Genomic DNA, 56,931 nt, shown 5'->3' with positions numbered 1-56,931 from the left:
GCAGCATCTGCGTACAGATGTTGGGCACCGCCTCACGGATCTTGACCAGCCGCTCCCACGGGTCCTCGGCGAGGAACCGCAGCGCCACGTCGTAGGTCGCCCCGCCCCAGCACTCCAGGCTCAGCAGCTGCGGGACGGTGTGCGCCACGTGCGGCGCGACGGCCAGCAGGTCGCGGGTGCGGACCCGGGTGGCCAGCAGGGACTGATGGGCGTCGCGGAACGTGGTGTCGGTGACGGCGACGGCCGACTGGGCCCGCAGCTCCGCGGCGAACGCCTCCGGCCCCAGCTCGGCGAGGCGCTGGCGGGAACCGGGCGGCGGTGTGCCCGGCGGCAGGGCGGGCAGCTTGTCGGCCGGGTCGATGACCGAGGGGCGGGGGCCGTAGGGCCGGTTGACCGTGGTCTGCGCCAGGTAGCTGAGCATCCGGCTGCCGCGGTCCGCCGAGGGACGGGCCCGGATCAGCTCGGGGTGGGTGTCGATGAAGCTCGTCGTGATGCGCCCCGCCCGGAAGTCCGGGTGGTCCAGCACCGCCCCCAGGAACGGCAGGTTGGTCGCCACCCCGCGGATGCGGAACTCGGCGATCGCCCGGCGCGCCCGGCGGGCCGCGTTGGCGAAGTCGTGGCCGTGGCAGGTGAGCTTGACCAGCATCGAGTCGAAGTGGGCGGACACCTCCGCACCCGTGTGGACCGTGCCGCCGTCCAGCCGGACGCCGGGGCCGCCGGGGGAGCGGTAGGCGGAGATCGTGCCGGTGTCAGGGCGGAAGCCGTTGGCCGGGTCCTCCGTCGTGATGCGGCACTGCATCGCGGTGCCGTTGAGGGTGATGCCGTCCTGCGAGAGGTGGAGCTGGGGCAGCGTCATGCCGGCGGCGATACGCAGCTGCGCGATCACCAGGTCGCGCCCGGTGACCTGCTCGGTCACCGTGTGCTCGACCTGGATGCGCGGGTTCATCTCGATGAAGACGTGGTTGCCGCGCTCGTCCACGAGGAATTCGACGGTGCCCGCGTTGACGTACCCGATGTGCCGGGCGAAGGCCACCGCGTCCGCGCAGATCCGCTCGCGCAGGGCCGGGTCCAGATTCGGGGCCGGCGCGATCTCGACCACCTTCTGGTGGCGGCGCTGGAGCGAACAGTCCCGCTCGTAGAGGTGGACGACGTTGCCCTCGGCGTCGGCGAGAATCTGCACCTCGATGTGGCGGGGGTTGATCACCGCCTGTTCCAGGAAGACCGTCGCGTCACCGAACGCGGACCGCGCCTCGCGCATCGCCGCGTCGATCGCCTCGCGCAGTTCCCCCGGCTCGGCCACCCGGCGCATGCCGCGCCCGCCGCCACCGGCGACCGCCTTGACGAACACGGGGAAGCCGATGTCCCCGGAGGCCGCGACGAGGGCGTCCACGTCCTCGGACGGCTCGGACGACTTCAGCACCGGTACGCCGGCCTCCCGGGCCGCCGCCACCGCACGCGACTTGTTGCCCGTCAGGTTCAGCACCGGCGCCGGCGGCCCGACGAAGGTGATGCCGGCCTCCGAGCACGCCGCCGCCAGGGCAGGGTTCTCCGACAGGAAGCCGTAGCCCGGGTAGATCGCGTCCGCACCCGCCTTCCGCGCGGCCTCGATCACCTCGTCCACCGACAGGTACGCCCGTACGGGATGCCCGGGCTCCCCGATCCGGTACGCCTCGTCGGCCTTGGCCCGGTGGAGGGAATTGCGGTCCTCGTGCGGATACACGGCCACGGTGGAGATACCGAGCTCGAACGCCGCGCGGAACGCGCGGATCGCGATCTCCCCGCGGTTGGCGACCAATACCTTGTCGAACATCAAACTCCCCAGTCGTGTCACGAGCCAGTGGCGTCAAGGACGGAAGAACGGGCGGCACGGCACGGGCACGCGGAGCCGCGTCGCAGGGCAGCACGGCGGTGGCGAGGTGCTCCGTAACGCTCCGGGACCGAAGTGTTCGTCACCGTACCGGAGACTTCCCCGGAGATCGCGGGCACAAAAGATGGCCTGTGTCACGTCCCGGAAACCTTGCCCGGGTGCGGCTTCCGGGAACCGGGGCCATGCTTGGGGTCATGGCCGACCACGCCGGCTCCGAGCCCGTCGCCGCGGTCCGGCGCGCCCTCCGCCTGCTGGAGGCCGCCGGGGAGCACGACGGCGAGGCCACCGCGGAGCAGCTGGCCCGGGAGGCGGGCCTGTCCCCGGCCGAGGCCGACGCGCTGCTGCCCGAGCTGGTGGCGGACGGCTATCTGACGGAACCGGCCGACCACACCTTCGTCCTCGCCGGCACGGACAGGGGGCACAGCGGCCAGGAGCCGCCGGCGCGGGTCCGGCCCGTCCTCACCGCCCTGCGCGACGACCTGGCGGCCGCCGCCTATCTGACGCTGTACGAGGACGGCGAGATCCGGGTCATGGAGATCGTGGACAGCGCGCACGCCCCCCGCGTGGACCTCTGGGTGGGTTTCGAGGAGGCCGGGCACGCCACGGCCCTCGGCAAGAGCGTGCTGCGCGAGCTGGACGAGGAGGCGCGCGCCGACTACTTCTCCCGGCACACCCTGGCCGGGCTCACACCCCGGACCATCACACACCGGGGCGAACTGATCGGGCAGCTCGACGGCTCGCCCGCGCCGGTCGTGATGGACCGCGAGGAGTACGCGCGCGGCACCACCTGCGTGGCGGTGCCGGTCTACAGCGGCGAGCAGGTCGGCTCCCTCGGCATCTCCTTCCGCTCGGACCGGATGTACCGGACCACCCGGGTCCGAAAGGGCCTGCTGTCGGCCGCCCTGCGGGTGTCCCGGGAGCTCTCGCTGCCCGGCTGAGCGGGCCGCGCTCACCCCAGCCGGGTCAGGTCCGGCCGCAGCCGCTGCCAGACCGGATGGCGCAGCCGGCCCGCGGCGGTCCACTGCGACGCGCTGACCTCCGCGACCAGCCGGGGCTCCACCCAGTGCGCGCCGGCCACATCGACCGGGCCGGTGAACGGGGACTCAGGGCGGCCGATCACCCGCAGATACGACCTGAGCTCCCCGAGCTCCCGGTCGGACATCCCCGACCCGACGGAGCCCGCGTACCGCAGACCGGCCGGGTCGTCCACACCGACGAGCACCGCCCCCGGCACACCCGTGGGCGCACCCTTGCGCTGGGTCCAGCCGCCGATGACCACATCCAGCGTCTCGACCCGCTTCGTCTTGCGCCAGTCGGGTGAACGCGCACCCGGCGTGTACGGCGAGCTGAGCCGCTTGGCCACCACGCCCTCAAGGCCGCCGCGCACGACGGTCTCCCACGCCTTCGCGCCGTGCCCGTGCACATAGGACGGAACGGACCAGTGCGGACCGGCGGACAGCAGACGGGACAGGACCGCGCGGCGCTCCTCGTAGGTCAGCGCCGACAGCGGGCGGCCGTCCAGGAACATCACGTCGAACACCACCAGGTGGGCGGGGAAGTCCAGCGCCAGGCGGGCGGCGCGGCGCGCGTTCATGACGCCCATCCGGCGCTGGAGCAGACCGAAGTCCGACCGCCCCGACGCGTCCAGGGCCACGATCTCGCCGTCCAGGACCGCGCTGTGCCCGCGCAGTACGTCTCCCAAGGCGTGCAGTTCCGGATAGGTGGGGGTGACGTCGTTGTCCGCCCGGGAGGTCAGCCGCAGCGTGCCGTCGCCCGGGGTCGAGACGACGCAGCGGGCGCCGTCCCATTTGGCCTCGAACGCCCACTGCGTGTCGGGCACGGGCAGAGGTGCGGGAACGGCCAGCATCGGTGCGATCGGCGGGGGCGCCCCGGCGGCGTCCGGGTGGTGGAGGGCCATAGCCTCCATGGTCGAACGGCCGGCGGATCTTCGCAGTCCGGGACGCCCCCGCCATGCCCGCCGGGCCAGGCCGTCCGGGCCGGAGCCCTCAGCGTCCCGGCCGCCCGCGCATCATGCGGAGCTCAGCCCGGGGACTCGTCCGGCACCGGGTGCTCGGGATGCACTCCGGCCTGGCGCGGCGCTCCTCGCCCCGACCCGGACTCGTCGGGGTCGGGCGCCCCGCGGGCGTCGTCCTCGCCGGGGCCGGTGGACGGCGGCATCGGCACGTCCATCGGGTCCTCGCCCTCCTGCACCTGCTGGTCGGGCATGTCGGCCGGCACCGGCGGGGGACTCGGGGACGCACCGGCGTGAACGGGCCCCTCTGGTCTGCGGTCGGTCATGAAGATCCTCCGTCGTCGTCCCCGTGGGCAGGTGGCGGGGCATCGGTCGCCTCGCGCAAGCGGGTACCCACGGCACGTCGGACAATTCATTGTGGGCCGGTCGGCGCCGGACGGCACGTCTGCCGTTCCGCGCGGCCCGGGCACCGAGGGGTCCGCGGCCTTCAGCGCCGCCGGGCGAGCAGGAACATCTGGGGCTCCGGTACGGCCGCCGGGAGGGCCGGGACGAACATGTTGCTCTCCCGCGACAGGACGGTGAATCCGGCCTCCTCCACCAGCGCCGTGAACTCCTTCTCGCCGAAGCTGGTCACTTCCACCGGCTGGCCCATGAACGTCCCGCTGACGCCCTCCACGTCCAGCGGCACCGTCGCCAGAGCCAGATGCCCCCCGGGCCGCAGCACACGCCCGGCCAGGCGCAGCACATCGGCCTGCTCCTCGCGCGACATCTGCAGGAGGGCGAAATACACGCACACCGCGTCGAAGGAGCTGTCCTCCAGGGGGAGTTCCCGGATATCGACGCAGCGGAACTCGGCGCCCGGCACCTGACGGGCCGCGATCTCCACCATCACCGGCGACACGTCCACGCCCAGCACGGTGTGACCGGCATCGGTGAGGGTCAGGGCCGTCGGCCGTCCCGTGCCGCTGCCGATGTCCAGCACCCGGGCGTGCGGAGGCAGGACCTCCAGCAGCTGCTCCAGTGAGGCGCGGTGCGCGGCCGAACCGGCGAACGCCTCCTCGTAGTCGGTGCCCAGGGCGTCGAACACCGCCGCCGCGGTGCGAGGTTCTGACATGGTCATCCCTTCCTGCCCCGGTACTGCTCCGGCGCTCTCCTACTTCTACTGCAACGCGTGCACCGCCGCACCGAAAACGCGCGGTGCCCGGTGGGCGGCCGGCACGATCAGCCGGGCCGTGGCGGGCCGCCGGGCCGCCGTCAGCAGCCCGGCGGTCAGCAGCCGGTGGCGCAGGGTCAGCCGCTGCCAGCGGGCCGGGTACGCCTGCGGCCGGCCGGCGGCCAGCGCGTCCACCGCCGCGACGGCCGTCGCCACGGCCAGCGCGACCCCCTCACCGGTCAGCGCGTCCAGATACCCCGCCGCGTCCCCGACCAGCAGCACCCGGCCGGCCCGCCGCGCCCGCGCCCGCTGGCGCAGCGGCCCGGCACCGCGTACGGGGCCCGCCTCCCGGCCGAGCAGCCGGGCGGCCAGGCGGGGGAAGGCGGCCAGATGCCCCGCGTACGGCAGTCGCTCGCGGCTGAGCACGGCCACCCCCACCGAACCGTCCCCGAGCGGCGTCACATACGCCTCACCGTGCCGCGACCAGTGGACCTCCACGAACCCGGTCCAGGGGGCGACGCGGTAGTGGCGCCGCAGCCCGTAACGGCGCACCGGCGCGGCGGGCGCGTCGAGCCCCAGCTCCCGGCGCAGCGGCGAGTGCAGCCCGTCGGCGGCGATCAGCCAGCGGGCCGTCAGCCCGGCCGCCTCCACCCGGTCCCGGTCCTGCCGCACACCGGCTACCTTGCCGGGGACGATCCGGACGCCGAGCTCCAGGGCCCGCCGGTGCAGTGCGGCGTGCAGCGCGGTGCGCCGGACCCCGAGCCCCGGCCCGCCACGGAAGGGGGCGACGGCGCTGCGGGACCCCTCCACGTACCGGATGCCGTGCAGCGGTTGCCCCGTCACCGGCACCCCCAAGGCCCGCAGCGCCGCCACACCGCTGGGCATGATGCCCTCACCGCACGCCTTGTCGATGGGGGCGGTCCTCGGCTCCACGACCACCGTCTCCATGCCGAGCCGGGCGGCCCGGATCGCTGCCGCCAGTCCTGCCGGGCCGCCACCCGCGACCAGCAGGTCGATCATGCCGGTGCGCCCGCCGGGGACGCGGCGGCGAGCGCCGCCTCCTCGCACCGCACCCGCACGGCCATCAGAAGGGCGTTGAGCACCGTGAACACCAGGGCCGTCACCCACGCGCCGTGGACCAGGGGCAGCGAGATGCCCTCGGCCGCGACGGCCACGTAATTGGGGTGACGCAGCAGGCGGTACGGGCCGCCCGTCACCAGCGGCAGGCCCGGGACGACGATGACGCGGGTGTTCCAGCGGGGCCCGAGTGTACGGATGCACCACCAGCGCAGCGCCTGCGCGGCCAGGACCACCGCCACCATCGGCCAGCCGAGCAGCGGGACGAACGGCCGGTCCGCCACCCCGGCCTCCACCAGGCAGCCGGCGAGCAGCGCCGTGTGCAGGGCGACCATCGCCGGGTAGTGGCCCCGCCCGGACTCGACGCCGCCCCTGGCCCGCGCCCAGCGGGTGTGGCGCAGGGCGACCGCGAGTTCGGCGACGCGTTCACCGGCCACGGCCAGTACCAGCGCGGCGTACCAGATCATGAGTCCTCCGACCTACCAGCGCAGCAGCACCAGTTCGCAGCAGAATCCCGGGCCCATCGCCATCAGCAGCCCCGGCGAGCCCCGCTCGGGCCGCCGCTGCTCCAGTGTGTCGCGCAGCACGTGCAGCACCGAGGAGGAGGACAGGTTGCCCACCTCGGCCAGCGACCGCCAGGTGACGTCGAGCGCGCCCTCGGGGAGCGACAGGACATCGGACACGGCCTCCAGGACCTTCGGTCCGCCCGGATGGCACACCCAGTGCGCCACGTCCTTCGGTTTGAGCCCGTGCTCCGCCAGGAAGCCGCGCACGTCGTCCGCCAGATAGCGGCGCACCACGTCCGGCACACCCGGGTCGAGCAGCACCTTGAAGCCCGAATCGCGGATGTCCCAGCCCATCACGTGCTCGGTGTCCGGATACAGGTGGCTGCGCGTGGCCACCACTTCCGGTCCGTCCCCGGGGCCCCGGCCCGCGCCGAGCGCGACGACGGCCGCCGCCCCGTCACCGAACAGCGCCGTCGCCACCAGGTTCGCCGGCGTCGCGTCCCGCCGCTGGAAGGTGAGCGAGCACAGCTCGACCGAGAGCAGCACCGCCACGTCGTCGGGCCGGCCGAGCAGGTAGTCGTGCAGCCGGGCCACCCCGGCCGCCCCGGCCACGCAGCCGAGCCCGAACACCGGCAGCCGCTTCACATCGGGGCGCAGCCCGAGCCGTCCCACGAGCCGGGCGTCCACCGAGGGCGCCGCCACCCCCGTGACGGACGTGAACATCAGCAGGTCCACGTCCTCGGGCCGCAGCCCCGCCGTCCGCAGAGCTCCGCGCACCGCCTCCGCGCCCAGGTCCACCGCCGCGCCGATGAACACGTCGTTGGAGGCCCCGAAACCGTCCAGCTCCCCGTACCGCTCCAGGGGCAGCACCATGTTCCGGGTGCGCACCCGCGCGTTGGCGTGCAGCCGGTCCAGGACACGCCGGTCGGCACCCGGCGGCAGGCAGGTGCGGGCCACCATGTCGGTGACCTCCTGCTGGGTGTGGCGGTAGGGGGCCAGAGTGCCGTGCACGGCTGCGATGCGGGTCATTCCGGGTCTCGCTGAGGAGGCGTCATACATTCATCCTGCCCCGTGAAGGGGGCGAATCACTGCAATCAACCCGTGCGGGTGTCACCCCCGGCCGCTCCGGGTGCCTACGATCACGGCATGGGCACCCCGGACCCCCCGCACACCTGCGCCGCGCCTGCGTGGCCGTTCCCGCGCACGGTCGCACTGGCCCGCTCGTGCCACCCGGGCCCGGCGGCCGCGGTGACCGTGATCGCGGCTGTCCTCGGTACGGGCGCGGGTCTGCACGGCGCGCGCCGCGCCGTTCTCGTCGCGGCGGTGTTGAGCGGCCAGCTGTCGGTGGGCTGGTGCAACGACGCCTTCGACGCCCGGCGGGACGCCGTCGCCGGCCGCAGCGGCAAACCGGTGGCCGACGGGTCGGTGGGCCCGCGGACGGTGTGGGCGGCGGCCCTCACCGCGGCCCTGCTCTGCGTCCCGCTCTCCCTGGCCTGCGGCCCGCTCGCCGGAACCGTACATCTGGCGGCGGTGGCCGCCGCCTGGACGTACAACCTGAAGCTGAAGGCCACGGTCCTGTCCTGGCTGCCGTACGCGATCGGCTTCGCCGCCCTGCCGGCCCTGGCCGGGTTGACCGTGCCCGGCGGCCCGGGCCCCGCCTGGTGGCTGATGACCGCCGGCGCCCTGCTCGGCGTGGCCGCCCACCTGGCCGACGTCCTCCCCGACATCGAGGACGACCTGCGCGGCGGCGTGCGCGGCCTGCCGCAACGCCTCGGCACCACCACCACGCGACTGCTGCTCCCCGTCCCCCTGGTGGCAGCCTCCGCGGTCCTCGCCCTCGGCCCACCGGGCCCGCCCGGCCCCTGGGGCACCCTGACCCTCGCCATCGCCCTCCCGGCGGCACCCGCGGGCCTCCTCCTCGCCCGCACATGGCGCAAGGCCCCCCTGGCCGCCGCCGCCCTGGTCGCACTGGCCGACGTGGCGCTCCTACTGGTGCGCGGGGCGGGACCGGTGTGAGGGGATGTCACGCCGCCCGCAGCCACGCGTCGATCAGCCGCAGGTCCGCGCCGGCCAGGCCGATGGCGGGATCGACGCGGTGCAGCAGGGCCGGACCGGTGTGCCGGGCGGCCACCCAGCGCCGGTCCGTCGCGGTGATCTCGTCGTCGGCCCAGACGAAGGCGCGTCCGGCCGCCCGGCCCACCAGCGCGCGCGTCTTCCAGTGCAGCCCGGCCCGCGCGTCCCGTTCCTCCTGCTCGGGTGACTCGGGCCCGGCGACCACTTCCAGTTCCGGCAGCCCGAGCCGGGGCGCGACGACCGTGTTCGCCTCATCCGCCCACGTCGTCGCCCAGAGCAGCTCGCAGGGCAGCGCGGCGAGCCGCGGTCCGAGGCCCGGATCGATCCGGGCCAGCAGCGGATGCGCCCCGGGCGGGAGGGGGCCCCGCGGGTACGTCCGGTGGCCGCCGGCGCCCGGGCCGAACGGGATGAGGGGGCCGTCCACGTCGAGGAAGAGCAGGGGCAGTGCGTCCGCGGCCGTCACCGGAGCACCGTACCCGCTACCGGTCAGCGCCCGCCCGCCACCCGCAGGACCGTTCCGGTGGCGTACGACGCGTCGTCCGAGAGCAGCCAGGCGACGGCGCCCGCGATCTCCTCGGGCAGGCCCGGGCGGCCCAGCGGGGTGCCGGGGCCGAGCTTGTCCGGCCGTTCGGGGTCCGCGTGGAAGCCGGTGCGGATCACGCCGGGTGCCACGGCGTTGACGCGGATGCCGGCCGGACCGACCTCCTTGGACAGGCCGATAGTCATCGTGTCGACGGCCCCCTTGGCGGCGGCGTAGTGCACGTACTCGCCGGGGCTGCCCAACGTGGCGGCGGCTGAGGACACGTTCACGACGGACCCGCCGCCCGTACGCGTCATGTCGCGCACCGCACGCCGCGCGCAGAGCAGGTACCCGAGGACGTTGACCTCCAGGGCGCGCCGCATCCCCGCCGCGTCGGCGTCGGCCAGCGGGCCCACCGGGCCGCTCATGCCCGCGTTGTTGACCAGGCCGGTGACCGGACCCAACTCGGCGGTGGCGGTGTCGAAGAGCCGGTCCACGTCCGTCTCGTCGGCCGTGTCGACCCGGACCGTCACGCAACGCCGGCCGCTCCCGCGTACCGCCTCGGCGACGGACTCCGCGGCCGCCGAGTCCGAGCGGTAGGCCAGCGCGATGTCATGGCCCTCGTCCGCCAGTCGTACGCAGACCGCCGCACCGATGCCGCGGCTGCCGCCGGTGACCACGGTGACACGTCGGCTGTTCATGGCAGGCCCCTCACTCTTCGCCGTAGTGCCGCCATCGTAGGCGGGACGATCAACCGTCCGGCGCGGGGCCCGTGCACCCCGGAAACGCGCCGGTGGACTGCCACCCACTCATGGAAGAGTGACAGTCCACCGGTCTGTGTGCGGTGCCGCTACACGGGGAGGCCGCTGTTCTCCCGGCCGTCCTGCTGCTCGCTCTGCTCCCGCAGCTTCCGGGCCTTCTCCTGGAGCCGGCGGCGCTGCTCCGGGTCGCTGGTGCGCTCCGCGGCCTCGGTCATGTGCCGGGCCTTCTCGCGCATCTGCTGAGCTCGGTCGTTCTCTCGTGCAACGCTCATCGTCACTCCTCGGGGACGGTAGGGAAGAGCGGGCTCCTTCAGAGAAGCAGCGCACCGTGAGCAACGCACGACGAAGCTTCACACACCGTGATGGCCGCAGGTGGGGGAGGGTGCCGGAGCCGGGCCGGGGCGCTGGCATGATCGAGGGTATGAACGAGCGCATGATCGCCGCGTGTGACGGGGCGTCGAAGGGTAATCCGGGGCCCGCCGCCTGGGCCTATGTGGTGGCCGACGCCGAGGGCGTACCGCAGCGGTGGGAGGCGGGGCCGCTCGGCACCGCCACGAACAACGTCGCCGAGCTCACCGCCCTCCAGGAGCTGCTGGAGTCGGTCGGCACCGACGTGTCGCTCGAAGTGCGGATGGACTCGCAGTACGCGATGAACGCGGTCACCAAGTGGCTGCCCGGCTGGAAGCGCAACGGCTGGAAGACCTCGGCCGGCAAACCCGTCGCCAACCGCGAGCTGGTGACCCGCATCGACGAGCTCCTCGGTGAGCGGACCGTGCGGTTCGTCTACGTGCCGGCCCACCAGGTGGACGGCGACCCGCTGAACGCACTCGCCGACCAGGCCGCCAGCGAGGTCGCCGTCACGCAGCAGGCCGCCGGGACCTCGCACGGCTCGGCCACACCCGTCCCCGCGCCCTCCCGCGCCACCGAGGGACGGCGGACCGGAGCGGCGGTGAAGAGGACCGGAAGCGCGGCGAAGAAGACGGGCGGTGCGGGGCGCCCGGGCGCCACCATCCGGGCCAAGTTCGCCGGCCGGTGCCACTGCGGAAAGCCGTACGCCGCCAAGGACATGATCGCTAAGAACGACCACGGCTGGGGCCACCCGGAGTGCCGGACCGCCTCCGTTTGATCGCCTCCGCGTGACCGCACGCCGCAGGCCGGGGGAGCCCCGGCCTGCGGCGTGATCCGGCCAACCGCCCCCGTACACCCACCCAGTGGGGCGATCCCGCCCGTGCGAGGGGGCGGCCCGTGCCATGATGCGGCTCCGGTGCGGAACGCCGACACGCTGGGGGGCGTATGGAAAGCACGTCGACGGTGCTGCGGGAACTGCGCGGAGCGCAGAAGCCGGCCAAGGGGGTGTCGCTCTACTCGCGGTACGTGAACCGGCCGGCCGGGCGGATCTTCGCCGCCGCCGCCTTCCGGCTGGGGATGACGCCCAATCAAGTCACGCTCGTCAGCGCGGCGTTCACGTTCGCCGCCTTGGCGGGTGTGGCGCTGGCCCGCCCCGGACCATGGCCGGCCGTGCTGGTCTACCTGGGGCTCGCCGTGGGCTTTGCCCTCGACTCGGCCGACGGGCAGCTCGCCCGGCTGACCGGACGCGGCGGCCCGGACGGCGAATGGCTGGACCATGTCGTGGACTGCGCCAAGATGATCCTCGTCCACACCGCCGTACTCATCTCGTTCCACCGCTACTTCGCGCTGCCGTCCGACGGCTGGCTGCTTCTGCCGCTCGGTTTCCTGTTCGTCGCCGTGCTGACCTTCTGCGCCGGACTCCTGCGGGAACAGCTCGGCAAGGCGGCGGCCCGCAGCGCGCCGAAGAGCCCGGCGGCCGGCCCCCCGCCGGCCTCCCGGCTGCGCGCGGTGGCGTTGCTGCCCGCCGACTACGGGGTGTTCTGCCTGGTGTTCCTGCTGCTCGGCGACGAGAGGGCCTTCCGGGCCGGATACGCCCTACTCGCCGCCGTGCACGCGGTGTTCCTCGCGCTGTTCCTCGGCAAGTGGTTCAGGGAGCTGAGAGCGCTCCGGGCGCAGTGACCAGCGTGTCCAGCGCCCGGCGCAGCTGGGTGCTGGACGTGTGCACGGTGTACGGGAAGTAGACGACCTCCACGCCCACCTCGGCGAAGTCGCGTTCGAGCCGCCTGCCCTTGTCCGTGTCCCGCCAGTCGTCCCCCTTGAAGATGACGTCGAACCTGACCTGCTGCCACGTCTCGACCTTGTCCGGGACCGTCTCGACGAACGCGGCGTCCACGTACCGCACGCTGCGTACGATCTCCAGCCGCTCCGGCAGCGGGATCACCGGCCGGTGTCCCTTCGCCAGTGCGGCCATCTCGTCCGAGACGACCCCCGCCACCAGGTAGTCGCACTGGCTGCGGGCATGCCGAAGGATGTTGAGGTGACCCACGTGGAACAGGTCGTAGACCCCCGGCGCGTAGCCGACCCTGTGCACCATCCGTTCTCTCCCCCCACGGTGGACGTGATGTCCGCCGCCCACCGGAAGGCTTCCGGACATGGCATCCGGTCCGGTGGGATTTCGGTATCGGTGTTGATGGTGCAACGACCTTACTGTGAAGACCACTTGCTCATCTCGTGAACGGATAAGCTCGCTTTTGGGGCTGTTCCTCGGTGGAACACCGGTGGCTCCGGGGGGAAGGGCGATCGTCCGATGGCAGACGAAGAGCACGGCAGACCGCTGGAGCACCGCCGCCTGCTGGTGGTCTCCACCAACTACGCGCCGGAGCTGACCGGCATCGGTCCGTACGCCGCCCAGCTCGCCGAGCACTGGGCCGCTTCGGGTGCCGACACCCATGTGCTGACGGGCATGCCGCACTACCCGTCCTGGCGGACCGAGGAGCCCTACCGGGGGGTGTGGCGGACCGAGGAGCACCGCGCCGGCGTCACGGTCCACCGGCGGCGCCACTACGTGCCGCCCCGGCAGAGCGCGTTACGCAGGGCCGCGTTCGAGGCGAGCGTCCTCGCGCACGGCCTCCTCGCACCGCCCGGGGTGCGGCCCGACGCGGTGATCTCCCAGATGCCCAGCCTCGCCGGCGGTGTCATCGGCGCCCGGCTCGCCCGCCGCCACCGGGTGCCCTACCTCCCCGTCGTCCAGGACCTGATGGGCGCGGCCGCCGCCCAGAGCGGCATCCGGGGCGGCGACCGGGCGGCGGCCCTCGCCTCCCGGGCCGAGCGGTACGCACTGGGCGCCGCCACCCTCGTCGGCGTCATCCACGAGAGCTTCGTCCCGCGCGTCACCGCCTACGGGGTCGACCCCGGACGCATCCGCCTCGTGCCCAACTGGAGCCATGTGCGGGCGCCCTCGGCCGACCGGGCGGCGACCAGGGCCCGGCTCGGCTGGTGCGAGAGCACACCGGTCGTCCTGCACTCCGGCAACATGGGCCTCAAACAGGGCCTGGAGGTCCTGGTCGACGCGGCCCGGCTCGCCCCGGAGATCCGCTTCGTCCTGATGGGCGACGGCAATCAGCGCGACGCCCTGTGGGCCCGGGCGGCCGGGCTGCCCAACCTCGACTTCCTGCCACCGGCCGACACCGAGGAGTTCACCGACGTCCTGGCCGCCGCCGACGTCCTCGCCGTCACCCAGCGCGCCTCGGTGCTCGACATGAGCGTGCCCTCCAAGCTGACCTCCTACTTCGTCTCGGGACGCCCCGTCGTCGCCTCCGTGGCCGAGGAGGGCGGCACCGCCCAGGAGGTGCGCCGCTCCGGGGCCGGACTCCTCGTCGCCCCCGAGGACCCGGCGGCGGTGCTCGGCGCCGTCCGCAAGCTCGTCGAGTCACCCGCCGAGGCCGGTGAACTCGGCGCGCGCGGGCCGCGGTACGTGGCCCGCCACCTCGGCCGGGAGGCCGCGCTCGCCCGCTTCGACGCCCTGCTCACCGAGGCCCTTCAGGACGACCGAGGGAGACCACGCCCGTGACCCATCCGATCCGCGCGCTGGACGACCAGGACGAGCCCGCGCTGCTCCGGGACCAGTTCCGCCAGCTCCTGCGCTACCGGACCCTCCTCGTCATCGGTGTGCTCGTGGGCCTCCTCGGCAGCGGCTGGCTCGCCCTGAGCGGCGAGGACACCTACGCCGCGACCGGCGAGGTGTCCGTGCGCTCCGCCACCTCCGACCCGTTCGCCGCCGGCGCCTCCGCCGACAAGGGCATCAACATCGGCTCCGAACGCCAGACCGCCGTCAGCGACGCCGTCGGCACGGTGGCGGCCGGCACCCTCACCAAGCAGGGCGACACCGTGGAGGTCGGCAGACTGCTCTCCGGGCTCCAGGTCACCAACCCGCCCAACACCCTCGTCCTCAAGTTCTCCTACACCGGCCGCACCCCCGAACAGGCCAGGGCCCGGGCCCAGGCCCTCGCCGAGGCATACCTGGAGATACGCAGGGAGCGCACCGAGGACAGCATCGACAACATGATCGACGGCTACCGCGCCCAGCTGGGGCCGCTCACCGAACAGCGCGACCGGCTCGCCGAGCAGGAGACCGGCACCGGGGGCGACGACGTCACCAGCGCACGGGCCAACCTCATCGTCGCCATCTCCGCGCTCAACCAGAAGATCTCCGAACTGCGCGCCCTGGACACCACACCCGGCTACCTCAACAAGAAGCCCGTCGCCCCGCAGCACCCCACCGGGGCGGGGCTGCCCCTGCTGCTCGGCCTCGGCGGCGTCGTCGGACTCGCCCTCGGCCTGCTGATGTCATGGGTGCGGCTCGTTTTCGACCCGGCCGTCCGCTCCACCAGGGAACTCGTCCGCTCACTCGGCGCCCCGCTGCTCGGCACCCTGCCCCGGGAGCGCGCGGCGGCCCGCACCCTGCTCGCGATCGGACGCCCCGGCAGCAGGCTCGCCGAGGAGTACCGGGCGGTCGCCTTCCGCCTCGCGTACGACCCCTCCTTCGCCGAACGCCGCCGCCTCCTGGTCACCGCCCCCCGGGGCGACAACGACACCGCGAAGGCGGCCGCCGTCAACCTGGCCGCCGCCTTCGCCGAGATGGGCCGGGACGTCCTGCTGGTCGAGGCCGATCTGCGCACCCCGTCCCTGGCCGGCGACCTCGGCGCCGCCCCCGGCCGGGGGCCCCACTGGGCGACCGGCCACGAGGACCGGAACTGGCCCTCCGACAGCCGCGGCAACGTGGACGTGCCCGGCTCGGGCGCCTTCACCCTGGTCGCCGGCCGCCGCACCGACAACGTGCCGCGTGCCCTGACCTCCGAGCCCGTCACCCGCATCCTCGCCGAGGGCGGCCGGCCCGGGGCGGTCGTCATCGTGCTCGCCCCGCCTGTCCTCTCGTACGCCGACGCCGTCGCGCTCATCGACCGGGTCGAAGGCGTCGTGGTCGTCTGCCAGCCGCGCGAGGTGCACCGCAGCGACCTGGAACGCATCCGCGAGATCATCGGCGCGGCCGGCGGCTCGGTGCTCGGCACCCTGCTCCACCCCGGATACGGCCGGCCGGCGCGGCGGGCCCGCCGCAAGGCCGCCGCACGCCGGGCCCGGCAGCCGGCCGGGCCGGACCGCACCGACCGGGGCCGCTACGGCGGGCCCGACCCGTCGGGCCGCACCGGCGACCCCGCCGAGACACTGGGTCTGCGCACCGTGGACGGCGGCCCCGGACGCGGCGGCAGCGGTCGCAACAGCGCCGCGGGACGCAGATGAGAGCCCGCACCGCGATCGTCTGCTCGATCGCGGACCAGGGGGTGGCGGCCCTCACCAACATCCTGGTCCTCGTGGTCGCCGCCCGGCTCTCCACCGTCGCCGGCTTCGCCCGTTTCTCCGCCGTCTATCTCGTCTTCACCGTGCTGCTCGGCGTGTCCGGCGCCTACACGGGCCAGCCGCTCGTCCTGCGCCGGGGTGACGGCGAGGACACCCGCGGCGCCTGCCGGTCCGCCGCCTGCTTCACCCTGCTCGCCGCCTCCCTGCTCGGCGGCCTCCTCGCCGCCGTCTGCGCGCTGCCGCCCGGCGCCACCGCACAGGCCCTGATGACGCTGGGGCTCGTGCTGCCCGTCGTCCTCGGACAGGACACCACCCGCTACGCCTTCGCCACCCTGCACGCCCAGCACCTGGCGCTCGCCGCCGACACCCTCCGGCTCGTCTGCGTCATCGGCGCGCTGGCCGTGCAGCCGCACGGGGCGCCGGCCGCCCGGCTGATCGCCGTCTGGGGGCTCTCCGCCCTGCCCGCGCTGCTGCTGTCGGCGACCGCACTGCACCGCAGGACCGCAGGCTGCCCGGTGACCCTGCGTCCGCTGCTGGGCAAGGGGCACCTCGGCCGGCGGTTCGTCGTCGAGTTCGGCGTGGGCAACGCCACCTCACAGCTGTCCGTGCTCGGCCTCGGAGCGGTCGGCAACCCCCTCGTCGTCGGCGCCCTGCGCGGCGCCACCACCCTCTTCGGCCCGCTCAACGTGCTGTTCACCTCCGCCACCGGGTTCGGCCCCCCGCTCCTGGGACGGCTCGCCACCGACCGGCTCAGGGTGCGCGCCACCGCCGCGCTGGCCGCCGTCCTGGCCCTGACCGCGGCCGGCTGGGCCACCGTCCTGGCCCTGCTGCCCGGCTCCGCCGGCCGCCACCTGCTGGGCGCCACCTGGCCCACCGCGGCGGCGCTGCTCCCGGCCACCGGCAGCCAGTACGCGGCGATGGCCGTCGGCACCTGCGGGCTCCTCGCCCTCCGGCTCCTCGACCCGCGCACCACGCTCTCCATCCAGGTGGTCTTCTCGCTCGCCGCGGTCGCCTTCCTCACCGGGGGCTACCTGCTCGGCGGGGTGATGGGCGCGGCCTGGGGCCTGTGCCTGGGGTCCGTCTGCAAGGCCGTCGCCACCTGGACCCGGGTGGCCCGGCTGACCCGCGACGGCGGGCGGGCCGAGGCCCCCGTCAGTGCGGACGCCGCCCGGACCTGAAACTCGTGACCAGCGCCAGGCACAGGGCCGCGATGGCCGGCTTCCCGGCCGCCTGCAGCAACGGGCCGCGCAGCAGGATGAAGGCGTACCCGGCGATCAACGGCGCCGCGACCGCCAGCACACTGCCCGCCCCCGGCCCGTCCCGCGAGACCGCGCGCGCGTAACGGCGGTCGGTGCGCGCGGCCCCGTACCCCGTCAGCGCCAGACCACCGATCACACCGGCCGCCCCGAAGTCCACCCAGAGCTCCGTCCACAGCGGCGCGGAGAGGTTGGTCATGTTCATCCCCATCCACTGCCCGACGCGCACCCCGGTGTCCTCCGGCTTCCCGCTCCACGCCGTCCGGGGCACGAAGAAGAAGGCAGAACCGGCGAGTTGCCGGCCGTAGGTGTGCCCGCGGGTGCCGACCCAGGAGATGGTGTTGGCGAACATGACCGTCTGGTCGTAGTCCTTGGTGGCCAGCGGCTCGAACACCGATGACGACTGGACCGGCCGGTACCCGTCGTCGTCGTAGCGGAACCGGTCCGCGTACGGGAACAGCACCAGCGCGCCGATCACCCCCAGCGCCAGCACCGAGCGGTACATCGCCGCACTGGCCGGGAACGCCGTGAACAGCAGCGAGACCAGCACCGTCAGGAACCAGTAACGGGCGTTGGAGACCGGATTGTTCACGACCAGGTTGACCAGCGCCAGCGCGCACCAGACCAGTACGGTGGACGGCGAGCGCCGCGCCCGGCGCGAAGTCACCAGACGGCGGGTGTAGAACAGCAGGGCCAGCAGCGCCGGCACCGTGCCGAAGCCCTTCAGGAACGCCGAGCCCACATTGGACTCGCCCGACGCCACCCCGCTCTCGGCGACCGAGGCGCTGATCTCCTGCCTGCTGGAGAAGAAGACCGCGGGCCCGCCGAGCTTCAGCACGTAGTACCCGCTCGCCGCCAACGCGACCAGCACCAGCAGCCGCAGCCGCATCGGATGCGCGGTGGCACCACCGCCACCGCCGCGCACGGCCCGCCGGCGCAGCGGGCGCCGGGACGCCAGCAGCGCCCCCAGGTCGAAGGCGGCACACCCCACGAGCACCAGCGCGACCGCCGTCACCAGGTCGGCGCGCGGGCCGACCAACGGCGTCGGCGTCTGACCGATCACCGCCTGTGCGAACGGCGCCACCCCCATCGCGATGTACACGAACATCCAGAAGACGCCCTGGAGCAGCCGCCGGCGGGTGGACAGGATCATCGTCGCGAGCCGGGCCCCGGAATAGCAGGTCAGAACGAGTTGCAGCCAGTACGCGGTGTCCCGGACCCCGGTACCGGGCTGGGCGGCGATCAGCGCCGGCAGGAAGCACACCAGGCCCAGGATCAGCGGCACGGCCAGCGCCCGCGAGAGCATCGCCCAGGACAGCGGCGCGGCGGGCGGCTCGACGGGAGGACGCGGACCGCCCTCCCGTACCGAAGCGGCCGGCGACCCCTCGTGCACGGACGCCATGGGTTCCCCGTTCGTCGAGCAGCTGTGTCGCCGGTCAACACCTTAACGAATCACCACACTTGAGAAGACGTGACGACTAGTCTGTGCGGGGCCGGACGAGGGCGAGGGGGACCCTGGTGAAGATCCTGCACATCGTCACGCTGCACACTCCGGACCACGCCTTCGGCGGTCCGACCCGGGTGGCCCTGAACCTCTCCAAGGTCCAGCGCGCCCAGGGCGACGACGCCCGGATCATGGCCCTGGGCGACGGCTTCGACGGCCCGCTGCCCGACGAGGTGGAGGGGGTGCCCGTCCACCTCTTCCAAGCCCGCCACCTGCTGCCGGTGTTCGAGGTCAGCGGCATCACCTCCGGCGCCCTGCTGAGGGCCGCGCGCCGCATGATGCGCGGCGCCGACCTCGTCCACGTCCACCTGATGCGCGACCTGGTGACCCTGCCCGCCGCCCTGCTCGCCCTGGCCACCGGCACACCACTCGTCGTGCAGACCCACGGCATGGTGGACCCCACCGGGAAACGGGTCGCCCAGCTGACCGACCTGCTGGGCGTGCGCAGGGTCCTGCGTGGCGCCGACGCGGTGCTCCACCTCACCGAGGCCGAGCGGATCGACGTCAACGCCGTCGCCGCCCCCGTGGCGCTCACCCGGACCGTGCGCCTGGTCAACGGGGTGCGCCCGCAGGAGTTCAAGCCCGCCCGCGAGCCCGGGCGCCCGCCGACCGTGCTGTTCCTCGCCCGCATCCAGGAGCGCAAGCGCCCCCAGGACTTCGTCGCGGCGATGCCCACCGTCCTCGCCGAGCACCCGGACGCCCGCTTCGTCCTGGCCGGCCCCGACACCGGCGCCCTGCCCGGCACGCTCGAACTGGCCCGCGAGCTCGGCGTCCTGGGCTCGCTGGACCACGTCGGGCCGCTCGGCCACGAAGAGGTGCTGGCGGCGGGGCGCCGGGCCGATGTGTACGTCCTGCCGTCGATCGAGGAACCCCTCGGCGTCTCCGTACTCGAAGCGATGTCCGTCGGCACCCCGGCGGTCATCACCCGCACCTGCGGCCTCGGCCCCGACGTGGCACGGGCCGGGGCCGGCCGGGTGATCGACAGCAGGGCAGGCGAGGACGAGGCCAACGCACGGAAGGTCGCGCGGGCGATCCTGGAGCTGCTGGAGCCCGAGGCCAACGCGAAGGCGGGGCAGGCCGCCTGGGACCTGGTCAACGAGCACTTCACCATCGAGGTGGTGACGCGGACCCTCCGGCGGACCTACGAGGACGTGGTCCGCCGGAGAGCGGCCCGCCGCGTCAAGCAGACGGTCTCTCGCGCGACTTGAGCGCGATCTGCCACCGGTAGAAGCTCATCGCCAGGGCGAAGTCGAAGCCCGCCCGCCCGTCGAGGAACCCCCGCCGGTACACGTACATGTACATGAACGACACCAGCGGTTTGAACGGCGCCTTGTGGAACAGCTGCCCCTGCCGGGACTTGGCCCGGCGCACCTGCTCCTTGACCTCCGGATGATGTTCCAGCCACGCCTCCCAGTCCGAGTACCGGTTGTGCCGCTCGAACCAGGCGGTCACCGGGTCCAGGTCCTGGTGCTCGATCGGGTGGCGCAGGGCCGCCGTGCTCTGCGCGACCGGCTGGTAGTGCCCCTCCACCTCGCCGATCCCGGGCGCGTCCAGGTCGCCGACCTCGGGGTAGTGGCTGCGGGTGCGGTCGGTCAGGGAGCGTTTGCGGATGGTGTAGCCGTGCCGCAGCCGCCTCCCCGAGAACCAGTACCCGAGCGGGATGTCGTACGCCGCGGGCTTCGGCGTGCCCGGGTCGGCGAAGATCTCCCGCAGTTCGGCCAGCAGCCCGGGGCTGAGCCGTTCGTCCCCGTCGAGCAGCAGGATCCAGTCCAGGTCCGTGCGGACATGGTCCAGGCACCACTGCTTCTTCCGGGGATGGCCGCCGTCCCAGGTGTAGAGGACGACCTCGGCGCCGCACTCCGCGGCGATCTTCGCCGTGTCGTCGCTGCTGTGCGAGTCGACGACGACGACCGCCTCGAAGTGGTCGATGACCGACCGCACCGCCTCCGCGATGTTGAGCCCCTCGTTCTTGGTGGGGATGGCCACGGCTATCGGGAGTCTGTTCATCCGTTGTCCCCTTCGGGCAGCCAGGCGTAGCAGCCTGTGGAGGTGAAGGCGAGGGCCGCCTTCGGGACGGTGATCGTGGTCCGCTTCCCGTCGGCGGAGGAGCCGGACACCAGGACGTTGCCCCCGGGCCCGGTGACCTCCCAGGTGCACCTCGCGGTGGGGGAGACGTCGCGGTAGCGGCCGGGCCGCAGCTCCTCGCCCCGGTGGACGCCGTCGGCGTACCCGTGCGAGGCCCGCTCCACCAGCTCCCGGTGCCGGGTGCACAGGTGTGCGGCGGCGGACTCCGCGTCGGAGACCTCACCCGCCACGACGGCGCCGGCCGCGAGGTCCCGGTCCACCTTGACCAGGTAGGTCAGCCGGTCGCAGGACTCCTGCCCGCTCTGCAGCACCGCCGCCGGGTCCATGCCCACGGGCACCCGGCCGGTCAGATACTCCTTCTGCTTCTTGGTGAACGTGCCGGTGGCAGGCGTCAGCCGGTCGCTGGGGATCTTGGGCGGCTCGCTGCTGCGGGAGGCTCGTGGCCCGGCCGGTGCGGAGTCCTGTGACCCCGCCCCGGAACCGGTCACGGGCTCGGACGGGGCCGCGGGGCCGGAGGCGGCGGCCGGACCGGGGCCCGCCGCCTCGTCCCCGCCCCCGCCGCCGGACGAGCCGCAGGCGGCCAGCGCCGCCGTCGTGACCACGACGACGGCGCCGGCCAGGAACGGGTTTCTCATCCGCCCGTCCTCAGCGCGTAGTGGGCACTGACCTGGGCAGCGGTCAGCGCGGCCGGGTACACGGCGGTCTCGTCGATCTGGCCGGCGAAGAAGTTGCTCGTCGGACGGTTCGGCCAGGTCGCGAGGTTGTCCCCACCCACCCGCCAGTAGCCGGTGTAGCTCTCGTTCGTGGTGTACTGCGTGTTCGAGGCGCGGAGCTGTCCGTCCACGTACAGGGCCATGCCGCCGGAACCCTGGGTGGCGACCACATGGTGCCAGGCACCGTCGTTGTAGGCCCCGGTCGTGCTGACGGTCTGGCCGCCGCCGCCACCCTTGTGGGTGCCGAAGGCCAGACGCCCGTTGTTGAGCATGTACACATGCTTGTCGTACTTGCCGCTCAGTTCCATGGTGTTGGTCCCGAAGCCGATGATCTTCCCGCCCCGGGTCGTCGTCGTCTTGATCCAGGTCTCCACGGAGAACTTCGTGGTCTGGGACCGGCTCCGGTTGCTGTACGCGTACTGGGTGGTCCCGTTGAACCCGATGGCGGTCGAGGGCCCGGACACCGCAGCCGGGGTCTGCCGGTAGGAGGGCGTGTTGCGCAGGAAGCCGTTGTCGAGCCCCGCCCCCGTGTCGGCGGCGAAGGTGGACGTGCCCTCGTCGTAGCGCCAGTACAGGGTCGCTCCGTCGGAGAGCACCCTGGCCGGATAGCTCTCGGCCTTGGCCGTCACCGTCGCGCTCACGGCGGGCGACTTGGCGCTGGTGTTGGTGCCGTCGCTCGCGGTGATCCGGTAGGTGTGCGTCTCGCCCGGTGCGACGGCGGTGTCCGTCCACCGCAGCTGCGGACGGTCCCAGAACACCGAGTAGCCCGTCGTGGTGTGGACGGGAGTGCTCGCCCCGTCCTTGTAGATCCGGTACGTGAGCTCCCCGTCATCCGTGTCGAAGCTCGTCTGCCAGTTCACGTCCACCTTGTCCGGGGCGACCGTGGAGACGCTGACGTTGGGCACCCAGGGCGCCCCGGTGTCCGGGCCGTCGGCGAACCGGGTCAGCGCCTGCTGCGCCTTGCTGTTGACGGTCGTGAACTCGCCGCCCACCCACAGGTAGCGGTGGCCGCTCTTGTCCGTCTGCGCCATCACGCGCGGACCGACCGGCTCCCCGATCCCGTCGTTGGTGTCGGGGAACCACGGCAGCAGCTTCGGGTCGTCCACCGACTGGGCCAGCAGGTGCTTGCGCGGCTGGTCGGGGAATTCGCCCATGGACGCACAGTCGTGGGCGTGACTGCCGCTGTACAGCACCCCGTTGTGTACGAGCAGGGCCTGCGTCGCGCCCAGGCAGGTGTCGCGCCACACCTGGTTGAAGGTGGTGAGGTCGAGCGCGATCCGGCCGTCGAACACCCCGCCGCCCGTGCCCTCGTTGGCGGTGTAGAACTGCTTGGCGTCGCTGGTGAGGTCCTGCACGGTGGAGGTGTTCGGGATGAAGCCCGGATAGCTCCTGGTCAGCGCGCCGGTGGTCGCGTCCACCACGGCGAGCGCGTGCGAGGTGGTCTTGTTCACGGTGAAGAAGTCCCCGCCGATCACCACGTGCCGCCCGTCCGGTGTGACCTCCACGGCCCGGCCGACCTCGTCGGTGTTCGCCGTCCACGGCTTCAGCGCGGCACCGGTCGTGACGGCGGCGAACTTGTTGCGGGTCTGCCCCGCGACGGTGTTGAAGTCACCCCCCAGATACACCGTGTCGTCGGTGACCGCGAGCGCCCGTACGGTGGCCGAGACGGCGACCTTGAAGTTCTGGCGCGGGGTGCAGGTGGCGGTGTCGATGGCCGCGATATTGCTGACCCCGACGCCGTTCACCGACCCGAACCGGCCGCCCGCGTACAGGGTTTCACCGTCCGGCGACAGGACGAGCGAGCGCACGGTCGCGGTCCCGGAGGAGAGCGTGAACGACAGGGAGCAGTCGGTGGGCGCCCCGGTCGCGGCGTCGAACGCGGCGAAGTTCACCGCGGGCCGCTCGGACGTGCCGGAGGCGGCGCCCGGCGGCCGTACGGTGGAGAAGGTGCCGCCCGTGTAGACCACACCGTCATCGGACGCGGCCATCGCCCAGACGATGCCGTTGGTCTGCCAGGTGGACAGGTCGTCCGCGGTGATCGAGATGGGCGCTGTGAGGGCGGCGGCGGGGGAATTGCCCGCGGCGGCGGCGCTCAGGGCCCCGGCGAGCAGGCAGAGCGCCGCACCCGCGGCCCGCACCCGGCCGCGTCGGCGCCCCGTGGGTGTGTTCATCATTCAGCTCCGAAGGTGAGAACGAGCTGCGGCCGGTGAGCCGCGGTTGCTGAGGAGACGGGGCCCAGGGGCCCGCCCCCTGCCGGCGCGTTCGGCCTCACCGCGTGTCCGGTGGGGCGCAGGAGCGCGCCGGAGTTCGTCGCCGGGCCCGTCGCGGGGGGCGACGGCCGGGCGCTGAGGGGGATCGGCGGCCTGGTATGCGTGCGTCCCGGGCACCTCACCGGTCCACCCGCACGGCGGCCCCGGCGAGCTGGTCGGCCAGCTGGCGGACATCGGCGTCGACCATGATCCGGGCCAGCTCCCGCGCCCGCACGGCCGGCTTCCAGCCCAGCAGCCGCCCGGCCTTGGAGGCGTCCCCGATCAGCGCGTCCACCTCGCTGGGGCGCTCGTACTTGGCGTCGTAGCGCACATGCTCGCGCCAGTCGAGGCCCGCGTGCTCGAAGGCGTACTCCAGGAACTGCCGGACGCTGACCCCCTCACCGGTGGCCACCACGTAGTCGTCCGGGGTGTCGCACTGGAGCATCCGCCACATCGCGTCCACGTACTCGGGGGCGTAACCCCAGTCGCGCACCGCGTCCAGGTTCCCCAGGTGCAGCCGGCTCTGCAGGCCCGCCTTGATCCGGGCCACCCCGCGGGTGATCTTCCGGGTCACGAAGGTCTCCCCGCGGCGCGGCGACTCGTGGTTGAACAGGATCCCGTTCACCGCGAACATCCCGTACGCCTCACGGTAGTTGACCGTCGCCCAGTACGAGTAGACCTTGGCGACGCTGTACGGGCTGCGCGGGTGGAACGGGGTCAGCTCGTTCTGCGGCGGCGGGCTGGCCCCGAACATCTCCGACGAGGACGCCTGGTAGACCCGGGTGTCGATGCCACTGGCCCGCACCGCCTCCAGGAGCCGGATCGTGCCGAGCCCGGTGACGTCGCCCGTGTAGAGCGGGGCGTCGAAGGAGACCCGGACGTGCGACTGGGCACCCAGGTTGTAGACCTCGTCGGGCCGGATGTCCCGCAGCAGGTTCACCAGCGCGACCCCGTCCGCGAGATCGGCGTGGTGCAGCACGAAGGACCGGTCCTCCTGCTCCGGGCCCTGGTAGATGTGGTCGATCCGCTCGGTGTTGAAGCTCGACGAGCGGCGGATCAGGCCGTGGACCGTGTATCCCTTCTGGAGCAGCAGCTCCGACAGGTACGAGCCGTCCTGTCCGGTCACCCCGGTGATGAGCGCGGTCTTCGCCACGTTTCCCCCTTCTTCCCCGGTCGCCCGAGGGCCAGTTGGTCACGAAATTTCAAGTTCTGAGCGATCTGCGGCAAAACGGCACCGCGTCCCCGGGCTGCTGGCAGAATCCGAGAACATGACGACTGATCTCCCCGGCCCTTCCCAGGAACCCGTCCCGTCCCTGTTACGCCCGGGCGCCCGCGTGTTCGTCGCCGGCCACCGCGGTCTGGTGGGGTCGGCGGTGACCCGCCGCCTCACCGCCGAAGGCCACGAGGTGATCACGTGCGGCCGTGACCGCCTCGATCTGCGGGACGCCGAGCGGACCGGCGCCTTTCTGCGCCGGATACGCCCGGACGCCGTCGTGCTGGCCGCCGCCCGGGTCGGCGGGATCATGGCCAACAGCACGTATCCCGTGCAGTTCATCGAGGACAACCTGCGCATCCAGCTGAGCGTGATCGCGGGCGCGCACGCGGCGGGCACCGAGCGGCTGCTCTTCCTCGGCTCCTCCTGCATCTACCCGAAGCTGGCCCCCCAGCCGATCCCCGAGAGCGCCCTGCTCACCGGCCCGTTGGAGCCGACCAACGAGGCGTACGCCCTCGCGAAGATCGCGGGCATCGTGCAGATCCAGTCCTACCGCCGCCAGTTCGGCGCCTCCTACATCAGCGCGATGCCGACCAATCTCTACGGCCCCGGCGACAACTTCGACCTGGAGACCTCGCACGTCCTGCCCGCCCTGATCCGCCGCTTCCACGAGGCCCGGCACATGGGTGCCCCGGCCGTCACGCTCTGGGGTTCGGGAAACCCCCGCCGCGAATTCCTGCACGTCGACGACCTGGCCGCCGCCTGCGTCCTGCTGCTGGAGCGCTACGACGAGGACGCACCCGTCAACGTCGGTTCCGGCGAGGACCTGACGATTCGCGAACTCGCCTCGCAGATCGCGGAGGTGACCTCGTATCAGGGCGAGGTCGTCTGGGACACGGCCAAGCCGGACGGAACCCCGCGCAAGCTCCTGGACGTGTCCCGGCTGACCGCCCTCGGCTTCAAGCAGCGGATCCCGCTGCGCGAGGGCATCGCGGGGACCTACTCCTGGTGGCTCCGGCAGCGGGGAGCGTAGCTCCGGCCGCCCGGCCGGGCGGCCCGCCGTCGTCCACGACGGGCGGGCCACCCGGCCCCTTCCCCTGACGCGCATCCGCCCCCGCTCTCAGTACGCCCCGCGGCCGTCGGTGACGGCGCGCAGCGTACGGGCCATGAGCCCCATGTCCGTGGCCACCGACCAGTTGTCGACGTACCAGAGGTCGAGCGAGACGGTCTCCTGCCACGAGAGGTCGGAGCGCCCGCTGACCTGCCACAGGCCGGTGAGCCCGGGCTTCACCGCGAGCCGTCTCAGCTCGCGCTCGTCGTAGCGGGACACCTCGTCCGGCAGCGGCGGACGCGGGCCGACCAGGGACATGTCACCCTTGAGGACGTTGATGAGCTGGGGCAGCTCGTCCAGGGACGAGCGGCGCAGCAGCCGGCCGAGGCGGGTGACCCGGGGATCGCGGCGCATCTTGAACATCGGGCCGTCGTTCTCGTTCACCGCCGCCAGTCGCGCCTTGCGCTGCTCGGCGTCCACCACCATCGTGCGGAACTTCCACATGGTGAACGGGCGGTTGTGCTGCCCCTGGCGGATCTGCCGGTGGAAGACCGGGCCCTTCGAGGTGACCCGGACCGCCGCAGCGACCAGCAGCAGCAGCGGAGCCAGGAAGATCAGACCGCACGCCGCGCCGGTCCGGTCCACCGCCGCCTTCAAGGCCGGCTGGAGCCCCCGGCGCAGCGGCGGCACGATGTGCAGCAGGGTCAGCCCGGCCGCCGAGGAGGGGCGGACCCGGTCCGCCGCCGTCTCCGAGAGGTGCGAGAGCACGGACAGCTCCAGCCCGCCGTCGTGCAGCCCCCAGGACAGTCTGCGTAATCGCTCCTCGGCGAACTGCGGGCCCGGGACCACCAGCGCGAGGTCCGCGTCGTGGGCGAAGGCCGCGCCCAGCACCGTGGAGGCGTCGTCGTCGGCGGGCGCCGGTGCGAGCCGCCCCGGCACCGGGGCCTCGCAGGTCAGCGCCGCCGTGCCCACCGGAAGGGCCGCCACGACGCGATAGCCGTGGTCCTCCCGGGAGGCGAGCACCCCCACCGCCCGGTCCACCCCCGCGGCCTCGCCCACCACCAGCACCCGGCGCACCGTCCTGTGCCGTCCCGACCTGATGAACCGGCGGGCCCAGGAGACGGCCGCCGCCGTCAGGAGTCCGGGAATCAGCGCCACGACGGCCGCCGCCGGGTCGATGGACGCATCGACGACGGTCCAGAGCACCGCCAGCAGGCCGATGAGCAGCAACCAGTCGCCGGGCGTGGTCAGCGCCCCAGTCGGACGGCCCGGGGACCGTAACGCGTACCGCCCCCGCCCGGCCCGTACCCCATACCACACCGCGGTGGCCGCGACCGCCCCGGCCAGGGCCCCGGGCTGCCCGCCGGCGCGCAGGACGAGCCAGCCGGGTAACCCCAGGCCCAGTAACTCGACGCAGACGACCAGGGGCAGCAGCCGGCCGGGACCGGTGCCGGGCGCCCGGGCGCCGCGTTCGCGCTGAACGGTCGGGACCTGCTGCGGCCGGTCGAAACCCTGGCCGCGCGGCAGGTCGGAAGCGGTCCGCGGACGTGGCGCCCCGGCCAGTCCCACGGACCTCGGTATATCGGATTCGGGTAGCTCGACATGCCCCATGAACCCCCCAGTCACAGTTGCACCGCCACAAACGGAACGCATCCGCCGATCCTGTGGACTGACGGATGCGCCCTCGCTCGGTGCACGATATCCACACACGGGGCATTTCGCTGGAGTTCCGGTGAAGTTCAGACAGTCGCGGTGATCCCGGACCTGTCCCGTTCCGTACCGGATCTCAGGTTCTGTGCGCACCTGTTGGTATGTGGGACGCGCCCCAATCGGCTGGTGTGCGGATATGTACCTCGGCATCGCAAACTACGGTACGTGGTTGTGCGGTTGCGGGCACGGTATACGGCCCGCTCGCCCGAGGGACGTGCCGTGCCGTCTGGGAGAATGCGGTGCCGGGAGAACGCGCCCGGCCACGAGTGGAAGAGGGACGCACGGTGACCCCCGCGGAGATGAACTGGGCCGGCAACATCACTTTCGGCGCGAGGCGGCTGTGCGTGCCTCGATCGGTCGCCGAACTGCGCGAGACGGTGGCCGCCTCCGAGGCGGTACGCGCCCTGGGCACCCGGCACTCCTTCAACACGGTCGCCGACACCTCTGGAGACCTGGTCTCGGTCGCCGGGCTCCCGCGCGTCGTGGACATCGACCCGGCGGCGCGGACGGCCACCGTGAGCGCGGGACTGCGCTTCGGCGAGTTCGCCGCAGCCCTGCACGAGCGCGGCCTCGCCCTGCACAACCTGGGCTCGCTGCCGCACATCTCGGCCGCCGGGGCCTGCGCCACCGGGACACACGGCTCGGGCGTGGACAACCGCTCGCTCGCCGGCTCCGTCCGAGCCCTGGACCTGGTGACGGCCGACGGCGGGACGCGGACCCTGCGCCGCGGGGACGCGGACTTCGACGGTGCGGTGGTGTCCCTGGGCGCGCTGGGCGTGGTGACCGCCCTGACGCTGGACCTGGTGCCCGCCTTCGACGTACAGCAGTGGGTGTACGAGGACCTGCCCGAGGCAACGCTGACCGCGGGCTTCGACGAGGTGCTGTCGGCCGCGTACAGCGTCAGCGTCTTCACCGACTGGAGCCCCGGACCGGTCGGTCAGGTGTGGCTCAAGCAGCGGGTGGGCGGCGAGGGGCCGCGGCGGATGCCGGCCGAGTGGCTCGGCGCCCGGCTCGCAGACGGTTCGCGGCACCCGATCCCCGGGGTCCCGGCCGGCAACTGCACGCGCCAGCAGGGCGTACCCGGCCCCTGGCACCGGCGGCTGCCGCACTTCCGGCTGGAGTTCACCCCGAGCAACGGCGACGAGCTCCAGTCGGAGTACTTCGTGGCCCGCCGGGACGCGGCCGCCGCGTACGAGGCCCTGGCCCGGCTGCGGGAGCGGATCTCCCCGGTGCTCCAGATCTCCGAGATCCGCAGCGTCGCCGCCGACGACCTGTGGCTGAGCCCCGCCTGCGGCCGGGACTCGGTGGCGTTCCACTTCACCTGGGTGCCCGACGCGGCGGCCGTCGCGCCGGTGCTCGCGGAGATCGAGGACGCCCTCGCGCCCTTCGGCGCCCGCCCCCACTGGGGCAAGGTCTTCAGCACGGCCCCCGAGGTGCTGCGCACGCTGTACGCGCGGTACGCGGACTTCGAGCGGCTGATGGCCCGCCACGACCCGTCCGGTACTTTCCGCAACGCCTTCCTGGACCGGCACTTCCCGGGCTGACCCGCGCTCAGCGGTGGTCGCGCTCGTCCTTCGCCCGGGACGGCCAGGCGGCCGCCGATCTGCCGGGCGCGAGGTGGTCCACCACTTCGGCCAGCTCCTCGCAGGCGCGCTCGATCCGGCGCCGGATGTTCTGCTGCTCGGCGACGATGGCGGCCAGCAGGAGTGCGGTGAGGGCCACGGCGCCGTTCAGGACGGTGAGGTTGATCATGACCTCCACGATGGTGTGGCCGGCGAACGGGCCGGCCCCGTCCGTCCCCGCCACGATCGCCAGGACGGACACCAGCAGGGCGCTGGGCGCGCTGCCCGCGAGCTGGAAGCGCAGGGCGGCCCAGACGAGGATCGGGAACACCAGGTAGAGCATCGACAGCGAGCTCTGGGTGGCCACCACCGACCCCACGACCGCGACGACCAGCAGCGCCCCGGCCTCCGTCCAGCGGTCCGAGAGGCGGGGCATCCGCACCCGGCGCAGCACCAGCAGCACGGGGGCGACCACGAGCACCCCCATGACATCGCCGGCCCACCAGGCGGCCCAGACCGACCAGAAGGCGCCGAGGGGCAGCTTGCCGTCCACGACGAGCATCGAGGTTCCCGCCGTCGCGCTGATCACCATGCCGGCCATCGCCCCGAGGAACACCAGGACCACACCGTCGCGCAGCCGGTCCAGCTCCTTGCGGAAGCCGGCCCTGCGCAGCAGCAGGTACGCGCACAGCGGCGCGAGGGTGTTGCCAGCCACCACCGCCACGGTGGACGCCGTCACCGCTCCGCCCAGCTGGGCGGTGACGAGCAGCGCCCCGAGTGCGATCCCGGGCCAGATGCGCGGCCCCAGGTAGAGCAGGCAGCTCAGGGAGATCCCGGTCGGCGGCCACAGCGGGGTGACCATCGCTCCGTGCACGGTAACCTGCCGGAGCAGGCCCACGCGGCCGGCTCCGTAGTAGACGGCCGCGACGGCCAGGACGCGCAGGGCCGCCACGGCGTACCGGCGGGTCTTCTCACTGCGGATCACGGTCCTCATCAGACACCGGCCCCGTGGCGGACGGCGGTGTGACACGCACGTGCGGCCGGTGGCCGCCTCATCCCGGGGCGGCCGCGACGCCCTCGTGCCGCAGGACCAGCACCGCGGCGTCGTCCTCGTGCCCGGTGCGTTCGGCGGAGCCCAGGATCGCGTCGGCCAGCACGTCCGCGTCGTCACCCACCCGGGAGCGCACCAGCCGCACCACCTCGTCCAGCCCCTCGTCCAGCGGGTAGGACGGACCCTCCACCACCCCGTCGGTCAGGAGCACGAAGGCCCCGTCGGACGCGAGCCGGCGGGTGGTGACCGGATACTCCTCGCCGGGCTGGACCCCCAGCGGCAGCCCGCCCTCGTCGCTCGTGGTGCCGGCCCGGCCGTCGGCGGTGGCCCACACCGCGGCCACATGACCGGCCCGGGCGCTCTGCAGTTCCCGGGTGCCCGGGTCGAGACGGACGAAGGTGCAGGTGGCGAGCAGGCTGGAATCCGCGGCGAGCAGCAGGTCGTTGGTGCGGCGCACCACCTCGCCCGGATCGGCGGCCGCCACCGCGAGGGCGCGCATCGCGATGCGGATCTGGCCCATGAAGGCGGCCGCCTCGACGTCATGGCCCTGTACGTCGCCGATCGCGAAGGCGAGCGTCCCGTCGGGGAGCTGGAACCCGTCGTACCAGTCGCCGCCGATGTCCAGACCGTTGCGCGCGGGGGAGTAGCGGGCGGCGGTGCGCAGGCCGGGCAGCGAGGGCAGGGCGGGCGGCAGCATCTCGCGCTGCAACGCCTCGGCCAGCTCCACCCGCGCCTGGTGGAGCTCCACCTCGCGGCGGGCCCGGGACGTGAGGTCCTGGAGGGTGGTGAGCAGCTCTTCGGCACTGGCCGACCGGGGAGGACGACGCCGGTTCATGGGCCGCTCCGCAGGACAGGGGGGTGATGAGCCGCACCCCGGTGACGTCGGTCGGGGCGGGACGGGCCGGGGCCGACGGCGCGGGGCCGGTGCTGCCCGGCCGCCGCGGTCGTCGCTGTGTCTGCATCCTATTTCGGCCGGTGGCCGCGCGCAGGCCGAGGCGGCGGGCGGGCGGCGGTGGCCGGTTGGGTGGATGCTGGAAGCGGACCCGTGCGGCGGCCCGCGCCCGCCGGCCGGTGCGGGCCGGGAGGTATGCGATGAACCGCACGCTGGAGTGGACGGTGCGTGTCGAGCTGTCCGAGCAGGACGGGACGACCAGGGCGGAGGCGGTGCTGGACACGGGCTCGGCGAGGCTCACCGGCCAGGGCATCGCCCGGTGCAGCCCGCAGGACCCGGACGTGCCCACCATCGGGGACGAGGTCGCGGCCAGCCGTGCGATGCACGATGTCGCCGCTCAGCTGATGAGCGTGGCCGACCGCGCGCTCGGCGAGGCGGGCGCGGGCCGCGCGGACGAGCCGCTGCGGCCGCCCTACGCCTGGTCGGACGCCTCGTCCTAGGGTCTGTCGTCACATTCCCGTCTGCCGCGCGGCCCGCCCGCACGGCAGACGGGAATGTGACGACAGACCCTGGAGCCGGGCCCCGCCGGGGGCGCGGGAAGCAGTGTGAGCGGAGCAGCGGCGGGCGTGGTGCCGGCCGGCGGAGACGACCCCGGGGGGCCCTATGTGCTGGAGCGCGACCGCCGATCTGGTCGCCGGCACCGCGGTGGCCGCGATCGGTGTGGCCTGCGTGGCGCGCACCCGGCGGCCCCGTGACCTGCCGCTCGCGGCCCTGCCCGTGATCCTCGGGGCGCACCAGCTCATCGAGTCCGCGGTCTGGCGCGCGGACGGCGGAAGCGGCCCGGCCACCGTCGCCTGGGCGGTCATCGCCCTGCCGCTGCTGCCGCTGTGGGTGCCGCTCGGGGTGCTGTGCGCCGCCCCGGCGCACGCGCGGCGCCGCCTCGCCGTACCCGTGGCGGTCGGGATGGTGACCTGCGCCGTCCTCGCGTACAGCCTCGCGGCCCGGCCGGTGGCGGCGCAGGTACGCGGTCACACCCTCGGCTACGCGCTGGACCTGCCTTACCCCCGCCTGCTGGTGGCGGGCTATCTGCTGGCCACCGTCGGCTCGCTGCTCCTGTCCGGTGACCGCCGGCTGGCCTGGCTCGGCGTGCTCGTCGCGGGCGGGGCCGCGGTGTGCGCGGCGCTGTGGCGGCTGGAGTTCATCTCCACCTGGTGCGCGTTCGCCGCCGTGTGCTCGGTGGTCCTGCTCGGCTGGTCCGGCCGGCCCGACTCGACCGCGCCACAGCCGCCGGCCCGGTAGGCGAGCGGCGGACCCACCCGTTGTTCGAGGGAACGTCCGTCCCCCTTCCCGGCGGTAACGGGGCGGGTGTTCGGGCGCAGGTGCGGGTCGTTTGTTACGGACGCGCGGGCCGTGCCGCAGGTCCCAGGTGCGGGCACGGGAGGCGGTCGCCCGGGCGGCGGACCCCCGTCAGCCCGGCGCCGTACGGCTGGTTGCAGCGGACAGGGATTGACAGGTACCCATAGATTTCCCTCCATGCCGCCTACAGCCGTGTGTGACGGAAATGTCCGCACTTCGTAACACGGCCCGACGCTGTCCCCACACGGCCCACGACAGGCCCAAGGTGTGGCTCCCGGCATCACACCGGGACCGAACAACCGCCCGGACCCCCTCGGCCCGGGCCTGCACCTGAGGGGTCTTCATGTCCCGTTCCGCACGGCGGATCACCGCCGCCGTTCTCGCATCCGGCGCACTGGTCGCCGCGGCCGCGCTCCCGGCGTCAGCCGACGGCCACGGCCACGGCCGCGGTCACGCCCCGCGTTCCACCGTCGTCCTGGGCAAGATCCAGTACGACAGCCCCGGCCGCGACAACGGCTCGAACCGGAGCCTGAACGGTGAGTGGGTCACCGTCACGAACACCGGCCGGCAGGCCGTGAACCTGCGCGGCTGGACGCTCAGCGACGAGAGCCACCGCACCTACCGGTTCGACCTGCGGCTGGCCGGCCGCTCCTCGGTGCGCGTGCACACCGGCGTCGGCCGCGACACCCGCCACGACGTCTACCAGGACCTGCGCCGCTACGTCTGGGACAACAGCGACACGGCGACCCTGCGCGACGCGCGCGGCCACAAGGTCGACTCCAAGTCCTGGGGACGCCACCACGGCCCCCGCCGCTGACCCGTAGGCGACCCGCCCCGCGGCGCACCCCGGCACACCAGGCCGCGGTGCGCCGCACGGCGAGCGGAGCCGCCCCGGGCGCCGGCGGACCGTCAGGCGCCCTCGTCCGCCGGGATCTCCTGCTCGGTCCACAGGGCCTTGCCGTCCATGCTGTAGCGGGTGCCCCAGTGGTTGGCGAGCTGCGAGACGATGAACAGGCCGCGCCCGCCCTCGTCGACCGTGCGCGCGTGGCGCAGGTGCGGGGCCACCGGGCTGGTGTCGTGGACCTCGCAGGTGAGGGTGCGGTCCAGCATGACCCGAAGTTGCAGCGGCGGGGTGCCGTAGCGGACGGCGTTGGTGATCAGCTCGCTCACGATCAGTTCGGTCGCCTCGATCGTGTCCTCGTCCAGGTCCCAGCCCTCCAGCCGGTCCCGGACCAGGGTGCGGGCGACGGCCGGGGTGGTCCGGTCGTGGGCCAGCTCCCAGGTCGCCACCCGCTCCGGCGGTACCACACCGGTCCGGGCGAGCAGCAGCGCCGCCCCGTCCGGATCGGCCTCGTCCGGCAGGTTGTACACGATGGCGTCGCACAGCTCCCGCAGCGGGCGGTCCGGGAACGCCAGCGCGTCCTGGACCCGCCCTACCGACTGCTCCTCGGGCAGCAGCGACCCCGTCAGGAACGCCAGCACACTGCCCTCGTCCAGCTCGACCGAGCCGGTCGCGAAGGGAGCGCTGTCCTCCGAGAAGAGCGCGGGCCCCTCCGGGACGTCCAGCGCGAGCGGGCGGCCGTCGGGGGCCACGACGACCGGTGCGGGATGCCCGGCCCGCGCCGCCGTGCAGACCCGGGTGAACGGGTCGTAGACCGCGTACAGGCACGTCGCGGTCAGCGGCTGGCGGTGCAGCGAGTCGCCCGGCGGCAGCGACCTGCGCTCCTCGACCAGCCGGTCCGCCGTGTCGTTGAGCCGGGCCAGCACTTCGTCGGGCTCCAGGTCGAGACCCGCCAGCGCGTGGATGACGGTGCGCAACTGGCCCATGGTGATGGCGGTCTGCAGGCCGTGCCCGGCCACGTTGCCGATGATCAGCGCGGTGCGCGCGCCGGAGAGCCCGATGGTGTCGAACCAGCAGCCGCTGTTGCGGCCCGGCAGCAGCACGTGCGCGGTCTCCATGGCGACCCGGGCGCCGTCGTGCTGGGGGAGGAGCCGGCGCTGGACGGTCGAGGCGATCACATGCTCGCGGGCGTAGCGCAACGCGTTCTCGATGCTCAGCGCCGCGTGGGCGGCGGCGGTCAGCGCGAGGGCGAGGTCGCGCTCGTTGTACGGATCGCCCCGGCGCCGGTACAGGCTCAGCAGCCCGAGCACGGAGCCGTGCAGCTTCAGCGGGGCCACGATCAGGGAGTGCGCCCCGGTCTCCTCGACCGTCCGCCGCGTGGCCGGGTCCGCGTCCAGCCACGGGGTGTCCGGGCCGAGCTGGACGAGCCGGGGCCGCAGATCGGTGACGGCGAGGGAGAACGGGGTGGCCTCTGGCAGCCGGCGCAGCTCACCGACGAGGTTGTCCGGGTCCGTCCCCGTCCCCCGCACGGCGGCCCGGCGCAGCGGGACGTCCCGCCGCAGCGGGCTGAGCGGCGGGTCGGCGCCGCGCAGCACCTCGTCCACCACCTCGACCACGGCCAGGTCGGCGAACTGCGGCACCAGCGCCGAGACGAGCCCCTCGCAGGTCGCCGCCATGTCGAGGGAGTGGCCCGCACCTCTGCGCACGGCCGTCAGCACGTCCGCCCGCACGCGGGCCTTCTCCCGTTCGTTGACGTCGACCACGGCCGCCAGCACCCCGAGCGGCCGGCCGTCGGAGGCGTCCAGGCGGTGCAGGGTGACCGTCAGGCTGCGGGAGGGCCCGGGGGAGTGGGCGAGGCGCCCCCGGGCGACGTGGTTGAGCACGGGCGCGCCGGTCTTCAGGACCTGGCGCAGCATCCGGTCGGCCGCCTCGGCGTCGTCCAGGTGGTACGCCTCGGTGAAGTGCAGCCCCACGATCCGCTCGGGGTTCGCCGCCTCGGTCAGGGCGTTGACGCGCACCACCCGCAGGTCCGTGTCCAGGACGTGCAGGCCGACCGCTGACTGGCTGAAGAGCGTGTCCAGGAGCACCCCCGCCATGTCGTCCGCAGCGCCCGCCCCGGGGGCCGTTGTACCGGTGTCCGACACGTCGCACCCCCAACGGGCTCCGCCACCCCTGTCGATCGGCAGCTCTGCGGACAGCCTGCGGGGCCCCGGGCCCGGCCCGCCACCGCGCCGCGGCGAACGGGTGAGGCCGCGGCGGCAACCAGCCGCCGCACCCCGGTTTCTTCCTCGGGAACGGCATGGCGACGGCACCGAGGCCCGCGGTGTCGACGCCCTGAGAGCGCGCCCGCCCCTCCCGGCGCGCCGCGGCCGGGAGGGGCGGCCCGCCTCAGGACTTCAGCGCCGCCGAGACCACGGCCTTGGCCTCCTCCTGGACCTGGCCGAGGTGCTCGGCGCCCCGGAAGGACTCGGCGTAGATCTTGTAGACGTCCTCGGTGCCCGAGGGGCGGGCGGCGAACCAGGCGTTCTGCGTGGTCACCTTGATCCCGCCGATCGCGGCCCCGTTGCCGGGCGCCGAGGTGAGCACGGCGGTGACCGGCTCGCCGGCGAGGGTGTCGGCGTCGACCTGCTCGGGGGAGAGGCGGGCCAGTACCGCCTTCTGCTCGCGGTCCGCGGGCGCGTCGATCCGCGCGTAGGCCGGCTCGCCGAACCGGGCGGTCAGCGCGGTGTAGTGCTGGGACGGCGACTGGCCGGTGACCGCGAGGATCTCGGAGGCGAGCAGGGCGAGCAGGATGCCGTCCTTGTCGGTCGTCCACACCGAGCCGTCGCGGCGCAGGAACGAGGCCCCGGCCGACTCCTCGCCGCCGAAGCCCAGGGAACCGTCGGACAGCCCGTCCACGAACCACTTGAAGCCGACCGGCACCTCGACCAGCTCCCGGCCGAGCTCGGCGGCGACCCGGTCGATCATGCCGGACGACACCAGGGTCTTGCCGACGCCCGCCCCGGACGGCCAGCGGTCCCGGTGCGCGTACAGGTAGTTGATGGCGACGGCGAGGTAGTGGTTCGGGTTCATCAGACCGGCGTCCGGGGTGACGATGCCGTGCCGGTCGGCGTCGGCGTCGTTGCCCGTGGCGATCTGGAAGCGGTCGCTCTGCCCGATCAGCGAGGCCATCGCGTACGGCGACGAGCAGTCCATCCGGATCTTGCCGTCCCAGTCCAGCGTCATGAACCGCCAGGTGGGGTCGGTCAGCGGGTTGACCACGGTCAGGTCGAGCCGGTGCTGCTCGGCGATCCGGCCCCAGTAGGCGACCGCGGCCCCGCCGAGCGGGTCGGCGCCGATCCGCACACCGGCCTCGCGCACCGCGTCCAGGTCGAGGACGGAGGGCAGGTCCGACACGTAGGTGCCGAGGAAGTCGTAGCGGCCGGTCGTGGGGGCCGCGAGCGCCCGGGTGTACGGGATGCGGCGCACGTCCTTGAGGCCGCCGGTGATGATCTCGTTCGCCCGGTCCTGGATCCAGCCGGTCGCCTCGGAGCCGGCCGGGCCGCCGCTCGGCGGGTTGTACTTGAACCCGCCGTCGCCCGGCGGATTGTGGGACGGGGTGACCACGACCCCGTCGGCGAGGCCCGAGGTGCGGCCGCGGTTGTACGTGAGGATGGCGTGCGAGACGGCGGGCGTCGGGGTGTAGCCGTCCTCGGAGTCGATGAGCACGCTCACGTCGTTGGCGGCGAACACCTCCAGGGCGGTGACCCGGGCGGGCTCCGACAGGGCGTGCGTGTCGGCGCCCAGGAACAGCGGCCCATCGGTGCCCTGCCGGGCCCGGTACTCGCTGATGGCCTGGCTCGTCGCCGCGATGTGGTCCTCGTTGAAGGCGGTGGCCGTGGACGAACCACGGTGCCCTGAGGTGCCGAACGCCACCCGCTGGCCGGGTTCGGCCGGGTCGGGGTGCAGCGCGTGGTACGCCGTCACCAGCCGTGCCACGTCGGTCAGGTCCTCGGGGCGCGCCTGCTGTCCGGCTCGTGTGTGCGGCATCTGCCACTCCTCCGTATCGGTCGGTCGGTGCGATCTGCCCGTGCGGTCATTTTCGCCGGTCGGGGCCGTGCGCGGGCGCCCGCCCCGCCGTGCCGACGGCCACCGCCGCCGCGTATCCGGCGGGGACGGCGACATCGGTGACGTCCCAGCCCGGCGGGTTCAGGGGGCGCGGGCCGGTGCCCACGTGCTCGCGGTGCAGACCACCCGCCAGGCCGACGCCCTCACCCTTGAGGTACGCCTCCTTGCGGGTCCACACCCGGGCGAAGGCGGCGGGCCGTTCCGCCTCCGGCAGCGCGGCCAGCTCCCCGGCCTCGGCCGGATGCAGCTGCCCGGAGATCTCGGCCACGATGCGGGCCTCGGGGACGTGTTCGACGTCCACCCCGACCGGGGCGTCCGCGAAGGCCAGCAGGGCCGTGCCCCGGGTGTGCGAGAGCGAGAAGTGCACCCCGCCGCCGGTCGCGGGGCGGCCGTGCGGGCCGTCGCAGGTCGGGCAGGGCTCCCGCGTCAGCCGGACCGCCTGCGGGGCGACCCCCTGCAGCGCGCCGAGGAGCATCCGCAGCGCCACATGTGCGGCCCGGTAGCAGTCGCGGTCGGGCCGGAAGGCCAGCTTCTGCGCCCGGGCGAGCTCCGATGCGTCCAGGACGCCGGGTGCCAGCCGGCGGACCGCCTCGGCTGACCGGTCCGTGTCCACGAGCCACAGGGAGGGGGTGCCGGGCCGCCAGGACGGGGCGGGTCCCCGGTAGCCGTCCTCGGTCAGTGCGAACTCGTGGGGCTGGTACACCGTTACGTCGTTTCCTCGGCAGGGGGCGGGCGCCGTGCGCGGGCATCGACGGCCGGAGGGGCGCTCTTATCCTATGGAGATCGGGACCGGGCGCGACGTATGTTCGATCACCGTGTGCCCGAGCCCCCGAGGCGCGGCCCTTCGGACAGGAGAGCGACAGATGCCGTCGGACAGTCGCCCCGTTCTGCTGCGGGAGGCCCGCGCGGACGACGCGGTCCCGCTCACCCGCCTGTTCCTCGCCTCCCGCGCCGCCGCGATGCCGTATCTGGCCCGGGTGCACAGCGACGAGGCGACCCTCGCCTGGATGACCCATGTGGTGCTGCCCGGCACCGATGTCCGGGTGGCCGAGATCCCGGCGGACGGGGGAGCGGGGGCCTCGGAGGCGGCCGGCTTCGTCTCGCTCGACGGCTCCGGGCTGGAGCACCTCTACGTCGCCCCCGGGCTGCGCCGCCGCGGCATCGGCTCACTCCTGCTGGACGCGGCCCAGCGGGGCGGCGCCGAAGAGCTGACCCTGTACACCTTCCAGCGCAACGCCGGCGCCCGGGCGTTCTACGAGCGCCACGGGTTCACCGCGGTGGCTTTCGACGACGGCAGCCGCAACGAGGAGAAGGAGCCGGACGTGCGCTACCGGTGGCGCCGCTCCGGGTGAGCGCCGGCGGCTGAGCCGCAGCGCGTACGGGACGCAAGGGCGGGGTCCGCGGTCGCGGGCCCCGCCCTCCGCCGTGCCCGGACCCGCCCGCTTCCCGCCCCGGTGCGACCACCCCCCAACTGGCACCTTTCAGCGGCTTGCACAGCCGCGCAAACTACTTGCGTGAACCGGACGTTGCCGTTTGCGTGGGCGACGTTTCGCCAAATGCCCTGGTTGTCAGGCGGGTTGGCTTGAGCTGGGCGGGCGCGTCGGCTTGCCTTCTTCTGTCGGAACGGTGGACTCCCCGTCAATTCTCTGCAACTCTCTGACCGCAAAACGCAAAAGGTCATCCTGTCAGTGCAGGAATTCGTGTACTGACAGGTTCGCAGATTGAGCCGCGCCTCGGCCGCCCCTGCGCCGAGGCAGCAGATCGGGGACACATGAGAACGCGACGATGGAGATGGCGGGTCCTTTCCGCGACCGTCTCCACCAGCCTGATGATGGTCGCCTGGCCGGCGCTCAACGCCTCGGCCGCCGGCGGCCCGGACATCGCCGCCGGCCACCGCGCCGCCGCGAGCAGCGGGAAGTCGGCCGGGAACATCGCCGACGGGCAGCAGTCGACCTACTGGGAAGGGTCGGAGAAGTCACTGCCCCAGTGGGTGCAGAGCGACTTGGGCAAGGTCGCCCGCATCGACCAGGTCACGCTGAAGCTGCCCGCCGACTGGGCGACCCGCCGCCAGACGCTCTCCCTCCAGGGCAGTATCGACGGCACCAGCTTCTCCACGCTGAAGACCTCGGCCGCCTACACCTTCGCGCCGGGCAACTCCAACAAGGTCACCATCAGTTTCCCGGCGACCCAGGCCCGCTTCGTACGGGCCGACATCACCGCGAACACCGCGTCCAAGAACGGCCAGCTCGCCGAGCTGGAGGTCCGGGCGGCGGCGGAGTCCTCGGTGAACCTCGCCGCCGGGCGCACGCTCACGGCCAGCAGCTACACCCAGACGTACATCGCCGCCCACGCCAACGACGGCAACCCGGCCAGCTACTGGGAGAGCCGCAACAACGAGCTGCCGCAGTGGATCCAGGCCGACCTCGGCTCGTCCGTACGGGTCGACCGGGTGGTGCTGCGCCTGCCGGACGGCTGGGAGACCCGCAGCCAGACGCTGAAGATCCAGGGCAGCACCAACGGCTCGGACTTCACCGACCTGACACAGGCCAAGGCGTACACCTTCAGCCCCACGGCCGGCGAGAGCGCGACGATCACCTTCGACGCCACGACCACCCGCTACGTGCGTGTCCTGGTCAGCGCCAACTCCGTCCAGCCCGGCGCCCAGGTCTCCGAGCTGGAGATCTACGGCCCCGCGTCCGGTGACACCCAGGCACCGACCGCGCCGACGCAGCTGGCGTACACCGAACCGGCCACCGGACAGATCCGGCTGACCTGGAAGCCCTCGACGGACGACACCGCCGTCACCGGCTACGACATCTACGCGAACAACACCCTGCTGACCAGCGTGGCCGGTGACGTCACCAGCTACACCGACACCCGCCCGGCCGGCACCACCGTGTCCTACTACGTCCGGGCCAAGGACGCGGCGGGCAACGTCTCGGGCAACAGCAACACCGTCACCCGCAGCGGGGGCACCGGTGACACCCAGGCGCCGACCGCACCGGCGAACCTGAGCTTCACCGAGCCGGCCTCCGGGCAGATCAAGCTGGTCTGGCAGGCGTCCAGCGACAACAAGGCCGTCACCGGTTACGACATCTACGCCAACAACGTGCTGCGCAAGAGCGTCGCGGGCGATGTCACCACCTACACCGACACCCAGCCCGCCGGCACCACCGTGTCGTACTACGTCCGGGCCAAGGACGCGGCGGGCAACGTCTCGGGCAACAGCAACACCGTCACCCGCAACGGCAGCACCGGCGCGGCCTCCAATCTCGCCGTCGGCAAGCCCATCACCGCCTCCTCCGTGGTCCACACGTTCGTCGCGGAGAACGCCAACGACAACCAGCTCTCCACCTACTGGGAGGGCGCGGGCGGCAGCTACCCCAACACGCTCACGGTGAAGCTGGGCGCCAACGCCGACACCCAGAGCGTCGTCGTCAAGCTCAACCCGGACAGCAGCTGGGGGGCCAGGACCCAGAACATCCAGGTCCTCGGCCGTGAACAGAGCGCCTCGTCCTTCACGAGCCTGGCCGCCGCCAAGGACTACGCGTTCAGCCCCGGCAGCGGCAACACGGTGACCATTCCGGTCGACGCCCGGGTCGCCGACGTCCAGCTGAAGTTCACCTCCAACACCGGCGCGCCCGCCGGCCAGGTCGCGGAGTTCCAGGTCCTGGGCGCCCCGGCTCCCAACCCGAACCTCCAGGTCAGCGCGGTGACGGCGAGCCCGGCCGCACCGGTCGAGTCGGACCCGGTCACGCTCACCGCGACGGTGCGCAACACCGGCGCCCTCGCCGCTCCGGCCGGCAAGCTCGAATTCCGGCTCGGCGGCTCCAAGGTCGCCACCGCCTCCGTGGGCGCGCTCGCCGCCGGGGCCTCCGCGCAGGTGAGCGCCGGCATCGGGGCGCTCGACGCGGGCACGTACACCCTCGGTGCCGTGGCCGACCCGGACAACGAGATCATCGAGCAGAACGAGACCGACAACGCCTACACCAGCACGGCCGGGCTCGTCGTCAAGCCGGTCGCCAGCTCCGACCTGGTGCCTTCGGCGGTCACCACCTCGCCGTCCGCCCCGGCCGAGGGCGACAACGTCACCTTCTCCGTCGCCATCAAGAACCAGGGCACGGTCGCGTCCGCCTCGGGCGGCCACGCCGTCACCCTGACCCTGCTCGACTCCAAGGGCGCCACGGTGAAGACCCTCACCGGCAGCTACAACGGCGCGATAGCCGCGGGCGCCACGACCGCCCCGGTGAACCTGGGCTCGTGGACCGCGGCCAACGGCTCGTACACCGTGAAGACGGTGATCGCGGACGACGCCAACGAGCTCCCGGTCAAGCGCGAGAACAACACCGCCAGCAGCTCGTTCTTCGTCGGGCGCGGCGCCAACATGCCGTACGACACCTACGAGGCGGAGGACGCGGTCACCGGCGGCGGCGCGAAGGTCGTCGGGCCCAACAGGACCGTCGGCGACATCGCGGGCGAGGCATCGGGCCGCAAGGCGGTCACGCTCAACGACACCGGCAACTACGTCGAGTTCACCACGAGGGCCAGCACCAACACCCTGGTGGCCCGCTACTCCATCCCGGACTCCGCGGGTGGCGGCGGCATCGACTCCAAGCTGAACGTCTACGTGGACGGCACCTTCCTCAAGGCGATCGACCTCACCTCGAAGTACGCGTGGCTGTACGGCGCCGAGACCGGCCCCGGCAACTCCCCGGGAGCGGGCTCGCCGCGGCACATCTACGACGAGGCGAACGTGCTGCTGGGCAAGACGGTCCCGGCGGGCAGCAAGATCCGGCTCCAGAAGGACGCGGCGAACACCAGCACCTACGCGATCGACTTCGTCAGCCTGGAGCAGGCCACGCAGATCGCCAACCCGGATCCGGCCGCCTACACCGTTCCCGCCGGCTTCACCCACCAGGACGTCCAGAACGCCCTGGACAGGGTGCGGATGGACACCACGGGCAAGCTGGTGGGCGTCTACCTGCCGGCCGGCGACTACGGGACCGCGAGCAAGTTCCAGGTCTACGGCAAGGCCGTCAAGGTCATCGGGGCGGGGCCCTGGTACACCAGGTTCCACGCGCCCTCGACGCAGGAGAACACCGACATCGGCTTCCGGGCCGAGGCCAGTGCCAAGGGCTCGACGTTCGCGAACTTCGCGTACTTCGGGAACTACACCTCGCGCATCGACGGACCGGGCAAGGTGTTCGACTTCTCCAACGTCTCCGACATCACCATCGACAACATCTGGAACGAGCACACGGTGTGCCTCTACTGGGGCGCCAACACCGACAGCATCACCATCAAGAACTCCCGCATCCGTGACACGTTCGCCGACGGCATCAACATGACCAACGGCTCGACCGACAACCACGTCGTCAACAACGAGTCGCGGTCCACCGGAGACGACAGCTTCGCGCTGTTCTCGGCGATCGACTCCGGTGGCTCGGACATGAAGAACAACGTCTACGAGAACCTCACCTCGCTGCTGACCTGGCGCGCGGCCGGTGTCGCCGTCTACGGCGGCTACGACAACACCTTCCGCAACATCCGCATCGCGGACACCCTGGTCTACTCCGGGATCACGGTCAGCTCGCTGGACTTCGGCTACCCGATGAACGGCTTCGGGACCACTCCGACGACGATCGAGAACGTCTCCGTGGTCCGCTCGGGCGGTCATTTCTGGGGCACGCAGACTTTCCCCGGGATCTGGCTGTTCTCCGCCTCCAAGGTCTTCCAGGGCATCCGGATCAACCACGTCGACATCGTCGACCCGACGTACAGCGGCATCATGTTCCAGACCAACTACGTGGGGGGTCAGCCGCAGTTCCCGATCAAGGACACGATCCTGACCGACATCTCCATCTCCGGCGCCCGCAAGAGCGGTGACGCGTTCGACGCCAAGTCCGGCTTCGGGCTGTGGGCCAACGAGATGCCCGAGGCCGGCCAGGGGCCCGCCGTCGGCGAGGTCACCTTCAACGGGCTCAAGCTCAGCGGCAACGCCCAGGACGTGAAGAACACGACGTCCACCATGAAGATCAACATCAACCCGTAACAAGCACCGCATACAGGGGCGCCGTCCGGTCCGCCGGGCGGCGCTCCGTGCTGCGCGCACGCGGAATCCCGCATGCCGCGTGCGGAGCACTGTCAAACTTTTACGAAAACTGCGCGAGATATTGCGTTCACATGTCGACGCTGGTTGAGTGTGCCTCGCCCCGGTAGTCAGTCGGCCGAGGGCCATCCACGCTCATGCCCAAAGGGGACCATCGATGAGAAGTGCTGGGTTGCGCCGCACACGCCGTATCAGCCGTGCCTCCGCGGCTGCCCTTGTCACCGCACTTGCCCTGACCTCGCTCGCCTCCTGCGGCACGAGCAGCAGCAAGGACGACGACTCGAGCAGTTCGTCCAAGGGGTCGTCCGACCCTTCGGCCCCGCTGGACCCGAAGGCGAAGGTGACGATCTCGATCGACTGCATGCCGCCGGCGGCCAAGGCCGCGGAGCTGCGCGAGTGGAACGAGGACATCAAGGCGTTCAACAAGAAGTACCCGAACGTCACGATCAACGGGAAGTCGACCCCGGGCCAGTGCAACGAGCCGCCCCGCTTCACCGCCATGCTGAAGGGGAAGTCGCAGCCCGACGTCTTCTACGCGTACTTCAGTGACCTCCAGCAGGTCCTGGACAACGACGGGGCCGAGGACATCTCCGCGTACGTCACCGACAAGACGGTGCCCGCGCTGAAGGACATCCAGCCCCAGGTCGTCGACGTGGCCCGCAAGGACGGCAAGCTCTACGGCCTGCCGACCAGCAACTACACCATGGGCCTGATGATCAACCGGAAGCTGTTCACCGAGGCCGGCCTCGACCCGAACAAGCCGCCGGCCACCTGGGACGAGGTCCGCGCGGCCGCCAAGAAGATCGCGGGCCTGGGCAAGGGCATCTCCGGCTACGGCGAGTACAGCGCCGGCAACAACGGCGGATGGCACTTCGCCGCCACCCAGTTCGGTCTCGGCGGTGACATCGTCGACGCCTCCGGCAAGAAGGCCGCCTTCAACAACGCCACCGGCAAGCAGGTCCTCCAGCAGCTGCACGACATGCGCTGGGAGGACGACAGCATGGGCAAGACCCAGCTGCTCAAGTGGGGCGACCTCCAGAAGCAGATAGCCAGCGACAAGCTCGGCATGTTCCTGGCCGCGCCCGACGACATCGCCTACATGGTGCAGCAGCTCGGCGCCTCGTACGAGACCTTCGGCCTGGGCCCGATCCCCGGCGCCAAGGGCACCCTCTTCGGCGGCAACAACTACCTGATCAAGAAGGGCAGCTCGCCCGACCAGATCAAGGCCGCCATCGCCTGGCTCAACTTCAAGAACCTCACCCCCGGCAAGGGCCAGTTCGACTGGGCCCGCACCAAGGCCGACAAGCTCCCCGTCGGCCTCCCGCAGCCGAACTTCTTCCTCGGCGAGAGCAAGACCAAGGACGACGCGTCCCGCGCCGAGAACGCGACGATGCCCGTCGAGAACTTCAAGGCGTTCATGGACAACCCCGTCCCCGGCAAGGCCGAGCCGCCGAAGGCGCAGGAGATCTACAAGATCCTCGACAACGCCATGTCCGGCGTCCTGACCAACAAGAACGCGGACGTCGACAAGCTGCTCTCCACCGCCGAGAAGCAGGTCAACCAGGTTCTGGCGAACCAGTAACGGACGCGCGGGGCCGGGTCACGCGGACCCGGCCCCGCATCCGGACCCCGTCCGCGTACTGCGCTCGACGTTCACCGGCACCGAGGAGACACCATGTCGGCCCCTACCCTGTCCCCCCGCAAGGCGACCACGCCTCGCCCAGGACACCAAAGCCCCGCACGCCGGGACTCCGCCCGCGAGGAGTTCCTGCGCGCCGTGCGCCGCAACATCTCGGCCCACGGCTTCCTCATCGGAGCGGTGCTCTGCTTCTCGCTCTTCTCCTGGTATCCGATGGTCCGGGAATTCATCCTGGCCTTCCAGAAGAACGAGGACGGCAAAACCACCTGGGCCGGCTGGTCCAACCTGACGTACGTCTTCAACGACCCGGCGTTCTGGCAGGCATGGCGCAACACCCTCCTGTTCACCGTCCTCGCCCTGCTGCTCGGCTTCGTCGTGCCCTTCGTCGTCGCCGTCGTGCTCAACGAGTTCCGGCACGGACAGGGCTACCTGCGGCTCCTCGTCTACCTCCCCGTGATGCTGCCGCCGGTCGCCTCGGTCCTGCTCTTCAAGTACTTCTACGACCCCGGCTACGGCCTCTTCAACCGCATCCTGGCCATCTTCCACCTGCCCGAACAGCAGTGGCTCCAGGACACCAGCACCTCCATGCTCTCCGTCGTCATCGCGGCGACCTGGATGAACATGGGCGGCGCCACCCTCATCTACCTCGCCGCGCTCCAGGGCATCCCCGGCGAGCTGTACGAGGCGGCCGAACTCGACGGCGCGGGGCTGCTGCGCAAGATCTGGCACGTCACCATCCCGCAGACCCGCCTCATCCTCTCGCTCCTGCTGCTCATGCAGATCATCGCGACGATGCAGGTCTTCACCGAACCGTTCCTGCTCACCAACGGCGCCGGCCCGGAGGGCTCCACCACCACCGTCGTCTACCTCATCTACCAGTACGCCTTCAACTTCAACAACTACGGCAGCGCGGCGGCACTCGGCCTCGTCCTGCTCGTCGTCCTCGCGGGATTCTCCGCGGTGTACGTGCGACTGAGCCGCAGCAGCGAAGACTAGGACGGGAGCACGACCATGGCATCGAACACGCTGGTCTCCCGGCGCGGGAGCACCGCACGCAAGTCCGCCCGGCGCGGGAACGAGGGCGCCGCCGAACGCGGCCGCCAACGCACCCTGATCTCACCGGCGCAGATCGGCAGACGCCGCGGCAGGACCTTCTACTGGATCGTCTTCGCCCTGGTGATGATCCTGTTCACGGTGGTCTTCCTCGGCCCCCTGTACTGGATGGTCACCGGTGGCCTCAAGACCACCCAGGAAGTGGTGCAGAGCCCGCCCACCGCCTTCCCCAGCTCCATCCACACCGAGAACTACAAGCAGGCATGGACCGTGATGGACCTGTCCAAGCTGCTCTTCAACACCCTGTACTACGCCTTCGGAGCGCTCGCCTTCCAGCTGATCTTCGACGTCGCCGCCGCCTACTCGCTGTCCAAGCTGCGGCCGGTGTTCGGCAAGGTCATCCTCGGCATGATGCTGGCCACCCTGATGATCCCCGCCACCGTGCTCGTCGTCCCGCAGTACCTCACGGTCCTGGACGTGCCCGTCTTCCAGCGCAACCTCGTCAACTCGCCCTGGGCGATCTGGCTGCCGTCGGTCACCAACGCCTTCAACATCTTCCTGCTGAAGCGGTTCTTCGACTCGATCCCGGGCGAACTCCTCGACGCCGCCGCCATGGACGGCGCCTCACCCCTGCGCACCCTGCGCTCGATCGTCCTGCCCATCTCCCGTCCGATCCTCGGAGTCGTCTCCATCTTCGCCGTCGTCGGCGTGTGGAAGGACTTCCTCTGGCCGATGCTCACGCTGCCCGACCCGAGCAAGCAGACGCTCAACGTGGGCATCTACTCACTGGCCAGCGGCGTACCCGAGAACGTGCTCATCGCCGCACTCACCATCGCGTCGATCCCGACGCTGCTCATCTTCCTGCTCTTCCAGCGCAACATCATGAGCGGTCTGACCGCGGGCGGCCTCAAGGGCTGACACCCGCCCCGGGGCACGCCCCCAAGCCGCCTTCCCCTCAGCACTCCGCCGCCGGCCCTCCCATCCTGCCCCGCTTGCCGGGCCGGCGGCGGAGTACCACCTGCCCGAAAGGAACGCCACGTGGCAGCCAACCGTCCGTCCGAGGCCACCGCACACTGGTGGCGCGATGCCGCCATCTACCAGGTCTACCCACGCAGCTTCGCCGACGGCGACGGCGACGGCACCGGCGACCTGGCGGGGGTACGGGCCAAGCTGCCCTACCTCGTGGAACTGGGCGTGGACGCCCTCTGGTTCACCCCCTGGTACCTCTCGCCGCTGGCCGACGGCGGCTACGACGTGGCCGACTACCGCACGATCGACCCCGCCTTCGGCACCCTCGCCGAGGCCGAGAAGCTGATCGCCGAGGCCCGCGAACTGGGCATCCGCACCATCATCGACATCGTGCCCAACCACGTCTCCGACCAGCACGCCTGGTTCCGCGCCGCCCTCGAAGCCGGCTCCGGCAGCCCCGAGCGCGACCTCTTCCACTTCCGCAAGGGACGCGGCGCGAACGGCGAGATCCCGCCCAACGACTGGGTCTCCGAATTCGGCGGCACCCCCTGGACCCGGCTGGAGGACGGCGAGTGGTACCTCCACCTCTTCGCCACCCAGCAGCCCGACCTCAACTGGGCCCACCCCGCCGTCCGCCAGGAGCACGAGGACGTGCTGCGCTTCTGGTTCGAACGCGGCGTCGCCGGCGTGCGCATCGACTCCGCCGCCCTGCTCGCCAAGGACCCCGCCCTGCCCGACTTCGTCGTCGGCACCGACCCGCACCCCTTCGTGGACCGCGACGAACTGCACGACATCTACCGCTCCTGGCGCGCCATCGCCGACGAGTACGACGGGGTCTTCGTCGGCGAGGTCTGGCTCCCCGACACCGAGCGGTTCGCCCGCTACCTGCGCCCCGACGAACTGCACACCGCCTTCAACTTCAACTTCCTCGCCTGCCCCTGGGAAGCCGGGCTGCTGCGGACCGCCATCGACGACACCCTCGCCGAGCACGCCTCGGTCGGCGCCCCCGCCACCTGGGTGCTGTGCAACCACGACGTGACCCGGACCGTCACCCGCTACGGCCGCGCGGAGACCGGGTTCGACTTCGCGGCCAAGACCTTCGGCACCCCCACCGACCTGGCCCTCGGCACCCGCAGGGCCCGCGCCGCCGCCCTCCTCTCGCTGGCCCTGCCCGGCGCGGCCTACCTCTACCAGGGCGAGGAACTCGGGCTGCCGGAGGCCGACATCCCGCTGGACCGCATCCAGGACCCGATGCACTTCCGCAAGAACGGCACGGACCCGGGCCGGGACGGCTGCCGCGTCCCGCTGCCCTGGTCGGCGAGCGAACCGTACGCCGGATTCGGGGCCACCACGGACCCCTGGCTCCCGCAGCCGGACGGCTGGTCCGCGTACGCCGCCGACCTCCAGAGCCAGGACCCGGACTCGATGCTCAGCCTCTACCGCCAGGCCCTGCGGCTGCGGCGCACCGAACCCGGCTTCGGGACCGGCGGGGAGCCCGGCATCCAGCGGCTGACCTGGCTTGACGCCGCGCCCGGCGTGCTCGCCTTCGCCCGGACCGACGGCCTGCTGTGCGTCGTCAACCTGGCCGCCGAGGCCGCGGACCTGCCCCCGCACACCGCGGTGCTGCTCGCCAGCGGCCCCCTGGACGACGCGGGACGCCTCCCGCAGGACACGGCCGTGTGGCTGCGCGCCTGACGTAGCCACGGCCGCACACCGGCCCGGTCCCGGACGTGTGGGAGCGCGACCGGGACCGCGCGGCAGGTTCGCGGCCGGGCGGGGGCTGCGGCACAGTGGGCATATGGACGCTCCGAACGATCTGAATGCCCTCGCCGCCGAGCACCTGGCCGCCGCCCGCACCTCCCCGCACGGCCGCAGCGCCCACCTCCTGCTCCACCAGGACCCGCTGCGCCAGACCGTCATCGCCCTCACCTCGGGTTCCGCGCTGGACGAGCACAACGCCCCGCCCGCCGCCTCGCTCCAGGTGCTGCGCGGCTCGGTCCGGCTCACCGCCGCGTCCGGGGACGTGGAACTGACACCCGGCCGCCTGCACCCGATCCCGCAGGAGCGGCACGGGCTGCTCGCCCTGGAGGACGCCGTCGTCCTCCTGACGGCCGTCAACCTCTGAGCAGTGCCCGGCCGGTGGCCGCGCCCGTGGTCCGGGCGCGGCGCGGCCCCACGCGGTGATCTCTTCTCCCAAGATCCTTCCCGAGCCTTGTGGGAGCGCTCTCGGAGTCGGCAGGATGAGCCCGTGACCCAGCTCCCCGGCCCACGGGCCTACCACCCCGACGACAGCGCGGCCCTCTCGGACATCTGCATACGCACCGCCGCCGGCGGCAGCGACGCCCGGCACCTGTACCCCGACCCGGAGCTGGTGTCGTCGATCTTCGCCACGCCCTACGCCGTCCTGGAACCCGAGCTCACCTTCGTCCTGGACGACGGCACCGGCCGCGCGGTCGGATACGTCCTCGGCACCGCCGACACGCCGCGCTTCGTCAAGCAGTTCCGCGAGCAGTGGCTGCCCAGGGTCGAGGACCGCTACCCGCTCGCCGAGGACCCGCCGCGAAGCCCCACCGACGAGATGACCGCCCTCCTGCACCACCCCGAGCGGATGGTCCTGCCCGAACTCGCCCGCCACCCCGCGCACCTGCACATCGACCTGCTGCCCGAGTGGCAGCGCAAGGGGTACGGCAGGGACCTCATGCGCACCTTCCTCGCGGCCCTGAACACCAAGGGCGTCAAAGGCGTCCACCTCTCCATGCTCACCGCCAACACCCCGGCCAGGGCTTTCTACGACCGGCTCGGCTTCACCGAGATCCACGTCCCGGACCCCGGGCCCGTCACCTACCTGGTACGCGGTACGCAGGCGGATCTGTAGGACCTTTCGCCCCACCGGAGGGTGCCGCCGGGATTCGCTGGGCAGGTACTCGGTGACCGCCGCCGCCGGGCGGCGCGTTCCGGGTGGGAGGCATGTGACGTGACGGAGCGGACCGTGTGGCAGTTCACCGACGACCGCGGGCAGTTGTCGGCCCGCGAGGAGCGCCCGCAGCGGGTGCTCGCCTATATCCAGGCCGGCGCGACCCTGTGGGACCACGGGATACGGCCGGCCGGGCTGTTCGGCTCCGGCCACGACGACCCGGCCGCGCCGGACGCCTCGAAGACCGGCTCGCTGCCCCTGGACGAGATCGCGTACGCCGGGGCCGGCCCCACCCTGGACGCGGACGCGTTACTGAGCGGCGGACCGGACCTCGTGGTCGCCGTCAGCTACGGCGGCGGCCAGGTCTACGGCCTCGGCCCGGAGACCGCCAAGCACCTGGAGGACCACGTCCCGGTCGTCGTCATCGACGTGGGCCAGGCGCGCACCCTCACCGAGATCGGTGACCGCTTCGCCCAGCTGGCCCGCTCGCTCGGCGCCGAGGAACCGGCGGCGGCGACCCGGGAACTGGACGCCGCCCGGAGCCGGCTGCGCGCCCTCACCGCGCGCCCGGACCGGGCACGGGTCCTCGCCCTGTCACCGGCCGGCCAGGAGCAGGCCCACCTGGCCCGCCCCCGCATGTGGCCCGAGCTGCGGGTCCTGAGCGAACTGGGCGTCAACCTGCTGGAACCCGCCGAGGGACCCGGTGCGAACTGGTCCACGACCGCCTATGCCGAGGCCGCCGCCCTGCGCCCCGCCGTCGTCCTCGCCGACATCCGGTCCAACGCCACACCGCTGGACGAGCTCCGGGACAACGCCGGCTGGGCGGCCGTCGCGGGCGCGGCCCGGGTGGTGCCGTGGAACCCGGAACCTGTGTGCAGCGCGCACGCGCACGCCCGGTTCCTGGAGCTGGTGGCCGACGCGCTGGACACGTAGGGGCCGGGCGCGACGCGGCCTGCGGCAGACCCGTGCCGCGTGCGAGGGTGCTCGGGTGTCCGGAACGCCGTGCGGCACCCGGACGCCCCGATCACCCCGCCACCGCACCTCTGGAGAACCCGCCCTCATGCCCGACCGAACCGACTTCCTGGTCATCGGTGAATGCGTCGCCGACATCGTCCGGCTTCCCGACGCCCCCGACCGGGTCCACCCCGGGGGCAGCCCGGCCAACGTCGCCCACGGCCTGGCCAGGCTCGGACACCCGGCGACCCTGCTCACCCAGCTCGGCCCGGACGACAACGGGCGGCTGATCCGCGCCCACCTGGCCGGCGGCGGTGTCGAGGTGCGCACGGACGGGGCCCCGGACCCCACCCCGTCGGCCGTCGTGACCCTGGACGGCGAAGGGCGCGCCTCGTACGCGTTCGAGGTCACCTGGACGCTCGGTCAGGCCGCCCTGGACCGGCAGCCCGGGCACGTCCACACCGGGTCGATCGCCGCGGTGACGGAACCCGGGGCGGCCACCGTCATGGCCGCCGTCGACTCGCTGCGCACGGCCGCCACCGTCAGCTACGACCCCAACGTGCGGCCCGCCCTGATGGGGGACCACGCGGCCGCCGTGCGCCGGGTCGAGCGCTGCGTGGCCCTCAGCGACGTGGTCAAGGCCAGCGACGAGGACCTGGACTGGCTGTACCCGGGCCAGGACCCGGTCAAGACCGCCGAACGGTGGCTCGCCGGCGGACCGGCCCTCGTCCTCGTCACCCGGGGCGGCGCGGGGGCCACGGCGGTCCTGCCCGACGCCCAGGTGGAGGCCGGCGCGCTGCCCGCCGACGTGGTCGACACGGTGGGGGCGGGCGACGCCTTCATGTCCGGCGCCCTGCACGCCCTGGCCGCCCACGGGATGCTCGGCACGGCCGGCCGGGGCCGGCTGCGGTCGGCGGCCCGGGACACCGTGTGCGACATCCTGCGGCACGCGGCGGCTTCGGCGGCCGTGACCGTCGCCCGGGCCGGCGCCAACCCGCCCGACATGACCGAACTCCGGGACGCGCTCGGCCGGGGCTGAACGGCACGGGGCCCCGCGCGCCCGCCATCCGGAAGGACACGTTCGGGCCAGTCGCCCGCACCCTTCCCGGTGCCTGCGGCGTTTGCCCGTCAGTGGGGCCCGACGAGGCAGGGGAGGTCCGCGGTATGGCGCGGGACGAGAAGACGACCGTGGTGACGGGTCTGGGCCTGGTGACGCCCGTGGGCGCCGACGAGCACACCTTCTGGGCCGGCCTGTGCGCGGGCCGGTCGGTGGCCCGGCGCTGCGGGGAACTGGCCGGACTGCCCGCCGACTTCGCCTGCGTGGCCGAGGAGACCGACCTGGACGAGGCCGTCGGCGGGCGGGCCGGCTGGCGGATGGCGCGGTTCGCGAAGATGGCCCTGGTCGCCGCGCGCCGGGCCGTCGCCGACGCCGGGCTGCGCCCGGAGCGCTGGGACGGCGGCCGGGTGGGCGTCGTGCTCGGCGTCGGTGTGGGCGGGGTCTCCGCCCTCGTGGACAACGTCCGCAGGCTGGACGCCGGAGGCCCGCAGGCCGTCTCGCCGCTCCTCGCGCCGATGATGATGCCCAACGCGGCCGCCGGCGAGATCGCCATCGACCTGCGGGCCCACGGACCGAGCCTCGCCCCGGCCACGGCCTGCGCCTCGGGCGCCACCGCCCTCGCCGTGGCCCACGACCTCCTGACCGGCGGCCGGTGCGACATCGTGGTCGCGGGCGGCGCCGAATCCGTGCTGACCCCCCTGGTGGTGACGGCCTTCGCGCAGATGGGCGCGCTGTCCGTGCGCACCGGCGACCCGGCGGCCGCGTCCCGGCCCTTCGCCGCCGACCGCGACGGGTTCGTCCTGGGCGAGGGCGCCGCCGTGCTGGTCCTGGAGCGGGCCGGGCATGCCGCGGCCCGGGGAGGCAGGGCCCGGGCCGTCCTCGCCGGGGCCGGATCCGCCACGGACGCCCACCACCCCACCGCACCCGACCCCGGCGGCCACGGCGCCCGGCGCGCCGTCGAAGCGGCCCTGGACGCTGCGGGCTGGACCGCCCAGGAGGTCGACCACGTCAACGCCCACGGCACCTCGACCCCGCTGAACGACGCGATGGAGGCGGGGCTGATCGCCCGACTCTTCCCCCACCGGCCCTCGGTGACCGCGCCCAAGGGCGTCATCGGGCACACCCTCGCCGCCGGCGGCGCGATCGAGGCCGCCGCCACCGTGCTGACGCTGGAACACGGCGTCGTCCCGCCCGTCGCCAACCTGGACGCCCCACCCGCCGAGTGGGACATCGACTGCGTGACCAAGCAGCCGCGACGCCAGCACGTCGAGCGGGCGGTCAGCCACTCCTTCGGCTTCGGCGGACACAACGTCGCGCTCGCCTTCGAACAGGTCCGACACGCCGGCAGGTGAACATCTGCGCGATCACGGTGTCCTGACCGTGCGCCAGTCGTTCCCCCCTGTATGACCACCACTCTCGACAGCACCGGCACCACGGGGGCCGGCGCCGACCCCCTCGCCCGCCCGCTCACCTCCGTACTCCTGGGCCCGGACGCCCGCCGTGAACACGGCTTCTGGCGCCGGCTCAGCGCGACCGGACCGTTCCGCCTGCCCCCGGGGCCGTCGGCGGGCGGCACCCCCGAGGAACGCCTCGCACGCGCGTACGCCCGTCTGCGCGCCCTCAACAACGCCCTGGACAGCGCCGCCCGGCCGGCCTGCGACCCCCGGGCCCTGGCCGCGCTGCACGAATGGCTCGCCCCCGTCGACCCGGCGCTCGCCACCATCGCCGGAATCCACTACAACCTCTTCCTCGGCAGCCTCCTGGACCACGACACCGACCGTCCCCGCGACCTGTCCGACTACCTCCTGCTGCGGCGCACCGGGACCTTCCTGTGCACGGAGGTCGACCACGGGAACGACGCCGCCGCCATCGAGACGACCGCCACCTACGACCCCGTACGCGACGGGTTCGTCGTGCACACCCCGCACTGCGGCGCCCAGAAGTTCATGCCCAACACCGGCCCGGCCGGCGGCCCCAAGTCCGGGCTCGTCGCCGCACGCCTGATCGCCGGCGGCACCGACCACGGCGTCTTCCTGCTGCTGGTGCCGCTCACCGACACCACCGGCCCGCTGCCCGGCGTACGCGTCCGCAGGCTCCCGGCACGGATGGGCAGCCCCGTGGACCACAGCCTGACCTCCTTCGACCAGGTCTTCGTCGGGCGCGAGGCCCTGCTCACCGGCCCGCAGGGGCGGATCGACGGCGACGGGGTGTTCCGCAGCGCCACCGAGGGCCGCAGACGCCGCTTCCTCGCCTCGATCGCCCGGGTCGTCACGGGCCGCGTCTGCATGAGCGCCAGCGCCGTCGGCTCCGCCCGCGCCACGTTGGCCGTCGCCGTGCGCTACGGCGGCCACCGCTACGTCTCCGCGGGCCGCCGCTCCCCGCGGGTGCCGGTGATCGCCCACCGCAGCCACCACGGGCCGCTGGCCGAGGCCATGGCCACCGTCTTCGCCATGAGCCTGCTGCACCGCAGGGTCCTGGACCGCTGGGAGGCGGCCGCACCGGGGCCCGCGGCCGAACGCGAGGCGGCCGAACGACTGGTCGACATCGCCAAGGGCTGGATCACCTGGCAGGCCCGCGAGGTGATCGTGGAGAGCCGGGAGCGCTGCGGCGCCCAGGGGCTGCTGGAGAACAACGGCATGACCGCACTCGTCACCGGGGTGGAGGGCGCCATCACCGCCGAGGGCGACAACCTCGCCGTCCACGCCAGGGCCGCCGCCGCCATGGTCTTCGCCGCGACCGCCGGGCCCCCGCACGAGCCGGCCGCGCAACCACCGGCCGGCGACCTCACCGACCTCCGGTTCCTGGTCCGACTCCTGGAGCGGGTGGAGGAGATCCGGTTCGCGCGCGCCGCGGCGCGGATGGCGCCGGTGGCGCACGGCGGCCCGCTGGAGCGGTGGAACGCGGCCTCCGGGCCCGCGCTGCGCGGGGTCGAGGCGCACGCCTGCCGGCAGGCGGCCGAGGCGTACGCGGACGCGGTCGACGCCCTGCCCGCCGGGGCGGACCGGGACCGGCTGGACGAACTGGCCCGGCTGTTCGCCCTGGGCCGTGTGGCCCGCAGCAGCGGGGACCTGCTCGCGGCGGGCCACCTGAGCGCCGGCCAGGTCGAGGGCCTCACCGAGTGCACCGAGCAGCTGATCGCCGCGGTGGCGCCCCGGCTGCCGGAACTCGCCGAGTCCTTCGCCTTCCCCGAGGAAGTGCTCGCCGACTGGCCGATCACGGGGGCCCGTTACGCCGACGCGTACGACGACCCGGACGCCCACTGGCATGCGGGGGAGGAGCGATGAGGAGCGTGCGGCGAAGCCGCGCGGCGGACGCCGTGCAGGCCCTCGCGGCAGGAGCCGTGCTCCTCGCCTACTGGAGCACCGTCGCCCTCTTCGCGCGCTGGTGCGGGGCGCCGCGAGGACGCAGTGACGAATCGGTTCGCCGCAAGGCGTAACCGGAGCGATCCTGCCCAGTTACTCCGGCGTCGGGCGGTGCGCGCCGCCGCCCGGACACCCCACCGGATGGGCATGAGGAAAGGAAGACCATGAGCACGATTCACCCCCGGATCACCGACGTACTCAGCCGTACCTTCAAGGTGCCCGTGGCCGAGATCCTCCCGGAGTCCACGATGGACAGCCTGGACATGGACTCCCTCGCGGTCGCCGAGTTCGCCGTCGTCCTCAGGGAGACCACCGGGGTCGAACTGGACTCCGCCACTCTGCACCGGCAGACCACTCTCGCCGGTCTCACGGAGTACCTTCACGCGTCGGCCGACGGCGGGGCCCCGGTGAGTACCGCCCGATGAAGACACCGGCCATCGCCGTCACGGGGCTGGGCATGATCACCCCGGTCGGCAACGACACCGAGTCCACCTGGGACGGTGTGTGCGCCGCGGTCAGCCCGGCCCGCACCGTCGCCGCCCTCGAAGGGTGCGAGATCGACTTCGCCTGCATGGTCGACGGCATCGACCTGGACGCGGCGGTAGGCCGCCGTACGGCCTTCCGCATGGGCAGATACGTCAAGTTCGCCGTACTCGCGGCCCGCGAGGCGGTCGCCGACGCGGGGCTCGACCCGGCCGGCTGGGACGGCAGCCGGGTCGCCGTCGTCGTCGGCACCAGCAGCGGTGGCTCCGCGCACCTCACCGACCAGGCGCTGGTGCTGGAGCGGCGGGGACCGGATGCCACCTCACCGGCCGGTGTGCTGCTGACCATCCCCAACATGCCCGCCGCCGAGATCGCCATCGAGATGCGGGCCACCGGTCCCAGCATGGCCCCCTGCACGGCCTGTTCGTCCGGTGTCACCGCGCTGTCCGTCGCCCGGGACCTGCTCGCCACCGGGCAGTGCGACGTGGCCATCGCGGGAGCCACCGAATCGACGGTCTTCCCGATCGCCATGACCGGGTTCGCCCGGTCCGGGGCGGGGGCCCGCGCGGACGGCGACCTGTCCCGGCTCAGCCGGCCCTTCGCTGCCGACCGGGCCGGGCTCGTCATGGGCGAGGGCGCCGCCGTCATGGTGCTGGAGCGCGCGGACGACGCCGAGGCCCGGGGCGCCGAACCCCGCGCCCTGGTCGCCGGCACCGGCGCCACCACGGACGCCCACCACCCCACCAGCCCGCACCCCGACGGCCGGATCGCCCGGGCCGCCGTCGAGGCCGCGCTGCGCGACGCGGGCTGGCGGGCCGAGGACGTCGAGCACATCAACGCGCACGGCACCGCGACCCAGCGCAACGACGCCGCCGAAGCCGCGCTCATCAGCCGCGTGTACCCGCACCGGCCCCCCGTCACCGCGCCCAAGGGCGTGCTGGGCCACTGCATGGGAGCGGCCGGGGCGATCGAGGCCGGGCTGACGGTCCTCACGCTCCAGCGCGGGGTGATCCCGCCCGTCGCCAACCTGGACGCCCCCGCGCCCGAGTTCGACATCGACTGCGTCACCAAGCAGCCGCTGGTGCGGCCCGTCGGCCGGGCCGTCAGCCACTCCTTCGGCTTCGGCGGACACAACGCCGTGGTCGCGCTCCGGCGTCCGTGACCGGCCG

At 73.0% G+C, this 56,931-nt stretch carries 50 protein-coding genes (1 of these 50 only partly in view); 28 read left to right on the top strand and 22 right to left on the bottom strand.

From position 1 onward, the window contains the following. Positions 1–1,810 carry the 5' portion of a pyruvate carboxylase gene (locus tag E6R18_RS19390; RefSeq protein ID WP_136318158.1) on the bottom strand. The gene continues 1,565 nt to the left of window position 1, outside the view, so only the first 1,810 of its 3,375 coding nucleotides appear in the window; its start codon is at positions 1,808–1,810; the stop codon falls past the left edge of the window. Positions 1,811–2,061: 251 nt separating this feature from the next. On the opposite strand from E6R18_RS19390, the gene E6R18_RS19385 reads away from it, so the two are divergent. Further along, a complete protein-coding gene (locus tag E6R18_RS19385; protein ID WP_206308323.1) occupies positions 2,062–2,805 on the top strand; it encodes an IclR family transcriptional regulator C-terminal domain-containing protein in 744 nt (247 codons plus the stop codon). An 11-nt stretch (positions 2,806–2,816) separates the two neighbouring features. Here E6R18_RS19385 and ligD read toward each other — a convergent pair whose 3' ends face one another. From ligD to E6R18_RS19355, 6 genes are all read right to left on the bottom strand, one after another. After that, positions 2,817–3,785, bottom strand: a complete 969-nt coding sequence (gene ligD / locus E6R18_RS19380; RefSeq protein ID WP_136318156.1) for a non-homologous end-joining DNA ligase — start codon at positions 3,783–3,785, stop codon at positions 2,817–2,819. Between the two features lie 122 nt (positions 3,786–3,907). Then, positions 3,908–4,165 carry a hypothetical protein gene (locus tag E6R18_RS19375; protein ID WP_168712394.1) on the bottom strand — a complete coding sequence of 86 codons (258 nt, stop codon included), beginning with the start codon at positions 4,163–4,165 and terminating at the stop codon, positions 3,908–3,910. Positions 4,166–4,326: 161 nt separating this feature from the next. Continuing rightward, on the bottom strand, positions 4,327–4,959 hold the full coding sequence (locus E6R18_RS19370; protein WP_206308322.1) for a class I SAM-dependent methyltransferase: 633 nt from the start codon (positions 4,957–4,959) through the stop codon (positions 4,327–4,329). 39 nt (positions 4,960–4,998) lie between these two features. Further along, a complete protein-coding gene (locus E6R18_RS19365) occupies positions 4,999–6,012 on the bottom strand; it encodes an FAD-dependent oxidoreductase (RefSeq protein ID WP_136318155.1) in 1,014 nt (337 codons plus the stop codon). Further along, positions 6,009–6,536 carry an isoprenylcysteine carboxyl methyltransferase family protein gene (locus tag E6R18_RS19360; RefSeq protein WP_136318154.1) on the bottom strand — a complete coding sequence of 176 codons (528 nt, stop codon included), beginning with the start codon at positions 6,534–6,536 and terminating at the stop codon, positions 6,009–6,011. Before E6R18_RS19360 ends, E6R18_RS19365 begins: the two co-directional genes overlap by 4 nt. A gap of 12 nt (positions 6,537–6,548) precedes the next feature. Then, positions 6,549–7,604: a 3-oxoacyl-[acyl-carrier-protein] synthase III C-terminal domain-containing protein gene (locus E6R18_RS19355; RefSeq protein WP_136318153.1), complete on the bottom strand. Its 1,056-nt coding sequence runs from the start codon at positions 7,602–7,604 to the stop codon at positions 6,549–6,551. Positions 7,605–7,721: 117 nt separating this feature from the next. Here E6R18_RS19355 and E6R18_RS19350 point away from each other — a divergent pair, with 117 nt between their 5' ends. Further along, the gene (locus tag E6R18_RS19350; RefSeq protein ID WP_136318152.1) at positions 7,722–8,591 is read left to right on the top strand and encodes a UbiA family prenyltransferase; all 870 of its coding nucleotides are present in this window, start codon (positions 7,722–7,724) and stop codon (positions 8,589–8,591) included. Positions 8,592–8,598: 7 nt separating this feature from the next. Here E6R18_RS19350 and E6R18_RS19345 read toward each other — a convergent pair whose 3' ends face one another. The 3 genes from E6R18_RS19345 to E6R18_RS19335 all read right to left on the bottom strand — a co-directional run bounded on the left by E6R18_RS19345 (position 8,599) and on the right by E6R18_RS19335 (position 10,201). Continuing rightward, on the bottom strand, positions 8,599–9,111 hold the full coding sequence (locus tag E6R18_RS19345) for an HAD domain-containing protein (RefSeq protein WP_136318151.1): 513 nt from the start codon (positions 9,109–9,111) through the stop codon (positions 8,599–8,601). A 23-nt stretch (positions 9,112–9,134) separates the two neighbouring features. After that, positions 9,135–9,869, bottom strand: a complete 735-nt coding sequence (locus E6R18_RS19340; RefSeq protein WP_136318150.1) for an SDR family oxidoreductase — start codon at positions 9,867–9,869, stop codon at positions 9,135–9,137. 149 nt (positions 9,870–10,018) lie between these two features. Then, a complete protein-coding gene (locus E6R18_RS19335; protein WP_136318149.1) occupies positions 10,019–10,201 on the bottom strand; it encodes a DUF6381 family protein in 183 nt (60 codons plus the stop codon). 149 nt (positions 10,202–10,350) lie between these two features. Here E6R18_RS19335 and E6R18_RS19330 point away from each other — a divergent pair, with 149 nt between their 5' ends. Both E6R18_RS19330 and E6R18_RS19325 read left to right on the top strand, forming a co-directional pair. Beyond that, complete coding sequence (locus tag E6R18_RS19330; RefSeq protein ID WP_136318148.1) at positions 10,351–11,055, top strand: ribonuclease H; 705 nt, start codon at positions 10,351–10,353, stop codon at positions 11,053–11,055. 167 nt (positions 11,056–11,222) lie between these two features. Continuing rightward, positions 11,223–11,957: a CDP-alcohol phosphatidyltransferase family protein gene (locus tag E6R18_RS19325; protein ID WP_136318147.1), complete on the top strand. Its 735-nt coding sequence runs from the start codon at positions 11,223–11,225 to the stop codon at positions 11,955–11,957. On the opposite strand, the gene E6R18_RS19320 is transcribed toward E6R18_RS19325, so the two are convergent. Next, positions 11,926–12,372 (bottom strand): adenylyltransferase/cytidyltransferase family protein, encoded by a 447-nt coding sequence (locus tag E6R18_RS19320; protein ID WP_136318146.1) that lies wholly within the window; start codon positions 12,370–12,372, stop codon positions 11,926–11,928. The two genes, E6R18_RS19325 and E6R18_RS19320, sit on opposite strands and share 32 nt — an antisense overlap. Before the next feature lie 213 nt (positions 12,373–12,585). On the opposite strand from E6R18_RS19320, the gene E6R18_RS19315 reads away from it, so the two are divergent. Genes E6R18_RS19315 through E6R18_RS19305 form a run of 3 tightly spaced genes read left to right on the top strand, consistent with a single transcriptional unit; the run spans position 12,586 to position 16,810 of the window. Next, positions 12,586–13,848: a glycosyltransferase gene (locus E6R18_RS19315; protein WP_136318145.1), complete on the top strand. Its 1,263-nt coding sequence runs from the start codon at positions 12,586–12,588 to the stop codon at positions 13,846–13,848. Further along, positions 13,845–15,575, top strand: coding sequence for a lipopolysaccharide biosynthesis protein (locus E6R18_RS19310; protein ID WP_136318144.1), 1,731 nt, complete (start codon positions 13,845–13,847; stop codon positions 15,573–15,575). The genes E6R18_RS19315 and E6R18_RS19310 overlap by 4 nt, the downstream gene beginning before the upstream one ends. Further along, positions 15,572–16,810 (top strand): hypothetical protein, encoded by a 1,239-nt coding sequence (locus tag E6R18_RS19305; RefSeq protein ID WP_136318143.1) that lies wholly within the window; start codon positions 15,572–15,574, stop codon positions 16,808–16,810. Before E6R18_RS19310 ends, E6R18_RS19305 begins: the two co-directional genes overlap by 4 nt. Here E6R18_RS19305 and E6R18_RS19300 read toward each other — a convergent pair. Continuing rightward, complete coding sequence (locus E6R18_RS19300) at positions 16,785–18,290, bottom strand: hypothetical protein (protein ID WP_206308321.1); 1,506 nt, start codon at positions 18,288–18,290, stop codon at positions 16,785–16,787. The two genes, E6R18_RS19305 and E6R18_RS19300, sit on opposite strands and share 26 nt — an antisense overlap. 116 nt (positions 18,291–18,406) lie before the next feature. Here E6R18_RS19300 and E6R18_RS19295 point away from each other — a divergent pair, with 116 nt between their 5' ends. After that, positions 18,407–19,600 carry a glycosyltransferase gene (locus E6R18_RS19295; protein ID WP_136318142.1) on the top strand — a complete coding sequence of 398 codons (1,194 nt, stop codon included), beginning with the start codon at positions 18,407–18,409 and terminating at the stop codon, positions 19,598–19,600. On the opposite strand, the gene E6R18_RS19290 is transcribed toward E6R18_RS19295, so the two are convergent. The 4 genes from E6R18_RS19290 to gmd all read right to left on the bottom strand — a co-directional run bounded on the left by E6R18_RS19290 (position 19,572) and on the right by gmd (position 24,592). Beyond that, the gene (locus tag E6R18_RS19290; protein WP_136318141.1) at positions 19,572–20,399 is read right to left on the bottom strand and encodes a glycosyltransferase family 2 protein; all 828 of its coding nucleotides are present in this window, start codon (positions 20,397–20,399) and stop codon (positions 19,572–19,574) included. The two genes, E6R18_RS19295 and E6R18_RS19290, sit on opposite strands and share 29 nt — an antisense overlap. Further along, positions 20,396–21,112 (bottom strand): hypothetical protein, encoded by a 717-nt coding sequence (locus tag E6R18_RS19285; protein ID WP_136318140.1) that lies wholly within the window; start codon positions 21,110–21,112, stop codon positions 20,396–20,398. The genes E6R18_RS19290 and E6R18_RS19285 overlap by 4 nt, the downstream gene beginning before the upstream one ends. Next, the gene (locus tag E6R18_RS19280) at positions 21,109–23,361 is read right to left on the bottom strand and encodes a LamG domain-containing protein (RefSeq protein WP_136318139.1); all 2,253 of its coding nucleotides are present in this window, start codon (positions 23,359–23,361) and stop codon (positions 21,109–21,111) included. The genes E6R18_RS19285 and E6R18_RS19280 overlap by 4 nt, the downstream gene beginning before the upstream one ends. Positions 23,362–23,578: 217 nt before the next feature. Beyond that, positions 23,579–24,592, bottom strand: a complete 1,014-nt coding sequence (gene gmd / locus E6R18_RS19275; RefSeq protein WP_136318138.1) for a GDP-mannose 4,6-dehydratase — start codon at positions 24,590–24,592, stop codon at positions 23,579–23,581. A gap of 115 nt (positions 24,593–24,707) precedes the next feature. Between gmd and E6R18_RS19270 the strand changes: the two genes are divergently transcribed. After that, on the top strand, positions 24,708–25,685 hold the full coding sequence (locus E6R18_RS19270) for a GDP-L-fucose synthase (RefSeq protein WP_136318137.1): 978 nt from the start codon (positions 24,708–24,710) through the stop codon (positions 25,683–25,685). Positions 25,686–25,772: 87 nt separating this feature from the next. Here E6R18_RS19270 and E6R18_RS19265 read toward each other — a convergent pair whose 3' ends face one another. Next, complete coding sequence (locus E6R18_RS19265; RefSeq protein WP_136318136.1) at positions 25,773–27,272, bottom strand: sugar transferase; 1,500 nt, start codon at positions 27,270–27,272, stop codon at positions 25,773–25,775. Between the two features lie 425 nt (positions 27,273–27,697). On the opposite strand from E6R18_RS19265, the gene E6R18_RS19260 reads away from it, so the two are divergent. Next, on the top strand, positions 27,698–28,957 hold the full coding sequence (locus E6R18_RS19260) for an FAD-binding protein (RefSeq protein WP_136318135.1): 1,260 nt from the start codon (positions 27,698–27,700) through the stop codon (positions 28,955–28,957). A 7-nt stretch (positions 28,958–28,964) separates the two neighbouring features. Here E6R18_RS19260 and E6R18_RS19255 read toward each other — a convergent pair whose 3' ends face one another. Further along, a complete protein-coding gene (locus tag E6R18_RS19255; protein ID WP_136318134.1) occupies positions 28,965–29,960 on the bottom strand; it encodes an MASE1 domain-containing protein in 996 nt (331 codons plus the stop codon). A 67-nt stretch (positions 29,961–30,027) separates the two neighbouring features. After that, on the bottom strand, positions 30,028–30,861 hold the full coding sequence (locus E6R18_RS19250; protein WP_136318133.1) for a PP2C family protein-serine/threonine phosphatase: 834 nt from the start codon (positions 30,859–30,861) through the stop codon (positions 30,028–30,030). A 257-nt stretch (positions 30,862–31,118) separates the two neighbouring features. Between E6R18_RS19250 and E6R18_RS19245 the strand changes: the two genes are divergently transcribed. The 3 genes from E6R18_RS19245 to E6R18_RS19235 all read left to right on the top strand — a co-directional run bounded on the left by E6R18_RS19245 (position 31,119) and on the right by E6R18_RS19235 (position 33,091). Then, positions 31,119–31,418: a DUF1876 domain-containing protein gene (locus tag E6R18_RS19245; RefSeq protein ID WP_136318132.1), complete on the top strand. Its 300-nt coding sequence runs from the start codon at positions 31,119–31,121 to the stop codon at positions 31,416–31,418. 163 nt (positions 31,419–31,581) lie between these two features. Further along, a complete protein-coding gene (locus E6R18_RS19240; protein ID WP_136318131.1) occupies positions 31,582–32,217 on the top strand; it encodes a DUF6629 family protein in 636 nt (211 codons plus the stop codon). A gap of 400 nt (positions 32,218–32,617) precedes the next feature. Then, entirely contained in the window at positions 32,618–33,091 is a 474-nt protein-coding gene (locus E6R18_RS19235) for a lamin tail domain-containing protein (protein ID WP_136318130.1), read from the top strand. A 92-nt stretch (positions 33,092–33,183) separates the two neighbouring features. Here the strand turns inward: E6R18_RS19235 and E6R18_RS19230 are convergent, their stop codons facing one another. From E6R18_RS19230 to E6R18_RS19220, 3 genes are all read right to left on the bottom strand, one after another. After that, complete coding sequence (locus E6R18_RS19230) at positions 33,184–35,259, bottom strand: SpoIIE family protein phosphatase (protein ID WP_136318129.1); 2,076 nt, start codon at positions 35,257–35,259, stop codon at positions 33,184–33,186. Positions 35,260–35,503: 244 nt separating this feature from the next. Further along, positions 35,504–37,144 carry a phosphoglucomutase (alpha-D-glucose-1,6-bisphosphate-dependent) gene (gene pgm / locus E6R18_RS19225; protein WP_136318128.1) on the bottom strand — a complete coding sequence of 547 codons (1,641 nt, stop codon included), beginning with the start codon at positions 37,142–37,144 and terminating at the stop codon, positions 35,504–35,506. A gap of 46 nt (positions 37,145–37,190) precedes the next feature. Continuing rightward, positions 37,191–37,925 (bottom strand): 4'-phosphopantetheinyl transferase superfamily protein, encoded by a 735-nt coding sequence (locus E6R18_RS19220; protein ID WP_136318127.1) that lies wholly within the window; start codon positions 37,923–37,925, stop codon positions 37,191–37,193. A gap of 160 nt (positions 37,926–38,085) precedes the next feature. Here E6R18_RS19220 and E6R18_RS19215 point away from each other — a divergent pair, with 160 nt between their 5' ends. The 15 genes from E6R18_RS19215 to E6R18_RS19150 all read left to right on the top strand — a co-directional run bounded on the left by E6R18_RS19215 (position 38,086) and on the right by E6R18_RS19150 (position 56,924). Further along, on the top strand, positions 38,086–38,574 hold the full coding sequence (locus E6R18_RS19215) for a GNAT family N-acetyltransferase (protein WP_136318126.1): 489 nt from the start codon (positions 38,086–38,088) through the stop codon (positions 38,572–38,574). A 419-nt stretch (positions 38,575–38,993) separates the two neighbouring features. Then, a complete protein-coding gene (locus E6R18_RS19210; protein WP_206308320.1) occupies positions 38,994–43,274 on the top strand; it encodes a discoidin domain-containing protein in 4,281 nt (1,426 codons plus the stop codon). 214 nt (positions 43,275–43,488) lie between these two features. Then, entirely contained in the window at positions 43,489–44,913 is a 1,425-nt protein-coding gene (locus tag E6R18_RS19205) for an extracellular solute-binding protein (protein ID WP_136318125.1), read from the top strand. Between the two features lie 93 nt (positions 44,914–45,006). Next, positions 45,007–45,966: a sugar ABC transporter permease gene (locus E6R18_RS19200; RefSeq protein WP_136318124.1), complete on the top strand. Its 960-nt coding sequence runs from the start codon at positions 45,007–45,009 to the stop codon at positions 45,964–45,966. 15 nt (positions 45,967–45,981) lie between these two features. Then, positions 45,982–46,941 carry a carbohydrate ABC transporter permease gene (locus tag E6R18_RS19195; RefSeq protein ID WP_168712393.1) on the top strand — a complete coding sequence of 320 codons (960 nt, stop codon included), beginning with the start codon at positions 45,982–45,984 and terminating at the stop codon, positions 46,939–46,941. Positions 46,942–47,061: 120 nt separating this feature from the next. Then, the gene (locus E6R18_RS19190) at positions 47,062–48,687 is read left to right on the top strand and encodes a glycoside hydrolase family 13 protein (RefSeq protein WP_136318123.1); all 1,626 of its coding nucleotides are present in this window, start codon (positions 47,062–47,064) and stop codon (positions 48,685–48,687) included. 103 nt (positions 48,688–48,790) lie between these two features. After that, on the top strand, positions 48,791–49,117 hold the full coding sequence (locus E6R18_RS19185) for a cupin (protein ID WP_136202419.1): 327 nt from the start codon (positions 48,791–48,793) through the stop codon (positions 49,115–49,117). A 123-nt stretch (positions 49,118–49,240) separates the two neighbouring features. Next, a complete protein-coding gene (locus E6R18_RS19180) occupies positions 49,241–49,867 on the top strand; it encodes a GNAT family N-acetyltransferase (RefSeq protein WP_136318122.1) in 627 nt (208 codons plus the stop codon). A 99-nt stretch (positions 49,868–49,966) separates the two neighbouring features. Continuing rightward, the gene (locus tag E6R18_RS19175) at positions 49,967–50,839 is read left to right on the top strand and encodes an ABC transporter substrate-binding protein (RefSeq protein ID WP_136318121.1); all 873 of its coding nucleotides are present in this window, start codon (positions 49,967–49,969) and stop codon (positions 50,837–50,839) included. Positions 50,840–50,966: 127 nt separating this feature from the next. Next, on the top strand, positions 50,967–51,899 hold the full coding sequence (locus E6R18_RS19170) for a carbohydrate kinase (protein WP_136318120.1): 933 nt from the start codon (positions 50,967–50,969) through the stop codon (positions 51,897–51,899). 125 nt (positions 51,900–52,024) lie between these two features. Beyond that, positions 52,025–53,269, top strand: coding sequence for a beta-ketoacyl-[acyl-carrier-protein] synthase family protein (locus E6R18_RS19165; protein WP_136318119.1), 1,245 nt, complete (start codon positions 52,025–52,027; stop codon positions 53,267–53,269). A gap of 51 nt (positions 53,270–53,320) precedes the next feature. Continuing rightward, a complete protein-coding gene (locus E6R18_RS19160; RefSeq protein WP_136318118.1) occupies positions 53,321–55,201 on the top strand; it encodes an acyl-CoA dehydrogenase in 1,881 nt (626 codons plus the stop codon). A gap of 5 nt (positions 55,202–55,206) precedes the next feature. Continuing rightward, positions 55,207–55,353, top strand: coding sequence for a hypothetical protein (locus tag E6R18_RS34090; protein WP_168712392.1), 147 nt, complete (start codon positions 55,207–55,209; stop codon positions 55,351–55,353). A 90-nt stretch (positions 55,354–55,443) separates the two neighbouring features. Then, positions 55,444–55,704, top strand: a complete 261-nt coding sequence (locus tag E6R18_RS19155; RefSeq protein ID WP_136318117.1) for an acyl carrier protein — start codon at positions 55,444–55,446, stop codon at positions 55,702–55,704. Beyond that, positions 55,701–56,924, top strand: coding sequence for a beta-ketoacyl-[acyl-carrier-protein] synthase family protein (locus E6R18_RS19150; protein ID WP_136318116.1), 1,224 nt, complete (start codon positions 55,701–55,703; stop codon positions 56,922–56,924). Before E6R18_RS19155 ends, E6R18_RS19150 begins: the two co-directional genes overlap by 4 nt. Positions 56,925–56,931 lie beyond the last annotated feature (7 nt).

This window comes from Streptomyces sp. A1277, from assembly GCF_004795015.1.
Taxonomy (GTDB): Bacteria; Actinomycetota; Actinomycetes; order Streptomycetales; family Streptomycetaceae; genus Streptomyces.
Note: the sequence above shows the minus strand (reverse complement) of the source record. Positions and strands in the feature narration are given on the sequence as shown.

Bases quoted from the DNA above. Each gene is read 5' to 3' on its own strand.
- E6R18_RS19370 (WP_206308322.1), bottom strand. From the start codon at position 4,959: ATGACCATGTCAGAACCTCGCACCGCGGCGGCGGTGTTCGACGCCCTG.
- E6R18_RS19240 (WP_136318131.1), top strand. From the start codon at position 31,582: ATGTGCTGGAGCGCGACCGCCGATCTGGTCGCCGGCACCGCGGTGGCC.
- E6R18_RS19150 (WP_136318116.1), top strand. From the start codon at position 55,701: ATGAAGACACCGGCCATCGCCGTCACGGGGCTGGGCATGATCACCCCG.
- E6R18_RS19335 (WP_136318149.1), bottom strand. From the start codon at position 10,201: ATGAGCGTTGCACGAGAGAACGACCGAGCTCAGCAGATGCGCGAGAAG.
- ligD (WP_136318156.1), bottom strand. From the start codon at position 3,785: ATGGCCCTCCACCACCCGGACGCCGCCGGGGCGCCCCCGCCGATCGCA.
- E6R18_RS19350 (WP_136318152.1), top strand. From the start codon at position 7,722: ATGGGCACCCCGGACCCCCCGCACACCTGCGCCGCGCCTGCGTGGCCG.
- E6R18_RS19235 (WP_136318130.1), top strand. From the start codon at position 32,618: ATGTCCCGTTCCGCACGGCGGATCACCGCCGCCGTTCTCGCATCCGGC.
- E6R18_RS19325 (WP_136318147.1), top strand. From the start codon at position 11,223: ATGGAAAGCACGTCGACGGTGCTGCGGGAACTGCGCGGAGCGCAGAAG.
- E6R18_RS19170 (WP_136318120.1), top strand. From the start codon at position 50,967: ATGCCCGACCGAACCGACTTCCTGGTCATCGGTGAATGCGTCGCCGAC.
- E6R18_RS19165 (WP_136318119.1), top strand. From the start codon at position 52,025: ATGGCGCGGGACGAGAAGACGACCGTGGTGACGGGTCTGGGCCTGGTG.
- E6R18_RS19385 (WP_206308323.1), top strand. From the start codon at position 2,062: ATGGCCGACCACGCCGGCTCCGAGCCCGTCGCCGCGGTCCGGCGCGCC.
- E6R18_RS19305 (WP_136318143.1), top strand. From the start codon at position 15,572: ATGAGAGCCCGCACCGCGATCGTCTGCTCGATCGCGGACCAGGGGGTG.
- E6R18_RS19160 (WP_136318118.1), top strand. From the start codon at position 53,321: ATGACCACCACTCTCGACAGCACCGGCACCACGGGGGCCGGCGCCGAC.
- E6R18_RS19270 (WP_136318137.1), top strand. From the start codon at position 24,708: ATGACGACTGATCTCCCCGGCCCTTCCCAGGAACCCGTCCCGTCCCTG.
- E6R18_RS19355 (WP_136318153.1), bottom strand. From the start codon at position 7,604: ATGACCCGCATCGCAGCCGTGCACGGCACTCTGGCCCCCTACCGCCAC.
- E6R18_RS19185 (WP_136202419.1), top strand. From the start codon at position 48,791: ATGGACGCTCCGAACGATCTGAATGCCCTCGCCGCCGAGCACCTGGCC.
- pgm (WP_136318128.1), bottom strand. From the start codon at position 37,144: ATGCCGCACACACGAGCCGGACAGCAGGCGCGCCCCGAGGACCTGACC.
- E6R18_RS19290 (WP_136318141.1), bottom strand. From the start codon at position 20,399: ATGAACAGACTCCCGATAGCCGTGGCCATCCCCACCAAGAACGAGGGG.
- E6R18_RS19280 (WP_136318139.1), bottom strand. From the start codon at position 23,361: ATGAACACACCCACGGGGCGCCGACGCGGCCGGGTGCGGGCCGCGGGT.
- E6R18_RS19360 (WP_136318154.1), bottom strand. From the start codon at position 6,536: ATGATCTGGTACGCCGCGCTGGTACTGGCCGTGGCCGGTGAACGCGTC.
- E6R18_RS19250 (WP_136318133.1), bottom strand. From the start codon at position 30,861: ATGAACCGGCGTCGTCCTCCCCGGTCGGCCAGTGCCGAAGAGCTGCTC.
- E6R18_RS19155 (WP_136318117.1), top strand. From the start codon at position 55,444: ATGAGCACGATTCACCCCCGGATCACCGACGTACTCAGCCGTACCTTC.
- E6R18_RS19210 (WP_206308320.1), top strand. From the start codon at position 38,994: ATGAGAACGCGACGATGGAGATGGCGGGTCCTTTCCGCGACCGTCTCC.
- E6R18_RS19375 (WP_168712394.1), bottom strand. From the start codon at position 4,165: ATGACCGACCGCAGACCAGAGGGGCCCGTTCACGCCGGTGCGTCCCCG.
- E6R18_RS19300 (WP_206308321.1), bottom strand. From the start codon at position 18,290: ATGGCGTCCGTGCACGAGGGGTCGCCGGCCGCTTCGGTACGGGAGGGC.
- E6R18_RS19340 (WP_136318150.1), bottom strand. From the start codon at position 9,869: ATGAACAGCCGACGTGTCACCGTGGTCACCGGCGGCAGCCGCGGCATC.
- E6R18_RS19285 (WP_136318140.1), bottom strand. From the start codon at position 21,112: ATGAGAAACCCGTTCCTGGCCGGCGCCGTCGTCGTGGTCACGACGGCG.
- E6R18_RS19205 (WP_136318125.1), top strand. From the start codon at position 43,489: ATGAGAAGTGCTGGGTTGCGCCGCACACGCCGTATCAGCCGTGCCTCC.
- E6R18_RS19245 (WP_136318132.1), top strand. From the start codon at position 31,119: ATGAACCGCACGCTGGAGTGGACGGTGCGTGTCGAGCTGTCCGAGCAG.
- E6R18_RS19365 (WP_136318155.1), bottom strand. From the start codon at position 6,012: ATGATCGACCTGCTGGTCGCGGGTGGCGGCCCGGCAGGACTGGCGGCA.
- E6R18_RS19215 (WP_136318126.1), top strand. From the start codon at position 38,086: ATGCCGTCGGACAGTCGCCCCGTTCTGCTGCGGGAGGCCCGCGCGGAC.
- E6R18_RS19330 (WP_136318148.1), top strand. From the start codon at position 10,351: ATGAACGAGCGCATGATCGCCGCGTGTGACGGGGCGTCGAAGGGTAAT.
- E6R18_RS19195 (WP_168712393.1), top strand. From the start codon at position 45,982: ATGGCATCGAACACGCTGGTCTCCCGGCGCGGGAGCACCGCACGCAAG.
- E6R18_RS19200 (WP_136318124.1), top strand. From the start codon at position 45,007: ATGTCGGCCCCTACCCTGTCCCCCCGCAAGGCGACCACGCCTCGCCCA.
- E6R18_RS19315 (WP_136318145.1), top strand. From the start codon at position 12,586: ATGGCAGACGAAGAGCACGGCAGACCGCTGGAGCACCGCCGCCTGCTG.
- E6R18_RS19320 (WP_136318146.1), bottom strand. From the start codon at position 12,372: ATGGTGCACAGGGTCGGCTACGCGCCGGGGGTCTACGACCTGTTCCAC.